Source organism: Pseudarthrobacter sp. IC2-21, assembly GCF_034048115.1.
GTDB lineage: Bacteria > Actinomycetota > Actinomycetes > Actinomycetales > Micrococcaceae > Arthrobacter > Arthrobacter naphthalenicus.
This window is the reverse complement of record NZ_CP139145.1, coordinates 2,625,788-2,683,003: the sequence shown is the minus strand read 5'-3', so window position 1 is coordinate 2,683,003 and position 57,216 is coordinate 2,625,788. Positions and strand designations below refer to the sequence as shown.

The window sequence follows — 57,216 nt, the reverse complement described above, 5'->3', positions numbered from 1 at the left end:
CCAGCCGTAGGATCAGTCGTCGAGGCAGGGCGCGGCCCCGGCAGTGCCGGGTGTATTTGGTGCCCAGTGGGGGTAGGTCCGGGTGTCGTTGGCCGGAACCCAGCGGCCCGAATCCACCACGTAGTCCCAGCCCAGGCCGGCGCGGCGCAGCTGCTCCAGGCCGGCCAGCAGCCGTTCAGCGTCCTCCAGCCGGGACCCCACACCAAAACTTGCCCGCAGCGATCCGGATGGAAGACCCAGGCGCTTCAGCAGCGGGTGCGCGCAGAAGCGGCCGTCCCGCAGGCCCACACCGTGCTCTGCCGAAAGATAGGCGGCAACCAATCCCGCGTCGTAGCCGGCCACGGAGAAGTTTACGACGCCGATCGTGTCAGTCCCCGGATCGGTGTCCGAGAAGATCTGGTGGACCGTGACGCCGTCGACCTTCTGCAGTCCCTCCACCAGGAACGACCTGATGGCCGCCTCATGGGCATGCCAGCGGTCCTGGTCCAGGGACGCGATGACCTGGGTGGCGCGGGCCAGCGTGGCCGCACCCAGGACGTTCGGTGAGCCCCCCTCGTGCCGGGCCGGTCCGGTGGCCCAGCTGACGCCGTCGAGCTTTGCCTCCCTGACTGCGCCCCCGCCGGCCAGGTGCGGAGTGCCGGCATCAAGCCAGTCACTTCGCCCAATCAGGACGCCTGACCCGAACGGCGCGTAGAGCTTGTGGCCGGAGAAGGCCAGGTAATCCACGTTGTCAGTGCTGATATCAATGCGCCGGTGCGGTGCGAGTTGCGCGGCGTCCACCACAATGCGTGCCCCGTATTGGTGGGCCAGGTCGGCGAGGACACCGATCGGAAGGATCTCACCGGTGACGTTGGAGGCGCCGGTGACAGCGAGCAGGCTGACCCGGCCCTCCTGAAGTTCGGCGCGGAGGGCTTCGACGGTTCCGGCGATGGTGGGTGCAGCCACTACGCTGCGGTGCGGAACACCCTGCCAGGGCAGAAGGTTGGCGTGGTGCTCGATGTCCAGGTACAGGACGTCGCCGTCGGGCCGGCCGTCCGTGTGCGGCAGGCAGCCGGCGAGAAGATTCAGCGAGTCGGTGGTGTTGCGGGTGAAGATAACGGAGTCGTCCGGGCGCCCGCCCACGAAGTCCCGCACGATGTTCCGGGCGTTCTCGTAGACGGATGTGCTGAGCTGCGACGCGTAGCCGGCACCGCGGTGCACACTGGCGTAGAACGGCAGGATCTCGTTGAGGTAGGCCGACACGACGGACAGGGCAGGAGCTGACGCGCCGTAATCGAGGTTGGCGTAGCGAACCTGCCCGCCCTGGATCAGCGGCGCTTGAATTTCAGCGCCGGTGACGGCGGCGAGGGGGCGTCCGGCACTCGCTGCGCTTTCACCCGCAGCTGCTGCCGCACGGCTGTTCTGGACGGTATGGCTGTTCTGGACGGCGGGGGAGACGGTGGCAGTTGTCACGGAGACCTCACTTTAAAAGGACTCCCGGTGCCGGGAATCCGCGCTTGCCGGGTCCATTGAGGAGCGGCCTGGTCGTCACCCGGGGCACCCCGCCGCGAATGGAGGGTTGCCGGCCAGCAAACCGGGGTTTAGCGCTGGCACTCGTGACCTGTTAAAGAGCGTAGGACATGCCCGCCGCAGCGAAAAAGCGTGGCGGAATGTTAAGGGCTTTGTTACGTGAGTTCCGGAATTGGCAGAATCCCCGAAGATGCGAACGGCGGGCACCTCCGAAAGGAGGGGCCCGCCGACGATAATTCGGAAATGCGGGCTTACAGCAGGTCGTCCAGTTCCGGGTTCAGCCGCTTGAGTACCTCGGAGTGGAGGATGGAGTTGGTGGCCAGCGCGTTGCCGCCGAAGGGCCCGTCCTGGCCCTCCAGCGAGGTGAAACGGCCGCCGGCTTCAACGACGATGGGCACCAGCGCCGCCATGTCGTAGAGGTTCAGCTCCGGCTCGCAGGCAATGTCAACGGAGCCCTCAGCCACCATGCAGTAGGACCAGAAGTCGCCGTACGCCCGTGTACGCCACACGTCCTCGGTCAGGCCCAGGAACTCGTCCAGATTCCCGCGCTCCTTCCAGCCGCTCAGGCTCGAGTAGGACAGCGAGGCATCCGCAAGGTTGGAAACGTTCGAGACGCGGAGCCGGGTTGCCGCGGCAAGGGACCTGCCCATGTACGCGCCGGCGCCTTTCGCGGCCCACCAGCGCTTGCCGAGCGCAGGAGCACTGACAACGCCAACCACGGGTTCCCCCTCATCCACCAGGGCGATCAGGGTGGCCCACACGGGGACACCACGGACAAAGTTCTTGGTGCCATCGATCGGATCAATGATCCAACGCCGGGAGCCGTGCCCGGAACTGCCGAATTCCTCGCCGAGCACCGCATCCCGGGGGCGTGAGCGGGACAGCTGGCCGCGGATGGCCTCTTCGGCAGACTTGTCCGCGTCGGTGACCGGCGTCAGGTCAGGCTTGGTCTCGACGTGCAGGTCCAGGGCCTTGAAGCGGCTCATGGTCTGGTCATCCACGGAATCGGCCAGCACATGGGCCAGGCGCAGGTCATCGTTGTAGCTCGAAGCGGGTTGGATCATGGTTCCAAACTACCGTCAAACCGCCGCGGCGTTGGGGAGGTGGGCGTCCGCACGCTAGCCGACGGTGCCGAGCTCCTTGCTTTCCTGGCCTACAAGCCTCGGGTCAGAACCCAGCAGCCGCCGCAGTGAGGCCAGCCGGGCGGGGCCGGTTGGACCGGCCTTTCCCTCGGCCACCCATGAGTCCAAGCCGCAATTGACCGCAGCAGAGTTGTGTTTACAGCCACGCTCGCAGGCATCAGTGCCAGGCTCCAGGTCCGGGAAGGACCGCAGGATCCGATCCGGGTCCACGTGCGCCAGGCCGAACGAACGGATACCGGGGGTGTCGATGATCCAACTGCCCGCCGGAGCATCGGTCAGTTTCAGGGCCAGGGCCGACGACGACGTGTGGCGGCCGCGGCCCGTCACCGCGTTCACGCCGCCCGTTGCCCGTTCGGCGCCGGTGAGCGCGTTGACCATGGTGGACTTGCCGACGCCGGAATGGCCGAGCATCACCGTGACCTTGCCGTCCAGATACGCGCGAAGCTGCGACACAGCGTCACTGTCCAGCCGGGCCGACAGCCCGTCGTCGGAGCGCGCGTCGATGCCGGAAGCGGCGGAGTCGGCTGTCCGGCTGATGATGACCGGGAAGTCCAGGTGCTCATAATTCGCCAGCAGTTCCGCTGGATCCTTGACGTCCGCCTTGGTGACGAGCAGCAGTGGCTCGATCCCGGCGTCGTACGCTGCCACCAGGGCGCGGTCGATGAATCCGGTGCGTGGCTCCGGGTTGGCGGCTGCCACCACCACCACGAGCTGATCTGCGTTGGCCACCACCGCGCGTTCGATCGGATCCGTGTCATCGGCGCTGCGGCGCAGCAGGGTGCGGCGGTCCTGGATCCGGACCAGCCGGGCGAGGGTGTCGGGCTCGCCGGAGACGTCTCCGACGAGGGAGACGAAATCGCCGGCCACGACGGGGGAGCGTCGCAGCTCACGGGCCCGTGCGGCGATAATGATCCGTTCGTCACCCGAGTCCTCGCCCACCACGGCGGTGTAGCGTCCGCGGTCCACCGTGATGATGCGGCCGGTCACGGCGTCGTCATGGCTGGGTCGGTCCTTGGTGCGGGGCCGGGAGCCCTTTTTGCTGGGACGGATCCGGACGTCGGACTCATCCCACGAATCAGTGCTGCGCGCCACCGCTGGAACCTTCCGTTGCGTCGGCGGGAACCGCGTTTTGCGCCACCATTTCCGCCCACATCTGCGGGAACTCGGGCATGGTCTTGGCAGTGGTTCCGATGTCCTGCACTTCAATGCCCGGCACGGCCAGGCCCAGAATCGCCCCGGCGGTGGCCATCCGGTGGTCGGCGTAACTGTGGACCACGCCGGCGCGCAGCTTGGCCGGACGGATCACCAGGCCGTCGCTGGTTTCTTCCGCATCACCGCCGAGGCGGTTGATTTCAGTGACCAGCGCCGCGAGCCGGTCCGTCTCATGGCCGCGTAAATGTGCGATGCCGGTGAGCCGGGACGGACTCGTGGCCAGTGCGCACAGAGCGGCTACGGTGGGGGCGAGCTCACTGGTCTCGTCGAAGTCCGCACCCTTGATCTCGGGTCCGCCGGTGACAGTCAGGACGCCGTCGGCCAGGCTGACGTCCGCCCCCATTTCTGCAAGGATGCTGCGCCACTGGTCGCCCACCTGGGTGGTTTTGGCCGGCCAGTCCGGGATCCGCACAGTCCCCCGGGTGGCCAAAGCGGCGGCCAGGAAGGGGCCCGCGTTCGAGAGGTCCTGTTCGATGCGCTGATCGAAGGCGCGGATGGGTCCCGGTGCCACCACCCAGTGGTTGGGCGTGGAATCGTCAACGGAGACGCCGGCGCCGCGGAGGACCGCCACGGTCATGGTGATGTGGTCGAGGCTGGGCACGGGTTTGCCCACGTGCTCGAGGTGGAGCCCCTCGGTGAACCTTGCGCCCACCAGCAGCAGGGCCGAAACGAACTGGGACGAGCCGCTGGCATCAATGACCAGGTGGCCGCCGCGGACTTCCCCCGTGCCTTCCACGGTGAACGGCAGCGAGGAGGGGGTCCCGCCGTCGTCCGTTGTCACGGCCACGCCGAGCCCCTTGAGCGCATCAATGATGGCGCCCATGGGCCGCTTCCGGGCGTGCGGGTCGCCGTCGAAAACGCTGGCACCCTTCCGCAGCGCCGCCAACGGCGGGACAAAACGCATCACCGTTCCGGCCAGGCCGCAATCGATGTGCGTGCGCGACGACGTCGCCTCGGGGCTGAGCGGCGTCACCTCAAGGTCGGGCCCGTAGGCACTGTCCCCGGGCACCTCCCTGACGGTGGCGCCCAGCAGTCGAAGGGCCTCGACCATCAGGGCGGAATCGCGCGAGTGCAGGGGGGCCCGCAGGCGGGAGGGGCCGTCAGCCAGTGCAGCCAGCACCAGGAATCTGTTGGTCAGCGATTTCGAGCCGGGCACCGTCACCGTGGCGTTAATGGGACGGCTCGCAAACGGGGCAGGCCAGTTCACGGTGAGGTTATCGGAAACCGGGAGTGCTGGCGGGGTGGAACCTGTCATGCGTGCTTATGCCCCCGTTGCGTGCACGGCGCGGCGCACGGCTTTGTCTGCGTTGTGAAGCTTCTTGCCGGTGGTCTTCCGGGCCTCCGCAGCCGTCTTCCGGGCGTCGGCTGCAATGTGCTCGGCACGCCAGGCGAGGCCGGGCTTCCCGGCGGTGTCCACTGAGGCCAGGAGGGCGCCACCGCTCAGGGAAACATTCTTCAGGAGCTGGTTACGGCGGGCCTCCCGGCCTGCCTTGGTGCTGATGTCAGCGCTGCGCCACTCCACAAAAGTGTTCAGGAGCGATATGACTGTCAGCACGGTGGCCGAAAGACGGCTGAACTTGCCGAGGCCGAACAGCACGCCGGCACCCACCTGGGTTCCGCCGATCACGCGGGCCAGCATCTTTTCATCAGCCTGGAAAGGCAGCGACGCGGCGGCCTTCTGCAGGAGCGGAGAGAGTTGCTGCGCCGTGTCATCGGCGTTCTTCAGCTTATCCAGTCCGGCGAAAACGAAACTGGAGGCCAACATGGGCCGGGCGAGGGTGCGGGCAAAGGACATGAATTTCCTCCTGGCTGGACGAACCGCTCAGATGCGGCGAAGTCCGTTCTAGTCTTGCACTTTTGAGGAATATTTGCCCGCCAACCGGGGTTATCGATTGAAGGTCCGCCGAACGCTGGCGGCGAGAAGTTCAACTGCCCGGATATTTTTACCTAACGTCGGCTCGTGCCAGGGCGGCGTTGAAAGAGAACGGAGTTGCCCTTGCGGTTGCTGAAAGACGGTGTGGAGACATCCGGTCCCCTCAGACTGCAGGCTCTCGAATCCGATCCGCCGCAGTACGGAACGCCGCGCGCCAAGGCCGTCACAGTAGACTTGGGCGCAATGAGTACCGTGGATCCGGCCGTTGAGGCCATGTATGGGGCCCCGCAAAGCGGCGCCAAGACCGGCGGCGACGCCCGGACAGATTCGCCCGCTGTGGCGGCGGAAGCGGCTGCAGGTGAATCGGACGCGCAGGTGACCGGAACGCAGGCACCGACCGAAACGGTAAAGGACGCTGCGCCCCAAGCAGAGGAACGCGCCGCGGAGAATTCCGCTGCGGAGGAATCCCCTGCCGAGCCTGCTGGCGCGGCCGAGCCGGCTGTGGACATGGCCACGGAGTCGACCGAAGAACGGCGGATCCGCTTCGAGCGTGACGCCATGCAGTATGTGGATCAGCTTTACTCGGCGGCCATGCGCATGGCCAGGAACCCGGCCGACGCGGAGGACCTCGTCCAGGAGGCCTACACCAAAGCCTTCTCCGCGTTCCACCAGTACAAGCCGGGCACCAACCTCAAGGCGTGGCTGTACCGGATCCTGACCAATACTTACATCAACCTGTACCGCAAACGGCAGCGCGAGCCGTTGCAGTCAAACTCGGACACGATCGAGGACTGGCAGTTGGCCAGGGCGGAGTCGCATACGTCCCGCGGCCTGCGGTCGGCTGAGGCTGAGGCCCTTGACCATTTGCCGGATTCGGACGTCAAACGGGCCCTGCAGTCCATCCCTGAGGAGTTCCGGCTCGCCGTGTACTTCGCAGACGTCGAGGGATTCGCGTATAAGGAAATTTCGGACATCATGAACACGCCGATCGGCACTGTGATGTCCCGGCTCCACCGCGGCCGGAAGATGTTGCGGGACCTGCTGGCGGACTATGCCGCCGATCGAGGATTCAAAGGCGCAGTGGAGTCACAGGACCCGGCTGCGAGTACACAACAGGAGAACAGGAAATGAGCGACTGCCAAGGATTGGGCGACTGCGATGACACGCGGATGCAACGCATCTACGAGTACCTCGACGGCGCCCTGACCCGTGAGGACATCACGGAAATCAAGCACCACCTCGACGATTGCCCGGAGTGCACCGAGCAATACGACTTGGAGTGCGTCATCCGCAAGGTGGTCAAGCGTTCCTGTACAGAGGCGGCGCCGGAGAACCTGAAGAACGCCATCCTGGACCGGATCCACGCCATCCGCCCGGTGGACGCCTAACCACTCACAAAATGGCGGCAGCGGCGGGCTGGACTGACCGCGTCAGCAGGCGTTAAGACGAAGGACCCCGGAAGCCAGGTGGCTTCCGGGGTCCTTCGCTTGAACCGTTACTCCAAGCATGGGCTTAGGTGTTGGGGCGCTTCCCGTGGTTCGCGCCGCCACGCTTACGGTCACGACGTTTACGTGCACGCTTGCTCATAGCTGGCCTCCTTAAATGTTGGTACTCAAAAGAGCTGCCCTCAAGTCTCCCACACCATGGGACACGCCGCGAAACGGGGAGGGGGTTCCCGTAAATAATGCGGGCCTCCAGTTTAGCCGGGCAGGGAGTTGCGGATGGAAATGCGCGCCTGGTCAAGCACGGTCCTCACGGTTTCCAGCGTGACGGGGCTGAGCGGCTGCCGGCTGGCCTGCAGGCGGAGTTCCACCCGGAGATCGTCCCGGAACGCCTGGAGCAGCATCTCGGCTTCCTTGAGCTCGCGGATCCCCTCGGAGGTCTGCCGGCTGCCGGCCTTTCTGAAGTCGGCACTGCGGGCGGTAGAGCGGGCTGCCTCGGCGGTGGCGGCAAGATCGGCCCGGAGCCCGCGCATATTGGCGCGAATGTCCGCCCGCAGGTTGTCCGCCAGCCGCCGGACCGAAACCGAAATGTCATTCTCGACGCCGGCGAGTTCATCCCTGCGCCTGTTCAGTTCCTCCAGCCCCGCCGCTGTGATGCGGTAGTTGGTGCGGCGGCCCGATGTTTCGGTGGCCACCAGGCCTTCCTCCTCGAGCTTGCCCAGGCGCGGGTAGATGGTGCCTGCGCTGGGGGAGTAGGTGCCGCCGAACCGTTCACTGAGGGCCTTGATCAGATCGTATCCGTGCTTGGGGCCGGACTCGAGCAGTGCAAGCAGGTACAGCCGGAGCGCGCCGTGGGCGAATACCGGAGGCATTACTGCGCTGCTTCCGGATCCTGGGCACTGTCTCTCCGGGCCGGCTGTCCGTGGAAAATGGACGTCTTGCCGGACACCGAATTGGTTCGCACGAGCATCAGTTTGCGGTCCGGACCAGCGATGGTCTCAACCTTCCCGTTGGGCTGGGAGTACTGACGATCGTCGATGACCACCACGCCACTGGCGGATTTCGCCACGATGTCCACGCCGACGTCGTGCGGCAACCGGATGGTGAGGTCGCCCGAGACGGAGTTGGCGCCGAAGTCGTTCGTGAAGCTGAACAAATCGAAGCTCATGTCACCGCTGACCGTGTTGGCCCTGATGTTCGTGAACCGGCCGGAGGCCGTCACCTCGCCGGAGACGCTCTTGGCGCTGAGGATGCCGTCGTGGTTCCGCGCAATGACTTCGCCGCTGACCGTGTTGACCTGCAACTGGCCCGAGGTTTGGTCCGCCATCACTGATCCCGAAACGGTGCTGAGGCGGGTATGCCCGCTGATGCCGGACACCAGGCCATCGCCGCTGACGGTGCCTGCCTCCACCTCGACGCCGGCGGGTACCGCGATGCTGATGACGGCGGAATTGTTGCTGTTGTGGTTGACCGTGCCCATGAGGTTCTTGAACCAGCCCTGGGGCCCGTTGAGCTGATGGCGGACCTCAAGCCTGCCGTCCGTCAGGGACACGGCGACAGGATCGCCCTGAACTTCGCTGATCTCGAGGCGGACCACGGGGTCTGGGTGGGTGACGATGTCGAACCGCCCGCGGACCATCCCGAGCTTCAGCGACCTGACGCCGTCGAAGTCAATAACCTGCGGGTCGGTGACGGTCCAGCTGTTCTCTGACATTGATCCTCCAAGGCCGCGATATATCGTGTGTTATGACTTCACGCTATAGCGCGGCGCGGCAGAGGTCAAGATATATCGCGAACTTGCGGCTGCGGTGTCCACCGGGACTGCGGGAGGGTTCAGGAAAAACCCGCATTAAGTGAGTTTCTCAGGGGCGCTTCGCTCCGCCGTGGGGGCCGAAAATGTATTGCTGCCGGGAACCTTTGCTGTGTCTGGGCTGCCGGAGCAGACTGGAGAGTGTGTTCCGGTCGACCCCGGTCTCTCTTTAGTGCCGGTGAGCCTGTAAGTGAGTTTGGTGGTGGAGGGCACAGCTTTTTGTCCGCGGGACCGTGGAATGTTGCCGTTGAGCACGAATGTCAGATTTGTTGTTTATCCGCCTTCCCCGGGACACAGACGCTATCTGTTGGAACCGGTCGAGGAAGGGTGGGCTCTCATGGAGGTCATTCACCCGCGCTGCGCGGGTATCGATATTTCAAAGAAGGACGCGAAGGTCTGTGTCCGCATCCAGGGCCGCGGCGGCCGGTCCACCACATCCACCGTCACGACCTGGGGCTCAATGACGGGGCAGATCCTGGGGCTGAAGGAACACCTGCTGGACGAGCACGTGGATCTGGTGGTCATGGAGGCCACCGGTGATTACTGGCGCCCCTTCTACTACCTGCTTGAAGGCGACGGGCTGAACATCATCCTGGTCAACGCCCATGACGCCAGGAACGTCCCGGGCCGCAAAACCGACGTTTCCGACGCTGCCTGGCTGGCCGACCTGGGCGCCCACGGGCTGGTCCGGGCCTCCTTCGTGCCCCCGCCACCGATCCGTGAACTGCGGGACCTGACCCGGGCCCGGACCATCATCACCCAGGAACGGACCCGGGAGATCCAGCGCCTGGAGAAACTCCTCGAGGACGCCTGCATCAAACTATCCTCGGTAGCTTCGAACATCACCGGGGTCTCCGGACGCCTGATCCTGCAAGCACTCATCGACGGGCAGACCGACCCGGCGGTCCTGGCGGAGATGGCCCAACGCCGGTTGCGGTCCAAAATCCCTGAACTCACCCAAGCACTCACCGGCCGCTTCAGCGCACACCACCGCTACATGACCGAACTGTATCTGCACCGCATTGATGCCCACACCGCCGACATCAACGACCTCAGCGCCAGGATCGAGGCGGCGATGGAGCCCTTTCGTTTCGCCCGGGAGCTCCTCGTGAGCATCCCGGGGTTCAGCACCACCATCGCGGAAGTCTTCATCGCCGAAACCGGGGCCGACATGAGCATGTTCCCCACCGCAGGGCACCTGGCATCCTGGGCCGGCACCTCCCCGGGATCCAACGAATCCGCCGGACGGGTAAAATCCACCAAAACACGGCCCGGCGACCGGTACCTCAAAGGCGCGCTGGGCATCGCTGCCCTATCCTGCGCGAGATCGAAGAACACCTACTTCAGCGCCAGATACGTCCGCGTCGCCTCCCGGCGGGGACCCGCCAAAGCCCTTGTCGCCGTCGAACACTCCATCCTCACCGCAGCCTGGCACATGCTCACCACCGGCGAACTCTACAACGACCCCGGCGCCGACTACTTCACCCGACAGGCACCAGCCAAGACCAAAGCCCGCGCCGTACGACAACTAGAATCCCTCGGCTACCAAGTCACCCTCGAACCCCTACAACAGGCCGGATAACACCCATCACCCCACGCCCCCCGCCGTGCTCACCCAATTTTCATGTCAGAGAGCGTTTGGGTCGGCTACTCGGGGGCGTCGATCTTGAGCCACTGGAACCAGCCGCGGTGCAGGACCAGCCACGCCATCAGCCCATAGCCCGCCTGGCCCGGGGTGCCGCTGTTCGCTGCCAGGTCCTGGCGCCACTGCTCGTGGTTCAACAGCGGTGAGAACGTGTCCACGTACAGGTGCTTGCGCCGGGTGGTCACGTCCGCGAACGCGGTGTTCAGTTCCGCGAGGCGGCGGTTCTGGGCAGGGTCGAGGGTGGGCGGCGGACCCACCACAAAAACCTCGATCCGGTTCTGGGATGCAGTGTCCAGGATGTTGGCCAGATTCAGGCGGCTACGGGCGGTGGAGAGTCCGAACTCGATGTCGCGCCCGGAGAGGCCTATGACCAGCCGGTTCTCATGGAGGTCACTGAACCGCCTTCCGGCCTCCTCCAGCCAGCGGGCGGCGAGCCCCTCCGTTCCTTCCATCGGACAGGGGAGGGCGTAGCTTTCCATGGCCACGCCGTCGTGGGGAGTACGGGCCAGCACACGGCCCAGCCAGCCGAGCGCCCTGGGATCTCCCAGTCCGGCCAGCAGTTCATCTCCAACAGCTGCGAGCCGCAGCTTCCTGTCTTCCACAAGTCCCTCTTAACGTCCGTGCCGACTGACACCAGCCGGCGTGGCTATGTTCATCCCATTAAACAGAACTGCCCGGCCGGAGTCTGGTATTTCGACGTCCGGCCGGGCAGCCTCGGATACTACTTCCGTGCAAATGCCTGCTTCAGCAGCGTGTCCTGCTCTTTCGCGTGCCGCTTCATGGACCCTGCGGCCGTTGAAGCGGAGGCGGGACGCGACACCAGACGGACGCGCCGGTCCAGCGACTCCGGAAGATGCAGGCCCATAAACGGCCACGGTCCCTGGTTGGCGGGTTCGTCCTGCGCCCAGACAACCTCGGCGTTCGGGTACTTGGCCAGTTCCGCGGCGATCTCCTCGTGCGGCAGCGGGTACAGCTGCTCCACGCGGATAATCGCGGTGGTCTTGTCATCGGTCTTCTGCCGGGTGGACAGAAGGTCGTAGTAGAGGCGGCCGGAAACCAGCAGCACGCGTTCGACGGCGTCTGCCGCCAGCTGCTCATGGTCACCGATGACGGGGCGGAAGGTGCCGTTGGTGAAGTCCTCCACGGACGAGGCGGCAGCCTTGAGGCGCAGCAGCTGCTTCGGGGTGAAGATGATCAGCGGCTTCCGCGGCCGGCTGTAGGCCTGGCGGCGCAGCAGGTGGAAGTGCGATGCCGCCGTGGTCGGGTTCGCCACGATCATGTTCTCTTCGGCGCACATCAGCAGGAAGCGTTCGATCCGGGCGGAGGAGTGGTCCGGACCCTGACCTTCGTAGCCGTGCGGCAGCATCAGGACCAGGGAGGAGCGCTGGCCCCACTTCTGTTCGGCCGAGGAGATGAACTCATCGATGATGGTCTGCGCACCGTTGACGAAGTCGCCGAACTGCGCCTCCCACAGCACCAGGGCATCAGGGCGTTCCACCGAGTAGCCGTATTCGAAGCCCATGGCGGCGTATTCGGAGAGCAGGGAGTCGTATATCCACAGCTTCGCCTGGTTGTCCGAAAGGTTGCCCAGGGGCAGCCACTCGTTGCCGTTGGCGCGGTCATGGAACACGGCGTGTCGCTGCACGAAGGTGCCGCGGCGTGAATCCTGGCCGGCGAGCCGGACAGGCACGCCTTCCATGATCAGTGAGCCGAACGCTGCAATCTCACCGAAGCCCCAGTCGATGCCGCCTTCACGGGACATCTGCTCACGCTTCTCAAGCAGCTGCTTGAGCTTGGCGTGGACGGTGAAGCCCTCGGGAATCTCGATGTGGGCGTGGCCGATCCGGGCCAGTGTCTCCGGTGAAATGGCCGTGGAGGCAGGGGCGTTCGTGCCCATGTCGGCCTGCTGCGCGATGGGCCGCTCAATGTCCGAGACGGCGGCCGAATCAGCAGTGATGATCGGGATGGGCGAGGTCTGGGCCGCATGCGTTTCAGCGAAGACCCGTTCCAGCCGTTCCTGGTAGTCGCGGAGCAGCTGCTCTGCTTCTTCCTCGGTGATGTCGCCGCGGCCGATCAGTGCCTCGGTGTACAGCTTGCGTACGGAGCGCTTGGCTTCGATCAGGTTGTACATCATGGGCTGGGTCATCGAGGGGTCGTCGCCCTCGTTGTGGCCCCGGCGGCGGTAGCACACCATGTCGATCACAACGTCCTTGTGGAAGCGCTGGCGGAACTCGTAGGCGAGCTGGCCGATGCGTACCACGGCTTCGGGATCGTCACCGTTGACGTGGAACACCGGTGCCTGGATCATCTTGGCGACGTCCGTGGAGTACGTGGACGAACGCGAGGACGACGGCGCGGTGGTGAAGCCCACCTGGTTGTTCACCACCACGTGGATGGTGCCACCGGTGCGGTAGCCGCGCAGCTGGGACAGGTTCAGCGTTTCAGCTACAACGCCCTGGCCTGCGAAGGCGGCGTCGCCGTGGACCATGATGGGCAGGACCGGGAAGGCCTCGCCCTGGTCCAGGCGGTCCTGCTTGGCGCGGACAATGCCTTCGAGGACGGAATCCACGGCTTCGAGGTGGGACGGGTTCGCGGCCAGGTAGACCTTGGTCTCGTTGCCGTTCTCCGAGGTGAACGTGCCTTCGGTGCCGAGGTGGTACTTCACGTCGCCGGAGCCCTGCACGGAGCGGGGATCCTGGGTGCCTTCGAATTCGCGGAATACCTGGGCATAGGTCTTACCGGCGATGTTGGTCAGCACGTTCAGGCGGCCGCGGTGGGCCATGCCGATGGCGACTTCGTCAAGGCCGTCGTCGGCGGCTTCGGAAATGACCGCGTCCAGCAGCGGAATCAGGGATTCGCCGCCCTCCAGGGAGAAGCGCTTCTGGCCCACGAACTTGGTCTGCAGGAAGGTTTCAAATGCTTCGGCAGCGTTGAGCCGGGACACGATGCGCAGCTGCTCTTCGCGGCTGGGCTTCGAGTAGGGGTGCTCGAGCTGGTCCTGGAACCATTTGCGTTCTTCCGGCTCCTGGATGTGCATGTATTCGATGCCCGTGGTGCGGCAGTAGGCGTCGCGGAGCACGCCGAGGATGTCGCGGAACTTGAGCATGGGGGCGCCGCCGAAACCGCCGGTGGGCCATTCACGGTCCAGGTCCCAAAGGGTGAGCCCGTAGGTGAGGACATCGAGGTCCGGGTGCTTGCGCTGGCGGTACTCCAGGGGGTCGGTGTCTGCCATCAGGTGGCCGCGCACGCGGAAGGAGTGGATCAGCTGCTGGATCCGGGCAACCTTGTTGATCTCGTCGGCGGGGTCCACCTGGAGGTCCGGGCTCCAGCGCACCGGCTCGTAAGGGATGCGCAGGGATTCGAAGATTTCGTCATAGAAGTTCTGCGCGCCGAGGAGCAGCTGGTGCACCAGCTTGAGGAACTCGCCGCTGCCGGCACCCTGGATGACCCGGTGGTCATAGGTTGAGGTCAGCGTGAGGACCTTGCTGATGGCGTTCTGCGCGATGATCTTTTCGCTCGCGCCTTGGAACTCGGCGGGGTAGTCCAGTGCACCCACGCCGATGATGGCGGCCTGGCCCTTGGACAGTCGCGGCACGGAGTGTACGGTGCCGATGCCGCCGGGGTTGGTCAGGGACACAGTGGTGCCCGAGTGGTCGTCAGCGGTCAGCTTTCCGGCGCGGGCCCTCTTGATGAGGTCCTCATAGGTGTGCCAGAACTCGGAGAAGTTGAGGGTCTCCGCCTTCTTGATGTTCGGCACCATCAGGAGGCGGGTGCCGTCCGGCTTGGGCATGTCAATGGCGATGCCGAAGTTGACGTGGGCCGGCTGAACAGCAACCGGCTTGCCATCGATTTCGTCGTAGTAGACGTTCATCGAGGGGAACTGTGCGAGGGCCCGGATCACGGCGTAGCCGATGAGGTGGGTAAAGGAAACCTTCCCGCCGCGTGCGCGGGCCAGGTTGGAGTTGATGACCACGCGGTTATCGATCAGCAGCTTCGCCGGTATGGCGCGAACGCTGGTGGCCGTGGGCACCTCGAGGCTGGTGATCATGTTGGTGGCGATCGCCTTGGCCGGTCCGCGGAGGACAGAAACAACGTCCTCTTCGGGGGCGGAGGGTGCCTTAACGTTCTTGGGCAGCTGTGCAGGGATGGGCTGGACGCTGCCGGGCTCGGCCTTCTTCGCGCCGTCGCGGGCGACCGTAGCGGGGGCTTTCTTCGCCGCGGCGGGGGCGGCGGGCGGTGCTGCAGGCTGTGCCGCCGGCGCCGGTGCCGGTGCGGACGCAGCAGGGGCCGCAGCAGGTGCTACGGCAGGCATTTCACGGGTGGCGGGGTTGGCTACGGCTGCTGCCGGGCTCCCGTTGGAAGACGATTCGCTGCCCGAGTCGAAAGATTCGAACAGCGGCCACCACTTGGCGTCCACGGTGTTCTTGTCCTTTTGGTATTGCTCGTACAGTTCGTCAACGAGCCACTCGTTTCCGCCAAATTCCTCTGGTAGACGGTGGCTAGGCTGCTCTGGCACTTGAAATACGCCTCTTCCATGAGTTTGATGTCCCTCTGGCCGCCACGTGCCTCAGCACAACAATCGAACCAGTTTCTGCGTCCTGAACCCGGACCTTTGCCAGTCTAATGAGCATTCTGTGTTAACTGCCAATAACGGTGACTGAAATCATGGAATGACAGGGAGATCGCGAAATGTGGCGGACGCAAGCGGTCCGTGACCTCGCGGAAGGCCCAATCCGCTCCTGTAGACTGATCTCCTTATGGACAGTAAATCTAGGTGCCGGCCTGGGGGCTGTCAGCGGAGCATGAACCACAGCCTCGCGCAGTCCACCCGCAGAGCCGGCAAACCCCGAACACGCGCCCATCACTCTCTCCCGGTCCACTCCGGCGGAGCCTTAATGGAAACAGGGTCCGCTTCGGCCGACCATCCTCCGCCGGGCAGTTTCCCCCGGATCCAGTCCGCTTCCCCTGGCCAACAGGCGGGATGCTGAATGGAGTGGCTACTCCTCGCGGCAGGCCTCCTGCTGATTGCCGGCACCGGATTTTTTGTCGCCGTCGAATTTTCCCTGATTGCCCTTGACCAGGCCACCGTGCAAAAGGCGATCGATAACGGTGACACCGGTGCCGTTCCGTTGCTCAAGTGCCTGAAATCCCTTTCCACCCAGCTCTCCAGCTGCCAGCTCGGCATTACCCTCACCACACTGCTTACGGGCTACGTGATGGAACCGTCGGTGGGACGACTCCTTGAAGGCCCGCTGGCCGCCGTCGGCATTCCCGACGTCGCTGCTGCCTCCATTTCCCTGATCATTGCCATGGTGCTGGCCACCCTGCTGTCCATGCTCCTGGGCGAACTCGTGCCCAAGAACATGGCCATCGCGCTGTCCTTCCCGCTTGGAAAGGCGCTGGCGCGGCCGCAGCTGATTTTTACGGCCATCTTCAAGCCCGCCATCGTGGTGCTGAACGGCTTTTCCAACAAGGTCCTCAATGTCTTCGGCCTTGAGGCCAAGGAAGAGATTTCCGGTGCGCGGACCCCGGCGGAGCTTGCCTCCCTGGTGCGGCGTTCCGCCGCCATGGGAACGCTCGACGCCGGGACGGCGAACTTCGTGGCGCGTACCCTGAACTTCTCGGCCCGGACCGCCGCCGACGTCATGACCCCCCGTATCCGGGTGGAAACCATCGACGCCGATCAGCCGGTTTCGGACATCCTGGACGCCGCACGGCGCACGGGGTACTCCCGCTTTCCGGTGATCGGCGAGTCCGCCGACGACATCAGGGGCCTGGTCCACGTCAAGAAGGCCGTTGCCGTGCCGTGGGACCGGCGCGCCAAGCTGGAGGCCGGCGCCATCATGACGGATGTCCTCAGGGTGCCCGAAACCATCCACCTTGATGCGCTCCTGGCCGAGCTGCGGGAAGGGAACCTGCAACTCGCCGTCGTCCTCGATGAATACGGCGGAACCGCCGGCATCACCACCCTTGAAGACCTCGTGGAGGAAATCGTGGGGGAGGTGGCCGACGAGCACGACAAAGTGCGGCCGGGACTGCTGCAGAGCGCCTCGGGGGACTGGTATTTCCCGGGTCTGCTGCGGCCCGACGAACTCTTCGAACAGATTCCCGGACTCGCGGTCCCGGATGAAGCCGCTTATGAGACCGTGGGCGGGTATGTCATGAGCCAGCTGGGGCGCATCGCTGCCGTGGGGGATACCGTCCCGGTCGGTGGTGGCACGCTGAGCGTGACCCGGATGGACGGCCGGCGGATCGAACGGATCTGCTTCCACCCCATTGCTCCTGAAGCTGGGCACCCGGATGACAGGAGTACCTCATGAGTGACTGGGCAGGCCTCGCCTGGCTGGCGGTCCTCCTGCTGGGCAACGCGTTCTTCGTCGGTGCCGAATTCGCGGTGATGTCCGCGAGGCGCAGCCAGATCGAACCTCTCGCGGACGCCGGTTCGAAACGGGCGCAAACCACGTTGCGGGCCATGGAAAATGTCTCGCTGATGCTGGCATGTGCGCAGTTGGGCATCACCGTCTGTTCACTGCTGATCCTGCAGGTGGCCGAACCCGCCATCCACCACCTGATGGCTGCGCCGCTCGAAGCGGTAGGGCTGCCGGTCGAGGCGGCCGATGTGGCGGCGTTTGCCATCGCCCTGATGGTGGTGACCTTCCTGCACGTGACGTTCGGGGAGATGGTGCCGAAGAACATCTCCGTCTCGGTGGCGGACAAGGCGGCCTTGCTGCTCGCGCCGCCGCTGATGTTTGTGGCCCGCCTGGTGAACCCGGTCATTTTCGCGCTGAACTGGACCGCCAACCATATCCTCAAACTCCTGCGGATTGAGCCCAAGGACGAGGTGACTTCTTCCTTCACCCTCGAAGAGGTCCAGTCGATCGTGCAGGAATCCACCCGCCACGGGCTGGTGGATGACGACGCAGGGCTCATCACGGGTGCGCTGGAGTTCTCCGAATATACGGCGGAGGACATTATGGTCCCGGTGGAGAAACTGGTCATGCTGAAGGAGAGCACCACCCCGGTGGAGTTTGAAAAGGCTGTCAGCCGGACCGGTTTCTCCAGGTTCCCGATGGTGGACGAGGACGGCATGCTGTCCGGCTACCTGCACGTCAAGGACGTGCTCTCCATTCCGGACGAGGACTACCAGCACCCGATTGCGGAGAGCAGGATCCGCTCCCTGGCGAACCTGTCCTTGGGCGATGAGGTTGAAACGGCCATGTCGGTCATGCAACGGACCGGTTCGCACCTCGCCCGGGTCATCGGCGCAGACGGCCAGACCCACGGTGTGCTGTTCCTGGAAGACGTTATTGAACAGCTTGTGGGGGAGATCCGGGACGCCACCCAAGCCACCGGAATCAGGCGGCTCGGCCAACCGAACGGCACTTAAACGCCGCCGCGGGAGGGCCGGCTGAGGTGCCGGGACGGGAACACTGGTTTCCGTCCCGGCATATCTAAATAGGAATCATTCCCATTTAGCGTTAGAGTTGGGGAAGTCGTTAGAATTCAGCCCTGTTGATTTGAGGTTTCCGTGCGCCACCCCGCAGCCATCCGAACGTCACTTGCCGCGCTCGCGGGCCTCAGCCTTGTGCTGACGGCGTGCGGGGCCGGTGGCGGCGCACCGTCGAAGTCCCAGGGCTCTGCTGACTCGCCAGGCGTGATCAACGTTGTGGCGTCAACCAACGTATACGGCGACATTGCCGGTGCAATCGGCGGCGACAAAGTGAACGTCACCGCCATCATCACCAAGGCCAGCCAAGACCCGCATTCCTATGAAGCCACAGCTCAGGACCGGCTGGCGATCTCCAAAGCGGAATTGGTCATCGAGAACGGCGGCGGCTACGACGCATTCCTCCACAAGATGGCCGATGACAGCAATATCGGGCACAACAACATCCTCACGGCAGTGGACGTGTCCGGCCTGGCCCCGGAAGAGGGCCACACCGGGTCGGCCGCGGCTACCGACGCTCACGACCATCAGCACGGTGCGTTCAATGAGCACGTCTGGTACAGCCCGGACGCCATGGTCAAGCTGGCAGATTCCCTGGCAGCCCGAATGGGCGAACTGGAGCCCGGATCTGCCGCTGAGTTCAACGCCAACTCGGCAGCCTTCAAATCCGGCGTGGACGGACTGAACGCCAGGCTCGCCGCGCTTAAGGCCAAAATCGACGGTGCACCGGTGGCGGTGACGGAGCCGGTACCTCTGTATCTCCTCGAAGCTGCGGGGCTGAAGAACAGCACCCCGGAAGAGTACACCGCGGCCATTGAAGAAGGCTCCGACGTACCGCCCGCAGTGCTGAAGGCAGCCACCGAACTGGCAGGATCCAAAGACATCAGGTTCCTTGCGTACAACGATCAGACAGACGGTCCCCAGACGGAAGTCCTGAAGAAGGCTGCCCAGGCGGCCGGGGTCCCGGTGCTGGATTTCAGTGAGACCCTGCCTGAAGGCAAGACGTACCTGCAGTGGATGACGGACAATGTGGACAACATCAGCAAAGTTTTGGAGAAAAATAGGTGAAACCGGTGGTGAGCCTCCGCGGGGCGTCCCTGCAGTTCGGCAAACGCACGCTCTGGGAGGATCTCGACCTGGACATCAGGCCCGGCGAGTTCTTCGCCGTGCTGGGCCCCAACGGCAGTGGAAAGACGAGCTTCCTGAAGGTTCTCCTGGGCCTTCAACGCCTGCAGGCCGGCACTGCCACCCTGGGGGACCGGCCGGTGGAACGCGGAAGCAGCCTGATCGGCTACATCCCGCAGCAGAAATCGTTCGCGCCGGACACGCCTATGCGGGCCCGCGACTTGGTGGGGCTCGGGGTGGACGGCCACCGCTGGGGCGTTCGCCTGGGCGCGTCCCGGGTCAACCGTCGGATCGATGAGCTCCTTGACCTCGTCGGGGCAACTGACTACGCCAAGGTACCCGTCGGACAGCTCTCCGGCGGCGAGCAGCAGCGCCTCCGCGTGGCCCAGGCCCTGGCCACCGATCCCAAGGTCCTCCTGTGCGACGAGCCGCTGCTGTCACTGGACCTGCACCACCAGCAGGCCGTCAGTGCCCTGATCAACAAGCAATGCCATGAGCAGAACAGTGCCGTGGTCTTCGTGACCCATGAAATCAACCCGGTCATCGACTACGTTGACCGGGTGCTGTACCTGGCTGGGGGCCGCTTCATGGTGGGAACCCCGGAGGAGGTCATGACCACGGAGGTCCTCTCGGAACTCTATGGCAGCCACGTGGAAGTCATCCACGCGAACGGACGCATCGTCGTCGTCGGACTCCCGGACGCCACCACCCACCACCACGACGATGTCCATGCAACGGCGGGGGAGGTGGCCTGATGGACGCTGACAGCATCATCGCCGCCATCTTCAGTTTCGATAACTACGGCGAACTCCTGGCACTCGTCCAGAACTCGATCTGGGCGGGCGCCGTCCTGGGGCTGCTCGGTGGCCTGATGGGAACCTTCGTGATGAAGCGGGACCTGGCCTTCGCCGTCCACGGCATCTCCGAACTCTCCTTCGCCGGCGCGGCCTTTGCCCTGCTGATCGGCGCCGACATTGTGTTCGGTTCCCTGATCGGCTCGGTGGCGGCGGCTCTGCTCCTGGGCCTGATGGGGGTCAGGGCGCGGGACAAAAACTCCATCATCGGCGTGATCATGCCCTTCGGCCTGGGCCTGGGGATTCTGTTCCTTTCCCTTTACCAGGGCCGCGCCGCCAACAAATTCGGCCTGCTGACCGGACAAATCGTCTCGGTCGATACAGTTCAGCTGCAGGTCCTCGCCGGCGCTGCCGTGGTGGTCATCGCGGCTCTGGTGCTCATTTGGCGGCCGCTGAACTTCGCCAGTGTGGACCCGGAACTGGCCGAGGCCCGCGGCGTGCCCGTCCGGACCCTGGGAATCGTCTTTATGGTGCTGCTGGGTGTGAGCGTTGCGCTGTCCATCCAGGTGGTGGGGGCGCTACTGGTGCTGGCGTTGCTCATTACACCGGCGGCGGCCGCACTGCGGGTGACGTCCTCGCCCGTGGTCCTGGTGGTCCTGAGCGTCATCTTTGCCGTCACGGCCACGGTGGGCGGGATCCTGCTTGCCCTGGGCGGACGCATCCCGATCAGCCCCTATGTCACCACCCTGTCATTCCTGATCTACGTGGTGTGCCGGATTATCGGCGGCGTCCGTGCCAACAAGGGGATCAACGGGCGGTTGGTGCGCGCCGCCTGATCCGGGCGTGGGGACTGCCACGCAGCCAGTCAGAGATTGCCGGCGGCCCTCAGGGCAGTGCATTCGGGGCAGAGACCGAAGATCTCCACGGTGTGCGCGGCCTCGGTGTAGCCATGTTCCGCGGCGGTCCTGGCCGCCCAGGTTTCCACCGCCGGTGCCTCCACCTCTACAGCCTTGCCACAGTTGCGGCAGAGCAGATGGTGATGGTGCACGGTCACTGCACAGCGCCGGTAGACCGCTTCGCCCTCGCCGTTGCGCAGCACATCCACCAGGCCGTCGTCGGCGAGTGACTGCAGAATCCGGTACGCCGTTGCCAGCGACACCGAGACGCCCTTGCCCTGCAGGATGCGGTACAGCTCCTGGGTGCTGACGAAATCGTCAAGTTCGTCCAGTGCGGTGCTGACCGCCACGCGCTGCTTGGTGACGCGCTGCTCCTTGCCGGCGGTGGACGGCGCCCTGCCCAGGGCGTTGGTGCCGACGCCGGAGGGAGCGTTCGACGGCGTCGCATCAGCTTTGGTGCCGAACGGCATGGACGTACTCGCTTCCCTGAGGGACGGTGGCAAACATCAAGATTACCAGCCGGCGCCACGAGGCCGGGTCTTGGAAGTCCCGGATGCGGAACCTAGGCTGGCGCTATGAAGCTGACAAAGTACACGCATGCCTGTATCCGGCTCGAGAAGGATGGAAAGGTCCTGGTCCTTGATCCGGGCACATTCTCTGAGTCAGCCGAGGCCTTGGACGGCGCGCACGCCGTGCTGATCACCCATGAGCATCCGGACCATGTGGACGTCCCGGCCATGACCCGGGCGCTGGAAGCCCCGGCCGACCTGGCCGTTTTCGCTCCGGCCGGCGTTGCCGCAACGCTGCAGGAGGAAGCACCGCAGGCTGCCGAGCGGATCCATCCGGTGGAACCTGGCTCTACGTTTGATGCCGCCGGCTTCGAGGTTCGCAGCTTCGGCGGCCAGCACGCGCTGATCCACCCGCAGATCCCCCTCGTGGCCAATATCGGTTACCTGGTGGACGGGAATGTCTACCATCCGGGGGATTCGTTCATTGTCCCGGACGGACTCAGTGTCCGGACCCTCCTGGTCCCCATCCACGCGCCGTGGAGCAAAGCGGCCGAGGTGGTGGATTTTGTTGTCAGCGTCCGGGCTCCGCGGGCCTTCCAGATTCATGACGGCCTCTTGAACGAGACGGGCCTGAAAATGGTCGAAGGGCACGTTTCCCGGTTGGGTGGGAAATATGGCACCAAGTTCGCGCACCTTGCGCCGCGGGAATCGGTGGAGGTTTAGAACTGCATGCCGAACAGCGCAGAGGTCTTGATGGACGTTCCGGGCCTGCATTCCCTGCTGGACGCGGACCGGCATGTGGTTCTGCTCGATGTCCGATGGTCCCTGGGGGACCCGAATGGCCGGCAACACTACCTTGAGGGGCACCTTCCCGGTGCTGTTTTTGTGGACCTGGACACGGAGCTTGCAGCACCTCCGGCTCCGGCGCGCGGCCGGCACCCCCTGCCGCGGGCGTCGCAATTCCAAGCCAGCGCCAGGCGCTGGGGAATCAGCGCCGGTGACGTGGTGGTGGCGTACGACAACAGCGGCAATCTGGCCGCAGCCCGTGCCTGGTGGATGCTGCGCAGTGCGGGCTTTCCGGACGCTTACCTGCTCGACGGCGGTCTGGCTGCCTGGCAGCGCGCCGCGCTTCCGCTGGAATCCGGCCCTGTTGATCCGGTGCCAGGGGATGTTTCCTTTACGGGGACGAGCATGCCGGCGGTAGATCTTGCCGCAGCGGCGGGCTGGCCCGGCACCGGCATCCTGCTGGACGCCCGGGCCGGCGAGCGGTACCGCGGCGAGGTGGAACCCGTGGATCCGCGGGCGGGGCACATTCCGGGTGCCGTGTCCGCTCCCACCGCCGAGAACCTGGACGAAGCCGGGCGCTTCCTACCGGCGGCCGAGCTGCGGCGGCGATTCCAGGACCTTGGAATCCGGGAGGACGTCCCGGTAGCCGTCTATTGCGGTTCCGGGGTAACGGCCGCCCACGAGGTGGCCGCCCTGGAAATCGCAGGATTCCGCGCCGCCCTCTATCCGGGGTCCTTTTCGGAATGGTCGAACAATCCCGATCTCCCGGTGGCAACTGGAGCGGCCCCGGGGAGGCCGGCCCGAACGTAACGGCTCGGACGTAACGGCTCGGACGTATTGGCCGGAACGTAGCGGCCGGAATGATGACGGACGGAATGATGACGTGGCGGCCTGGCGCGCTTCAAGTGGAAAAGCCCCGGCCTGCGGGGGTAGCGTCGCAGGTATGACCCCAGGACGCCCCGTACCGCCACCCCTTGCCCGCCCCGCGCTGCCTGCCGACACCGGTGTGCCCGATTCCGGTGCCGGCCTGCTGGCAGCCGCGTATGGTGCGGCCTCCGCGGACAGCGGGCTGGTGCCCCTCACCGTGGCCCGCCGCGCCCCCAAAGCGGACGACGTGGAGATCGCCATCGAATTCTGTGGACTGTGCCATTCAGACGTGCACGCCACGCGCGGCGAATGGGGCGCCAGGAATTATCCCTTGGTGCCCGGCCACGAGATCGTGGGAACGGTGAGCCGCGTGGGCTCTGCCGTGGAGGATTTCGTGCCGGGCGACCGTGTGGGCGTGGGATGCATGGTTGACTCCTGCCGGGAATGCGATAGCTGCCTGGACGGCCTGGAGCAATACTGCGAAGTGGGCATGACCGGAACCTACGGCGGCAAGGACTCGCGCAACGGTGACGCCATGACCCAGGGCGGCTATTCATCCTCCGTAGTGGTGGACCGCCGCTACGTGCTCAGAGTGCCCGCGAACCTTGACCCCGCCGCCGTCGCGCCGTTGCTCTGCGCTGGAATCACCACCTTCTCACCGCTGCGGCACTTCGACGTGGCGGAAGGTGACGTGGTGGGCGTGGTGGGCCTCGGCGGGCTCGGCCACATGGCCGTGAAACTTGCCAAGGCCATGGGAGCCGTGGTCAAAGTCTTCACCACCTCCGAAACCAAAGTGGCGGCTGCCCTTGAGCTCGGGGCCGACGAGGTCATCCTCTCCCGGGATGAGGACGCCATGGCGGCCGCCGACCGCAGCATCGACCTCATCATCGACACCGTGGCCGCGCCGCATGACCTGAATCCGTATTTCCGCACCCTGCGCGTGGATGGTGCGCTGTTCCAACTGGGGCTGCCGGCGGAGGCAATGCCTCCGGTCAACCCGAGATCGCTGATGCGGCGGCTCGCATATGCCGGCTCAATGATTGGTGGCATAGCCGAGACACAGGAAATGCTGGACTTCTGTGCTGAACACAACGTGGTGGCGGACATCGAAATGGTCTCCGCCGACCAGCTGAATGAGGCCTACCACCGGATGGTGGCGGGCGACGTCAAGTACCGTTTTGTGCTGGACACCAGCACCTTGCAGGCCCCGGCCGAGGAGGCAGACGCATGAGCACCCTGTTCACGAAGATCATCAATGGCGAGATCCCCGGACGCTTCGTCTGGCGCGAGCCGGACGTCGTGGCGTTCCTGACCACAGGCCCGCTGGCGGACGGACACACACTGGTGGTTCCCACCGAAGAGGTGGACCGCTGGACCGACGCCGCACCGGAAACCCTCGGGAAGGTCATGGAAGTGGCCCGGCGGATCGGTGCCGTCCAGCTGGACATTTTCCCGGCCGAGCGGGCCGGCCTGATTGTTGCAGGCTACGAGATCAACCACATGCACGTCCATGTGTGGCCGTCGCGGAGCATGGCCGACTTCGACTTCGCCTCCGTGGATCACAACCCGGACCCGGCCGTTCTGGACGCCAACGCGGAGAAGCTGCGTGCGGGGCTCCGGGCGGCCGGCTACGGGGACTTCGTTCCCGAAAGCTAGGCCCTCACCGGTTGTCCGGAAGGCTTAAGCCGGCGCCAGTGCCTTATTCAGGACCGCCCTGATCCGCTTTTCGGAAACCGAATAGGCGGTTCCGAGCTCGACAGCGAACAGGCTCACGCGAAGTTCCTCGATCATCCAGCGCACCTGGGTGAGCTCGGCACCGGCCCGCCGGCCCGGCAGCAGTGCGGACACGGCGTCGTCGTAGTCGTCCTCCAGCCGCTGGACCGCGGCCATGTTCAGGGCATCCCGCTGGACGTTGCCGGGCAGGCGCTCGAGGCGTTTCTCGATGGCCGCGAGGTACCGGGGGAGCTGGCTTAGCTGGGCGAATCCGGTGCGCGCCACGAAACCGGGAAACACCAGTTGCTCGAGCTGGCTCTTGATGTCGTTCAGCGCGCTGATCAGTGCCAGGCTCGTGGTCCCCTTGAGCTGCTTCTCGATCCGCCGGGTGCTGGCCAGGATGCGCTCCACCACAGCCGTCACGCTGAACACAGTGTCGATGAGTTCCGCGCGGACCTGCTCGTAGAGCGCGTCAAAGGACTCACGGTCCCAGGGGACATCGGCCGGGGTCAGCTTGTCCACGGCAGCCAGGACACAGTCGGCGATCAGTGCCGAGACCGAACCGTGCGGGTTTTGGCTGAAGGTCAGTTTTTCGGTGTTGTTGAGGTGTTCGAGCACGTAGCGGTCCGGCGCGGGAACACGCAGCGCGAGGAGCCGGATGACGCCGCCGCGCATGGCCGCCAGCTGTTCAGAGGAGGTCTGGAACACGCGCAGTGCCACCGAGGTTCCTTCATCCACCAGCGCCGGATAGCCGGTGACGGTATGGCCGTTGACCGTGTTGCTGACCTGCCGCTGTATGGTGCCGAAGGTCCATGAGGTCAGTCCGCCCTGTTCCCTGAAGCCCGTCCCGCGACCGGTTGCCGGGGTTCCGGCACCCGTCGCCGCGGGGGAGGTCCCGCCTGACTTTTCTGCAACTGCCGGATTGTTCCGTGATGGCGGTGCGGTGGTGGCGGGAGTTGCTCCCAGGGATTCTGCGATGGCGCGGCGCGTTGCCGGCGCCAGGCGTTGCTGGAGGGCGGCGAGGTCCTTCCCCTCGTCCAATACCCTGCCTTTGCTGTCCACGACCTTGAAGCTCACCCGCAGATGCGAGGGAACGGCATCCCAGTTCCAGGACCCCGGCGGAATGACCTGGCCGCGGATTCGGCGCAGGGCAAGTTCCAGCGATGCTTCCAGCTCGTCGCTCGCCGGGTCAAAGTCCGCCTCGAGGGCGGCCACGGCCTGGCGGGCGACGTCCGGGGCCGGGACAAAGTTCTTGCGGATCTGTTTGGGCAGGGATTTGATGAGCGCCGTCACCAGTTCCACGCGCTGGCCGGGGATCAGCCAGCGGAAGGCCTTGTCGTCCAACTGGTTGAGGAAGAGCACCGGCACCTCGGCTGTGACGCCATCGGAGGGATTCGGCGGCGAGCCGGGCGCAACAGGGTGGAACTCGTAGGTCAGCGGCAGCTCGAAGCCCTTGTGCAGGAGGGTCTTCGGGTACGCGGCTTCGTCCAGGTTGTCGGCTTCGTCGTTGAGCAGCAGCGACTTGTCGTAATCCAGCAGGTCCGGGTTCTGCTGCCGGGCTTCCTTCCACCATTTGTCGAAGTGCCGCTCGGACACCACATCCGGGCCGATCCGGGCGTCATAGAACTCGAACAGTGTTTCGTCGTCCACCAGCAGATCCCGGCGGCGCATCCTGGCCTCAAGCTCTTCCACTTCGAGCAGCAGGGCACGGTTGCGGTGGAAGAACTTGTGGTGGGTTTTCCAATCGCCCTCCACCAGGGCATGCCGGATGAACAGCTCGCGGGCGAGTACCGGGTCCACCCGGCTGTAGTTGACCCGGCGCTGGGGAATGATGGGCACGCCGTAGAGCGTGACCTTCTCGTACGCCATGACGGCGCCCATTTTGGTGGACCAGTGGGGTTCGCTGTAGCTGCGTTTAACCAGGTCCGGCGCCACCTGCTCGGCCCACACGGGATCAAACTTGGCGGCGACCCTGGCCCACAGCCGGCTTGTTTCCACCAGTTCGGCAGCCATCACGAAGGTGGGGGACTTTTTGAACAGTGCCGACCCGGGGAATATGGCGAACCGGCTGCCGCGCGCGCCGGCGTACTCGCGCTTGCGGTCATCGAGGATGCCGATGTGGCTCAGCAGCCCGGAGAGCAGGCTGATGTGGATGCCTTCGTTGTTGCCCACCGGATCTGCGAGGCGTTTGTTGTCCAGGCTGATGCCCAGCGGCCGGGCCAGTTGCCGGAGCTGGGCGAACAGGTCCTGCCACTCCCGGACCCGCAGGTAGTTGATGAACTCGTTGCGGCAAAGCCGGCGGAACTGGGTGGAAGAGAGCTCCTGCTGCTTTTCCTGAATGTAGTTCCACAGATTCAGGAAGCCGGTAAAGTCCGAGTTCTCGTCGCGGAAACGGGCGTGCTTCTCCGCCGCGAGCTGTTGTTTGTCCGTCGGGCGTTCGCGGGGGTCCTGGATGGTCAGCGCCGCTGCCAGGATCATCACTTCACGCACGCAGCCGCGCTTGCCCGCCTCGACGATCATCCGGCCCAGCCGCGGGTCCACCGGCAGCTGGGCAAGCTGTTGCCCGACGGCGGTCAGCCCGCCGCTCTTGGCGTCTCCGGCCCGCACGGCACTTAACGCGCCGAGTTCACGCAGGAGCGTGACGCCGTCGTTGATGGCACGCGAATCCGGCGGCTCCACGAACGGGAAGTTTTCGACGTCCTTGGGACCGCGGGCCACGCCCATGGCGGTCATCTGCAGGATGACGGCCGCGAGGTTGGTGCGCAGGATCTCGGGGTCGGTGAAGAGCGGCCGGGACTCGAAGTCCTCTTCTGAGTACAACCGGATGGCGATGCCGTCGGATACACGGCCGCAACGGCCCGACCGCTGGTTGGCGGAGGCCTGGGACACCCGCTCGATGGGAAGGCGCTGCACCTTGGTGCGGTGTGAATAGCGCGAGATGCGCGCGGTGCCGGTGTCAATGACGTACTTGATCCCGGGAACGGTCAGGGAGGTCTCGGCCACGTTGGTGGCCAGCACAATGCGCCGCCTGCTGCCCGGGTGGAACACCTTGTGCTGTTCCTGCAGGCTGAGCCGGGCGAAAAGCGGCAGGACCTCGGTGCCGGCCAAGCGGCGGTTGGACTGGATCCTCGCCTGGAGCGCGTCTGCGGCGTCGCGGATTTCGCGCTCGCCGGAGAAGAAAATCAGGATGTCGCCCGGCGCTTCGCCCGCAAGTTCGTCCACGGCGTCGCAGACGGCGTCGAGCGGATCACGGTCCTCCTCGAGTTCGTCATCCGAGGTGGTGTCTTCATCATCTCCGGTTACGGCCCCGCCGGCAGGCTGGGACAGGGGCCGGTACCGGATTTCCACCGGGAAGGTGCGCCCCGAAACTTCGATGATGGGGGAGGGCGTCTCCTCGGAGCCGAAGTGCTTGGCAAAACGCTCCGGATCGATGGTGGCGGAGGTGATGATGATCTTCAGATCGGGACGCTGCGGGAGGATGCGCTTGAGGTAGCCGAGGATGAAGTCGATGTTCAGGCTGCGTTCGTGTGCCTCGTCAATGATGATGGCGTTGTATTTGCGCAGCAGTTTGTCACGTTGGATCTCGGCAAGCAGGATGCCGTCCGTCATCAGCTTGACTTTCGTGGACCGGCTGACCTCGCCGGTGAAACGCACCTGGAAGCCGACTTCCTGCCCGATCTCCACGCCCAGTTCCTCGGCGATGCGCTCCGCAACGGTGCGCGCCGCGAGCCGCCGGGGCTGGGTGTGACCGATCAGGCCGTTATCGCCCAGGCCCAGTTCGAGGCACATTTTGGGGATCTGGGTGGTCTTACCCGAACCGGTCTCGCCGGCAATGATGGTCACCTGGTTCGCTGCAATGGCAGCCATCAGGTCCTCGCGGCGCTCGGAGACGGGCAGCTCAGCGGGATAGGAGATATGAAATGTCATGGCTGCAGCCAGTCTACTGGGGCTCGCACCATTCCGGCGCTCCCCGCCGTACGGCCGGCTATTGGGACCGTTCCGCGGCGGCGCGGGCACTGTCGATGAGGACGCGCCAGGGACCGGTCACCTGCTGCTCCGGCAACGCCGCGCGACGTTGCCCTGCCCTGATGGCATAGATGAACCGGTCCGGCTGGCTGGCTTCGGCTTCGGCGGCGGCTGCCCGGACTGTCTTGGGTACCGCATCCCACGGGCAGGCCTCGACAATGGGCTGCCACTCGCTCATGGCGCTTTCCGTTTCAGCGGTAACGGTCCACACCCGTGTCAGCGCGGCAATCCCGCCGGTGCGCTCCACGCTAATTTTCATGGCCGGGTTCCTGGGCTTTCCTGCAGCCGGGCTGCCACCTGTCGGCAGCCAGGCGTTGGCTTATAGCTTGACCTTCACAGTTTCCCACGCCTTCCGGACGGCGTCATGTTCGGCGGAACCGGACCCGAACAATTCGGCGGCTGATGCTGCGGTGGCCCGCGCGAAGACGCTGAAGGTGGCGGCGGCAGGCAGGGATCCGCCGGTCAGGGTCTCATACCAGATGCGGCCCGGCGCCTCCCAGGCGTTGCCGCCCAGGGCTGCTGCGGCCAGGTAGAAGGCCCGGTTGGGGATGCCGGAGTTGATGTGGACGCCGCCGTTGTCCGCGCTGGTCCGCACGTACGAGTCCATTGAGTCCGGCTGGGGGTCCTTACCCAGGACGTCGTCGTCATACGCGGTGCCGGGAGCTTTCAGGGACCGCAGGGCCTTGCCCTGCACCTGTGGCGTGAAAAGTCCCTCACCGATAAGCCAGCTGGCCTGGTCGACGGACTGCTTCCTGACATACTGCTCAACAAGCACGCCGAAGACGTCAGACAGGGACTCGTTGATGGCGCCGGCCTGGTTTCTGTAGGCGAGTCCGGCAGAGAACTGTGTGACTCCGTGCGTGAGTTCGTGTCCGATAACGCTCAGTGACCGCGTAAAGCGTTCGAAGACCTGGCCGTCGCCATCGCCGAAGACCATCTGCTGGCCGTTCCAGAAGGCATTGTCGTACAGCTTTCCGAAATGAACGGTGGCATCCAGTGGCAGGCCATGGCCATCGATGGAGTTGCGTCCAAAGGCGTCGGCGAACAGGCGGTGCGTGTGCCCGAGGCCGTCATAGGCCTCGTCCGTTGGCAGGTCTCCCGATTCCGGGTCACCTTCTTTGCGGACAAGTTTGCCGGGGAGTGTTTCGGAGCCTGCGGCATCGTAGATGCTGCGGTTTGGCGGTCCGGGCTGGACGTCGCGGAATGCCGGCGGCGCGGCGGGCTGTGGCGCCGTCCTGGCTGACTGGACCGACCGTACATGGCTCAGTGCTTCCTTGGCCGCCCGCGCGGCGGACAGGAGTTCCGGCGCATCCTGACGGGCCAACCGCCGCAATAAGTAGGGCGGGATGATGAAGCACCGGCCGCTGGTTTGATGCCGGCCCTGTGGCTGTTCAGCTGACGGACGCCGGCCTGGCAGCTGGTGGTCTGGTAAGTGCATGACGTACCCCCTCGGATTGTGGCATCAGCCTACGAGGGGTCACAGACAATTTGATGGAGGCCCGCGGCCGCGCTCCGAAAGCGCTTGCCGATGCACAGAAGACCCCACCGCGCCTCGCGCGGTGGGGTCTTCATGTTGGTGCCCTCGATAGGATTCGAACCTACGACCTTCTGCTCCGGAGGCAGACGCTCTATCCCCTGAGCTACGAGGGCAATTCAGGGATCCTGCCGTTGCTGGCGGGACGTCCTAGAGCTTAGCAGGAAGGTGGCCCGCAATGAAAAACGGAGCTTACCGAGCCTTTCCGGCGAGCCGAAACGCCACCCCCGCGATTCTTCAGTAACCGGCAAACGAGTCCACGCGCACCCTGCGCGCACCCGACTCCCTCGCGGCACGGCGCAGCGAAGCAACGCTTGAGGGGGATCCGGAGACGTAGACGGTACGTTCTGCGATGTCAGGCACCAGCGCCCGCAGGGAGGTCCCGTCCAGCCGGGGCGGGGAGGCAACGCCGCCCGGCCCCGCGGCGCCGGCGTCGGCCAGGTTTCCGGCGTCGGCAATGAACGACGGCGGGATGGAACCATCGGCGAGGCGGGCCACCATCCGCGCACCGCACCCTTCCAGTTCCCGGGCATACGCGATCTCCGCTGCGTTCCGTGCCAGCAGCAGGAGGACCACATCCCGGTCCCGCCCGGCGCCTGCCGCCAGGTGCGCGAGGTACGGTGTGACACCAATCCCGGCGGCAATGAGCAGCACCGGCGTTCGCGGGTCCCGCGGCAGCACAAAATCCCCGCCCACCGAGGTAGCGGTCACCGGGTCGCCGGGCTCCAATGCCAGGAGGGCCTTCTTGGCGGCTGACAGCGGCTCGGCGGTCCGCACCCCGAACGTGACTGTCGCCGAGCCCGGGGCGCTGGTCAGGCTGAAGACCCGGCGGCGGCCCTTCCCGTCGGACTTGCCATGGGGCAGGTCCAGTTCCATGAACTGCCCGGGCAGATAGCGGACCGGGCGGGAGGGGTTAAAGCCGAACTCGGTGGTGCTGGGCGTCAACGTCCGGGAACCGGTGAAGGTCAGCCTCAGCGCGCCCCGCTGGCCCAGCACAAACGCCAGCAGGTTGCCCACAAGCAGGGCCAGTTCGGGGGAGTTGGCGAAGAACCCGACGTTGTACGGCACCGCAAACACCACCCCCACCACGGCCGCCAGCCCGAGCTGCTGCCAGCGGCGCGGCGGCAGCGTCAGCGGCTCGGTCAGCATAAAGCCGACGAAAAAGAGCAACGGCCGCTGTGCCACGGCCTGCCAGAGCGCATCGCCCGGCGTCGTCCCTGCCTGCAGCAGTTCCGAGGTCACTACCGCGGCGGCAACCACCAGGAAAACTGCGGCCATGAGGAACTTCCGGGTGCGGTGCAGCACCAGCACGATGCCCGGCACCAGCAGCCACAGCATGGCGGGGGTCGCCGCCCACCACGTCGCTATGTTCAACCCGGTGAGGCCGGTCACGAACGCCCCGGCCGCGGCAGGGTTGAACACGTGCCGCCCACGCCATGCAAGCGCATACTTGGACGCAGAAGCCAGCACGCAGGCCAGGGTCACCCCCGCCATATCCATGGGGGCAAACGACGGCCAGAAAAGGAAGTACAGCAGCAGCCCCGTGATCAGCGACGACTCTGAATGCGGCCGGACATGGAACACTGCGGCGAGGACCCGGTTGGAGGCATAGGTCAGGCCCAGGCAGAGGGCCAGGTGCACCACCATCTCAGGAATGCCGAAAGTCAGCCAGCCGAGCGCGTCCAGAACCATGCTGTACGCGGCAAGCGCCGCGAGCACCAGGAGGATCAGCCGGTACATCGTGTACTTTCCCAACCATGCGTCCAGCCGGCCGGCCGGCGAAACCGCCGTGGGGGTGTCGATGGGGCTCATGTGAACAACGTCCCTTCAAATCCGGCCGAATAGGCGGCGCTTCCGTCGGAAAATACTGTCAGCCAGGAGAACTCGAAGCTGCGCTCCAGGTCAGCGCCCGGGACGAAGAACAATGCGGTGGCCAGCGCGTCAGCCAGCATGGTGCTGGCCGCCATGGTCCAGGTGGCCACGGCTGTGCTGACGGGCCGGCCCGTGGTGCCGTTCAGGACGTGATGTAGCCCGTCCCCCCAGGCACGGCGGTTGGCGGCAGAGGCACACAGCGCGCCGCCTGCCAGGTCCACCGTGCCGATGGCCCTCGCAGGATCATACGGGTGCTCCAGGCCTACCCTGATGACGTCCGGACCGCTGTACAACAGGTCCCCGCTGGCATCGATCAGGTAGCTGTTGTGGCCATGCTGACGCAATTCGGCGCCCAGAAGATCCACCAGCTGGCCCTTGCCGGCGGCGCCAATGTCCAGGCCCACGGGCGCACGGTTCGTGAGGACTGAACCGTCCCAGTCCAGGGCATCCTCCCAGCGGGGCGCCGCCAGGGGAGGGCCCGCCGGCCGCAGTGAGTAGTCGCCGTCGTAGCCCAGCTGCTCAAGGCTGCTGCCGATCAGCGGCGTCATCGCCCCGGCTGAGAGGCGGTACAGGGAGCGGTATAGCTGCCCGAGCGGTGCAGCCTCCGGCGGAAACTCATGCCGCCCCGGCTCACGTGCCATGGCGCTGGCGGTGGAATCCGGACGGAACCGTGACCACGCGCCGTCGTACGCTTCCACCACGGCGAGGAGCCGTGCCCGGACACCCGCCGAAAGAGGCCGGGGCGTGGCTACTTCCCAACGGGTGCCGATCCCGTCGAAGCGGAACTCCTCCCAGCCGGGCTGCGGCACGGCCTAGCGGGCCTCTGCCTTGATCTTCTCTACCGCCTGGTTGAACCCGCCGCTGGTCAGGGACGAGCCGGCAACCTTGGACACCTTCAGCTGGTCAATGTTCCTGCCCACCACCTGGGCGGCGATTCCGCCGGCGAACTCGCCCTGGAACTTGCGGGTGTTCGGGTTGGAGGGGTGCTGGGTGATGTTGACCGCCTTGACCGTCCCGGCGGCAAGCATTAATTCCACGCCCACCGTTTCGGTGCCGTTCGGGGACACATAGGTGCCATCGGCGTTGTACGTCCCGTCTTTATAAGCGGACCCGCTGCCGGCCAGGGAGGACGAGGTCCCGGACGGGGTGCTTTCGCCCGCGGAACTGTCGTTGGCGGACGGCGGCGTTGCCCCTTGGGTTGCCGTGGGCGCGCAGCCGGCCACGGTTCCGACGAGGGACAGGCCGGCCAGGCCGGCGAAAACACTCTTGCGGACTGACGGTCTCATGATGGGGCTCGTTTCGTGGGCTGGGTGCTTACGGTGTACTCAACGTCGGATTCAGCGTAATGGTTCACGCTGAGAGCCAGCCGCGAGGCTGGCTCAGTTGAGCCGGTCCGCCGGCTGGGACCCCAAGTCACCCGTCATGGCTCAAATTCCTCCACGTGGCGGGCGCCGGTAGGCTAGAGGGGTGACTCCCGAAGAACTCTCCCTCGCCATATCCGCCTGCCTGAAAGATGCCGTCGCTGCCGGCGAAATCGGGCTTTCCGCGTCTGCAGTTCCTGCCGAGGTGCGGGTGGAGCGACCAAAGAACCGGGATCACGGTGACTGGGCCACCAATATCGCCCTGCAACTGTCCAAGCAGGCCGGCACCAATCCACGCGAGTTCGCCACCATTTTGAGTGCCCGGCTCAAGACCATCAACGGCGTTTCTGCGGTGGACATCGCGGGTCCGGGCTTCCTGAACATCACCGTGGACGCTGCGGCCGCGGGGGCCCTGGCGAAGGCCATCGTGGAAGCCGGTCCGGAGTACGGCACCAACACCGCGCTCGCCGGCCATACCGTCAACATGGAATTCGTGTCCGCCAACCCCACCGGGCCCCTGCATATCGGCCATACCCGCTGGGCAGCCCTGGGCGACGCCATCGCGCGGGTCCTCCGCGCATCCGGCGCCGAGGTCACCGCCGAGTACTACATCAACGACGCCGGCACGCAGATGAACACCTTCGCCCAGTCGGTCTACAACCGGCTCCACGGCCTACCCGTGCCCGACGGCGGCTACCCCGGCCAGTACATCGCGGACCTCGGCCACGAGGTACTCAGCGAACACCCGGACATCCGTGAACTGACCGAGGTTGCGGCGATCCCCGTGATCCGCGCCGCGGCCTACGAGGCCCAGATGAAGGACATCCAGGCCACGCTCGCGGATTTCGGCGTCGAATTCGACGTGTTCTTCTCCGAGCAGGAACTGCACGACGCCGGCGCCATCGAAAGTGCCGTTGCGCGCCTGCGCGAGCAGGGCCACGTGTTCGACGACGGCGGTGCGGTGTGGCTGCGCACCACGGACTTTGGCGATGACAAGGACCGGGTCATGATCCGCGCCAACGGCGAGCCCACCTACTTCGCGGCTGATGCCGCCTATTACCTGTCCAAGAAGGACCGCGGCTTCACCGAGAAGATCTACCTCCTCGGTGCGGACCATCACGGCTACATCAACCGGCTCAAGGCCATTGCGGCGGCCGCCGGAGATGACCCCGAGGTCAACATCGAGGTCCTGATCGGCCAGCTGGTCTCCGTCAACGGCGCCAAGTTGTCCAAACGTGCAGGCAATATCATCGAGCTCAAGGACCTCATCGACTGGCTTGGCAAGGACGCGGTCCGCTACTCGCTGGCCCGTTTCCCGGCGGATTCCCCGCTGACCCTGGACCCGGACCTGCTCAAGAAGCACAGCAACGAGAACCCGGTGTTCTACGTGCAGTACGCCCACGCCCGTACCCGCGGCGCGGCACGGAACGCCGTGGCCGCCGGCGTTGACCGGAGCGCCTTTGAGGCCTCCCTGCTGGACCACGCCACCGAAAACGAACTGCTCTCCTACCTGGGCAGCTACCCCTCCATTGTGGCCAAGGCCGCCGAACTGCGCGAGCCGCACCGCATCGCCCGCCACCTTGAGGTCATCGCCGGCGCCTACCACCGCTGGTATGACGCCTGCCGCATCGCCCCCATGGGCGACGAGCCGGTCACCGACGTCAACCGCACCCGTTTGTGGCTCAACGATGCCACCAGCCAGGTCCTGGCCAACGGACTGGACCTCCTTGGCGTCTCCGCACCGGAACGGATGTGATGGCAGTGCCAAAAACCAACCACCAGGCCGCCTCCCCGCTGGCCCCTGATTGGCTCGCCGTTCCGGCTGATCTGAACGTCCTGCATCAGCCGCTGTGGGCCGGTGACGTTGACCGGAACGGCGACGGCGAACTCGCCATTGACGGCATCCCGGTCAGCGAGCTCAAAAGGCAGTACGGAACGCCGCTCTTTGTGCTGAGCGAGACCGATTTCCGGGAGCGTGCCCGCTCCTTCAGCGACGCGTTCAACAACGCCTTCGCTGACATCTGCGGGGGAGTGGACGTCTACTACGCCGGGAAGTCCTTCCTCTGCACCGCCGTGGTGCGGTGGGTCGAGGAGGAAGGCCTGCGGCTGGACACCGCCTCCGGCGGGGAACTGGCAGTCGCTGCACGGGCCGGCATCCCCGGCGCGGACGTGGCCCTGCATGGAAACAACAAGTCCGACGCCGAAATTCACCGGGCCCTGGACATGAAGCTCGGCCGAATCGTGGTGGACAGCCTGGACGAACTCCAGCGCGTCGCCAGGATCGCGGAAAACCGCGGGGAGCAGGCCAAAGTCATGCTGCGGCTGACTCCCGGCGTGCACGCCCACACCCACGAGTTCATCGCCACCGCCCACGAGGACCAGAAGTTCGGCCTCTCCATGGCGGAGGACACCACCGAGCAGGCAGGTCTGTCCGCGGCGGAAGAAGCCGTGGCGGCCGCAACCAACTACCCAGGCATCGACCTTCTCGGGCTGCACTGCCACATCGGTTCCCAGATTTTCGAGCCCGACGGCTTTGCCCTGGCAGCCGAGAAGCTCCTTCGCTTCCTTGCCGCCATGCAGGAAAAGTACTCCATCGTGATGCCCGAACTGGACCTGGGCGGCGGGTACGGCATTGCCTACACCCCGGTGGACACCCCCCGGCCCGCAGCCGAGATCGCGGAGGCGATGGCCGCCGTCGTGCGTTCCACGTGCGCAGACCTGGGTATCACCTCCCCGCGGATTTCCATTGAGCCGGGCCGCGCGATTGTGGGCAGCACCACCTTCACGCTGTACGAGGTGGGGACCCTGAAGACGGTTCGCGTGGACGCGCCCGCCGTTGGAACAGCCGGGACAGCCCAAACAACCGCCAACCTGCTGGAAAACGTTACGCACCCGCGCCGGTATGTGTCAGTTGACGGCGGCATGAGCGATAACGCCCGGCCGGTGCTGTACGACGCGGATTATTCGGCTGTTCTCGCCTCGCGCACCTCGGACGCGGCGGCGCAGCTGTCCCGCGTAGTGGGCAAACATTGCGAGAGCGGCGACATAGTTGTTAGAGATGTATATCTGCCCGAGGACGTGGCAGCCGGTGATCTGCTTGCTGTACCGGGAACCGGCGCCTACTGCTGGGCCCTCTCGAGCAACTACAACTATCTGGCCCGGCCGGGCGTTGTCGCGGTGCGCGACGGATCTGCCCGGCTGATTGTCCGCGGGGAAACCGAACAAGATCTGCTCAACCGCGACATGGGAGTCTGAATGACTGAATTGCGAACCCTGAAAGTAGCCCTCCTGGGCTGTGGCAACGTTGGGGCCCAGGTTGCGCGGATTCTCATTGAGGACGCCGACACCCTTGCTGCCCGCACCGGCGCCCGCCTTCAGCTCAGCGGTATCGCCGTGCGCAACGTGAACGCACCGCGCGACGTTGAGCTGCCGCCGGAACTGTTCACCACGGACGCCGAGACCCTGGTCAAAGACGCGGACCTGGTCATCGAACTGATGGGCGGCATCGAGCCGGCCCGCACCCTGATCCTCTCCGCGCTGCAGAACGGCGCTTGCGTGGTCACCGGCAACAAGGCGCTGCTGGCCCAGGACGGCCCTACCCTCTACGAAGAGGCCGACAAAGCCGGCGTGCAGCTGTCCTACGAAGCGGCGGTGGCCGGTGCCATCCCCATCCTGCGCCCCATCCGCGACAGCCTGTCCGGGGACCGGATCACCAAGGTGATGGGCATCGTCAACGGAACCACCAACTTCATCCTCGACCAGATGGATTCCACCGGTGCCCAGTTCGCCGATGCCCTCGCTGAAGCCCAGCGGCTTGGCTACGCCGAAGCGGACCCCACGGCGGACATCGAGGGCCACGACGCAGCGGCCAAGGCCGCGATCCTCGCCACCCTGTCCTTCCACACCCGGTTTGCCCTCGAAAACGTCCACTCTGAAGGCATCACCTCCGTCACCGCCGCGGACATCGCCGCGGCCAAGGACGCCGGTTTTGTCATCAAGCTGCTGGCCATCGCCGAAAAACTCCCGGCCGCAGGCACGGAAACAGGCGGCGGCGAAGGCGTTTCGGTGCGCGTGCACCCCACGCTGCTCCCGCGGGAGCACCCTTTGGCCGCCGTCCGCGGAGCGTTCAACGCGGTGTTCATCGAGGCCGAAAACGCCGGAGAACTGATGTTCTACGGCCAGGGCGCCGGTGGCACCCCCACGGCGTCTGCCGTCCTGGGTGACCTGGTGTCCGCGGCCCGCCGCCTGGTGCTGGGCGGTCCCCAGCGGACCGAGACCACCACCGGGCACGTTCCGGCACTTCCCATTGATGCGGCCATCACCAGTTACTACATCGGCCTGGACGTGGCCGATCAGCCCGGTGTCCTGGCCCGCATTGCCAAGCTTTTCGCGGAGCACGGTGTGTCCATCGAAATCATGCGGCAGACCATCCACAAGGAAGCCGGCTCCAGCACGGAGTCGGCCGAACTGCGGATTGTCACGCACCGCGCGTCCGAGGCTGCCCTTGCAGCCACCGTCGAGGCCGTGAAGGGCCTGGACGTTATCAATTCAGTGACATCCGTTCTGCGGGTAGAAGGAGTCTAAGTGGCTCACCAATGGCGCGGCGTTATCCGCGAATACGCTGACCGTCTGCCCGTGACGGAATCCACCCGGGTCATCACCCTGGGCGAAGGCGGCACTCCGCTGGTCCACGCGCAGAAGCTGTCCGAACTGACCGGTTCCACCGTGTACCTGAAGGTCGAGGGCATGAACCCCACCGGCTCGTTCAAGGACCGCGGCATGACCATGGCCATGACCGCCGCCGTTGAATCCGGCGCCAAGGCCGTGGTCTGTGCCTCCACCGGCAACACTTCCGCTTCGGCCGCCGCCTACGCCACGGCCGCCGGCCTGAAGTGCGCTGTGCTGGTCCCCGAAGGCAAGATCTCCATGGGCAAGCTGAGCCAGGCCATCGCGCACGGCGCCACGCTGCTGCAGGTGGACGGCAACTTCGACAACTGCCTGGACATCGCCCGGAAGCTGGGGGAGTCCTACCCGGTGTTCCTGGTCAACTCGGTCAATCCTGCCCGTATCCAGGGCCAGAAGACCGGTGCCTTCGAGATCGTGGACTCCCTCGGTGACGCCCCGGACATCCACGTCCTGCCGGTCGGAAACGCCGGCAACATCACGGCCTACTGGAAGGGCTACAAGGAGTACTCGGCCCCGTTCGAGTCGGCTACGGCCGGCACGCTGGCGCCCGTGTCCACCAAAACCCCGCAGATGTGGGGCTTCCAGGCTGCCGGCGCGGCTCCGTTCGTAGCCGGCCACCCCATTACGGAACCGGACACCATCGCCACTGCCATCCGGATCGGCAATCCTGCTTCCTGGGACGGCGCCATTGCGGCCCGCGACGAGTCCGGCGGCTTCATCGACGCCGTGACCGACGAGCAGATCCTGGATGCGCACCGCTGGCTGTCCGCCCGGGAGGGCGTTTTTGTGGAACCGGGCTCAGCAGCGGGGGTGGCGGGCCTCCTGAAGAAGCACGCCGCCGGCGAAGTACCGTCCGGCAAGACCATTGTCATCACCGTGACGGGCCACGGCCTCAAGGATCCCCAGTGGGCCCTGCGCACCGAAGACGGCAGTGAGGTACAGCCGGTCAAGGTCTCCAACGATGTTGTCACCGTTGCAGCTGCACTGGGACTGGAAGAAAAGTAGCCTTGGAAACCACCGCGCCCACTACCGTTGCCCTGCCCCTCATTGAGGCAGGGCAACGGGTCACCGTCAGGGTCCCCGCCACCAGCGCCAACCTCGGTCCGGGCTATGACAGCCTGGGCCTGGCCCTGGCACTGCACGACACCCTGACGGTGGAAAGCCTGGAGACCGACGAGCTCCTGTTCGAGCTCAGCGGCGAGGGTGCGGACACCTTGCCCCGCGATGCCAGCCACCTTGTGGTCCGGGCCATGGAAGCCGCCTTTTCCCGGCTCGGCTACCGGCACGGCGGCCTCCGGATCACGGCAACCAACGTCAATCCGCACGGGCGCGGCCTGGGCTCTTCCGCCTCCGCAGTGGTGGCGGCAGTGTCCGCCGCCAACGCCATGGTGCCGGCGCCCGGGCAGCGCGGACGCGACTGGATCCTGCAGCTTACCAGCGAAATGGAAGGCCATCCGGACAACGTCGCGCCAGCGATTTTCGGCGGACTCGCGCTGTCATGGCAGGACAGTGACCAGTACAGGAGCACCTGCGCAACCGTGGTGGATTCGGTCATCCCCATTGTGGCCGTTCCGGACTTTGAACTGTCCACCGAAGCGGCCCGAGCGCTGCTGCCGGCCTCGGTGGGCCACCATGCCGCAGCCATGAACTCCGGCCGGGCGGCCCTGCTGATCCATGCGCTGACGCAGAAGCCGGAATTCCTGCTCGCCGGTACTGAGGACTACCTCCACCAGAGCTACCGGGCGGAGGCCATGCGCCCCAGCGCTGCGCTTATCCGGGTACTGCGCGGTGCAGGCCACGCAGCAGTTGTTTCCGGCGCCGGGCCCACGGTCCTGGTCCTGGCCAACGGCGAAGCTGAGGCCGCGGAAATCCTCGCACTGATCGGATCCTTCACGTCTGAGAACACGCCGGGCATCGGCTGGCGCGTGCTGAAGCTCGCAGTGGACGTCGAAGGTGCTAAGGTGGATTTACACCGGCGGTAATTCCGCCTATCTGATCCGCAACTGCATTTCAGTTGCATCTGGTCGTCTACTGCGCAATATTTTCCGGTGTCGCCTGCTTGGTCTGTCGCAGGAATCTGCAGCAAGAAGTGTCTGCCCCTGAAGCGTCAGTCCAGCGCCCCGTCATTAATCGGTGCGTGAGGTGAATCAGTATCCGGCCCTGCTGGCCGAAATCCAACCGGCAAGGCCGAAAATCCCGGCTGCAGATCTGAACTGCAGCCCAGATCAAATCATCGCGTCCAGCTCCCAGTCTGGACGCCGTCGAGGGGGAAGGATCCTTCGTGACCGAAACCACTGAGCTGTCTTCAGCTGTGGACACATCAACTTCTGCAGCCGGATCGTCAACGGCCGCACCCACCAAGAGCAGCGGCCTCGCCGGCCTGAAGCTCGCCCAACTGCAGGCACTTGCCAGCCAGTTGGGGATTTCCGGTGGGTCACGGATGCGCAAGGGGGACCTGGTTACGGCCATTTCCGCCCACCGCGCAGGCACACCAGCCACCAAGGCGCCGGCCAAGGCAGCCGAGAAAACCTCTGAAAACCACGTAGCCGCCGCTGCGCCGGTGGCTGCCGGCACCGAAACCCCGGAGGCTCCGGCCGCCGAGGGAACCCGTGCACGTGGCCGCGGCCGCAGCCGCCGCGCAGTGAGCGACGGTGTGGTCGCCGCTGCACCCGCCGAAGCGCCGGCCTCCGCCCCCGCTGAAGCGCCGGCAGCCGCACCTGCCGAGACTGAAACCGCCGAAGGTGGAGCCGAACGCCGCCAGCCGCGTACCCGCAACCGCCGCCGCGGCGAAGCAGCCGCGCAGGCAACGGCTCCGCAGGCCGCAGACGTCACGGAAGTGCCGGCCGAACAGCCTGCCGCCGAACCGCGCCAGGCCGAGCGCACCGAAACCCAGCGCTCGGACACTCAGCGCTCGGATGCCCAGCGCACCGAAACCCAGCGCTCGGAGACCCCGCGCACCGAGGCTCAGGGTGTTGAATCCGGCGATGGCCAGCGCACCGAGCGTCGGGACAGCGGCCGCACCCGCGGTGGACGCGACGCCAACGCCCGCGACACTGCAGCCCGTGAGACCACCACACGCGACAACGCCGATGGCGGCCGCGACAACGCAGGCAGCCGCGAGGCCGGCCAGCGCGAGGGTACCCGGCGCGATGACAACCGCGACAATTCACGCGACAACGACGATTCAGATAACGGCAGCCGCCGCAATCGTCGCAACCGCCGGGACCGCAACGACCGCAATGACCGCTCCGGCGGCCAGGACAGCCGGGACAACACCCGCAACGACCGCTTCCGCGACCGCAACGACCGCCGTCGCGGCCGTGCCCAGGGCCCGGACGTCGACGACGTCGAGGTCACTGATGACGATGTCCTGCTGCCGGTCGCCGGCATCCTGGACGTCCTGGAGAACTACGCGTTCATCCGTACCTCGGGCTACCTGCCGGGCCCGAATGACGTCTACGTCTCCCTGGCACAGGTCAAGAAGTACAACCTGCGCAAGGGCGACGCCGTCGTTGGCGCCATCCGGGCACCGCGCGAAGGCGAAGACCGCAGCCAGCAGTCCGCCCGCCAGAAGTTCAACGCCCTGGTCCGCGTCACCTCCGTCAACGGCAAGACCCCGGAGGAACTGAAGGACCGCGTTGAATTCGCCAAGCTGGTCCCGCTGTACCCGTCCGAGCGACTGCGCCTCGAGACCGACCCCAAGAAGATCGGGCCCCGCGTCATTGACCTGGTTGCCCCGATCGGCAAGGGCCAGCGCGGCCTGATCGTCTCCCCGCCGAAGGCCGGCAAGACACTCATCCTGCAGTCCATCGCCAACGCCATCACCACCAACAATCCTGAGGTCCACCTCATGATGGTGCTCGTTGACGAACGTCCTGAAGAAGTCACGGACATGCAGCGCACCGTCAAGGGCGAGGTCATTGCCTCCACCTTCGACCGTCCCGCCGACGACCACACCACCGTGGCCGAGCTGTCCATCGAGCGCGCCAAGCGCCTGGTGGAAATGGGCATGGACGTGGTGGTCCTCCTGGATTCGATGACCCGACTGGGCCGCGCCTACAACCTGGCAGCACCGGCCTCGGGCCGTATCCTGTCCGGTGGCGTCGACTCAGCAGCCCTGTACCCGCCCAAGCGCTTCTTCGGCGCAGCCCGCAACATTGAAAACGGCGGCTCACTGACCATCCTGGCAACGGCCCTTGTGGAGACCGGTTCCAAGATGGACGAGGTCATCTTCGAAGAGTTCAAGGGCACCGGCAACATGGAACTCCGCCTGTCCCGCCAGCTGGCAGACAAGCGCATCTTCCCGGCAGTGGACGTCAACGCGTCCGGCACCCGCCGCGAGGAGAACCTGCTTTCGCCCGAGGAAGTCAAGATCATGTGGAAGCTGCGCCGCGTCCTTTCCGGACTCGAAACGCAGCAGAGCCTTGAGCTTCTGACCAACAAGATCCGGGAGACCCAGAGCAACGTTGAGTTCCTGATGCAGGTCCAGAAGACGACGCTTGGTGCGAAGTCGGATAACGACAAGTAGCTGCGCTCACCGCTCAAAGTGTGCCGACCCCCTGGTCGGCACACTTTGGGCGGTTCGTCGTTAAGTCCCGGGAAACTAGACTTGTAAGAGTCGAAAGAGGTTGTGAAATGTTTGAGTCCGTACAGGGCCTGCTAGATGAGCATGATGCTATCCAGGCGCAGCTGGGGGATCCTGCTGTTTACGCTGACCAGCGCTTGGCACGGAAGCTGGGGCGGCGCTCAGCTCAGCTGAACGGCATTGTGGAGGCGTACCACAAGTGGGAAGGCATCCGCGATGACCTTGCTGCGGCCAAAGAGATGGCTGCCGAGGACCCCGAATTTGCTGCCGAGGTTCCCGAGCTGGAGGCGGCGCTGGAGACCGCGTCGGCCAAGCTGCGCAGGCTCTTGATTCCCCGCGACCCTGACGATGCCCGCAACGTGATCCTTGAGGTCAAGGGCGGCGAAGGTGGCGACGAAGCGGCCCTCTTCGCCGGCGATCTCCTGCGGATGTACACCCGGTACGCCGAATCCCGCGGCTGGAAGACGGAACTCATTTCCGCCACCGAGTCGGACCTGGGCGGTTACAAGGATGTCCAGATGGCCGTCAAGGGGAACTCAAACGACCCCGCGGAAGGCGTCTACGCGCGGCTCAAGTTCGAAGGCGGCGTCCACCGCGTGCAGCGCGTGCCCGTCACCGAATCGCAGGGCCGGATCCACACGTCCGCTGCCGGCGTCCTGGTCCTGCCGGAAGTTGACGAGCCCGAAGAGCTGGACATCAACCAGAACGACCTCAAGATCGACGTGTACCGTTCCTCCGGCCCCGGTGGCCAGTCCGTGAACACCACGGACTCCGCTGTCCGCATCACGCACCTGCCCACGGGCATCGTGGTGGCGATGCAGAATGAGAAATCCCAGCTGCAGAACCGCGAAGCAGGCATGCGCGTGCTCCGCGCCCGCATCCTGGCACACCAGCAGGAGATCATCGACGCCGAGAACTCGGCCCAGCGGAAGTCCCAGATCCGCACCATGGACCGTTCGGAGCGCATCCGCACCTACAACTACCCGGAAAACCGCATCGCGGACCACCGCACCGGCTACAAGGCGTACAACCTGGACCAGGTCATGAACGGCGACCTCGAACCGGTCATCCAGTCCGCCATCGAGATGGACGAACAGGCCCGCCTGGACGCCATCGGCGATTAGTCGGCTGCCGGGAACTGCACGGATATGACAACCGGCGCGGAACAGTCACTGGCGGCTGCCATCGGCGAGGCCACCGCGATCCTCCGGGACGCCGGTGTCCCGAGCCCGCGGGTGGACGCCGAACTGCTCGCGGATCATCTGCTTGGTGTTGGGCTGGGGCGGCTCCGGGCCATGATGCTCGGTGATTCGCCGGCGCCTGAGGGCTACGCCGAGCTGGTCGCCGAGCGGGCCCGGCGCACCCCGCTGCAGCACATCACCGGAGTGGCGCACTTCCGGTACCTCGAACTCGCCGTCGGGCCCGGAGTGTTTATCCCGCGCCCCGAAACGGAGTCCGTGGTCCAACTGGTCATAGACCGGGTCACAGGCATGGCGCACCCCCGGATCGTGGACCTGGGCACCGGATCCGGGGCCATCGCCGGTTCCATCGCCCACGAGGTTCCCGCCGCTGAAGTCCACGCCGTGGAATACAGCCCGTTCGCCCATGCATGGGCAGCAAGGAACCTGGCGCCCCTGGGCGTCACACTCACCCTGGGGGACCTGCGGGACGCGTTGCCGGAGCTCAACGGAACATTCGACGTCGTCGTTTCCAACCCGCCCTACATCCCGGCCGAAGCCATCCCCAATGAACCCGAAGTCGCCCTGCATGATCCGCCGGAAGCCCTGTACGGCGGGGGAGCGGACGGCATGGAACTTCCGACGGCGGCGGCAGCCTCCGCTGCCCGGCTGCTGGTTCCCGGGGGCTACTTCGTGATGGAACACGCCGAAGTCCAGGCCGCGTGGATTGTCCGCATGATGGAGCGCGCCGGTGCCTGGACCGAAATCACCACGCACCTGGACCTCAACGGCAGGGAACGCGCCACCAGCGCCGTGCTTGCCGGACCGCGCCACGACTGATGAAAGAATAGGCCAGTGACCACAACCTACAACTGCACGTCAGAGGATCAGCGCGCCCTGGGGCTGGAGCATGCGCAGCGTGCCATCAGCGAAAAGAAGTGCGTGGTTTTCCCCACCGATACTGTCTACGGGATCGCGGCCGATGCCTTCTCTCCGCAGGCCGTCACCATGCTTCTGGTTTCCAAGGGACGCAGCCGCACCATGCCGCCGCCCGTGCTCATTCCGCGGATCAATGCCCTGGACGGGCTGGCCACGGAGATCTCCGCGGACGCCCGCAAGCTGGCTGAGGCGTTCTGGCCCGGTGGCCTGACGCTGATCCTGCACGCACAGCCGTCGCTGGACTGGGACCTTGGTGAGACGCAGGGAACAGTGGCGCTCCGGATGCCCGCCGATGAGATTGCGCTGGAGCTCCTCACCCTGACCGGCCCGCTGGCGGTTTCCTCCGCCAACCGGACCGGCCAGGCGCCGGCGCAGACCGCAGCCGAAGCGCGTGCCCAGCTCGCCGAGTCCGTTGAGGTCTACCTCGAAGGAGGCTTCCGGCCGGTGGAAGGCACGGACGCCGTGCCGTCCACCATCGTGGACGCCACCGGCACGGTCCTGCGGGTTGTGCGCAACGGCGCCGTGTCCCTCGACCAGCTTCGCGAACACGTTCCGGGCGTCCTGGGCCTCGGTGAGGTTCCCTCCGGTCAGCCTGCAGCCCCTGTGGCCGCCGAAGACGCTTCCGCCGCGCCCGCGACGACGAACGCGGAGGCGGCGCCGGACACCCCGGCGGCCGAAGGCGCCCGGGACGCTGGATGAGCCCCGCCCGGCAGCACATCCCGGTCCTGGGTGTCGACGCCACCCCGTTGACCGTGGACGGACTCATTGAGGTGCTCGCAGGGTTCGTCGACGACGGCGCCCGGCGCACCGTCGTCGGACATAACCTGCACAGCGTCACGCTGACCCATTCCGATCCCGGATTCCGTTCCCTCTACGAGAACAGTGACGTGGTGCTCCTGGACGGGGCGCCGGTGCTGTGGCTCTGGGGCCGGACCGGCAAAGCCGTCAGCCCGCTTATGGAGTACAGGCTGGGGTCCACGGACTGGCTGCCATCCTTGGGCCGCGTGGCCGGCCTCGAACGGATCGCCGTAGTGGGCGCCGGGGCGGAAGCCAACGCCAAAGCGGTCGAACGGCTCCAGGGGATTGTTCCCGCCGCCACCGTGACAGGGCTTCCCGGCGAAGACTGGGATGCCGACGTCGAAACGGCCGCCGTGGACTGGCTCGCCGCGCAGCAGCCCCAGCTCGTCCTGCTCGGGCTGGGCATGCCGCTCCAGGAAACAGTGCTGCAGCGCCGGCTGGACTCGCTCCCGCCCGCCATCTACTGCACGGTGGGCGGCGCCATTGAACAACTGGCAGGGGTGCAGAAGCTCTCGCCGCGCTGGCTGGGAAGGCTTGGCCTGGAGTGGGCCTGGCGCCTGCTGCTGCATCCGCGCCGGGTGGCCTACCGCGTGTTCGGCGAGCCCTGGGTGCTCCTGTGGCTCCTTACCCGGCGGCGCCTTCGGGGCCAGTCCTAAATATTCTGGTCCTCCAGCGGCGCGAAGCCCTTGCCGCGCAGCCCGGCGGTGAAGGACCTGGCCCAGGACAGGAAGCCGGGCAGGTCACGGCGCCGCGCGAAATAGCCCGCGTAGCCACCCACGTCCGCCACGAAGGACTTGACCCGGAAGTACCGGCGGATCAAGTACCCGCGGTTGCGGTAGTAGTAATAACGCTTGAAGGCCGAATCCGGGACGATCACATGCCAGCGTGCGCCATAAACGTGTTGGGTCTCGGAGACGGCGTGCGGGTGGGTGATGGCCGTTGTGGTCACGGTGCCGAACCTGATGCCGGCCTTGCGCAGCCTGATGGTGAAGTCCACCTCGTCGCCACGGATGAAGAGGCGCATGTCCGGCAGGCCAACCTTGAAAAAGACGTCCGACCGGATGAGCGCCCCGTTAAAGAAGTGCCCGTCATTGGGCAGGAAACCTACTTTTTCCACCTCGGCACGGTCATGGGTGACCTTCCCGTCCAGCCGGAAGAAGAAGGACAGCCGGTCCGGGTTGCCGGGGGCCACCACGAGGGGGACCACGGCTTCAAGGTTGCGGGCCTCAGCCTCCCGCAGCAGCGTGGCCAGGCACTCGGGATCTGCCGGCTCGGCGTCGTCATCCATCATCCAGATCCAGGTGGCACCGCTGGCCACTGCCTTGAGGGCAGCCAGGGCGAAGCCGCCGGCCCCGCCCAGGTTGGCTTCGGAGCGGACATAGTCCACATTGGCGTGCCGTTCAGCCACCTCACGGGCCGGATCCGAGCCACTGTCGACGAGGCAGATGGTGTCCACGGCCGCCGACTGGGAGTTGATGGAATCCAGCAGGACAGCGAGCTCCTGATGTCGGTTGAAAGTCACAGCAGCAACAGCGACCCGGACGGTCATGGGGGTTCCTTTCAGGGCGGCCTTCAGGGGATTCCCCGCTCGCAATGCGCCGTGTGGCGCGAAGCCATGGAGCCGTTGGCGCTAGTATCTTGACTAGAGTCCACTGTAATACAGCCCTGTAAGGCACTTAGTACTGCCTGCTGCGCGCCCGGCGACGGAGAAGTTTCATTTATCGATCGACAGATCCCCGGCAAGTGAGCCCATTGATCCAGGACCGGCGTTTAACACCCCGGTCCGGCGCTGCGTTAACACCCCCGGCCGCGTCGGAGACACACGAAACGGCTGCCAGCGCATGATCATGTACCTCCTGATGGGGCTGATCGCTGCGATCGTGTCCTACGGGTTCACCTGGGCGGCGCGCGTGGTCGGCAACCGGCTCGAACTCCACATGCCTATCCGCAGCCGGGACATGCACTCGACGCCGGTGTCCCGGCTCGGTGGCGTGGCCATCTTCCTTGGCGTGCTGGTTGCCCTCATTGTGGCCAGCCAGTCTTTCTTCGTCAAAGACATCTACCGCAACAATTTCTCGCCCTGGGGCGTCCTGGCCGGTGCTGTGCTGATTGTCCTGGTGGGCGTCGCCGATGATTTGCTGGACATCCGCTGGTGGGTGAAACTCATCGGCCAGAGCGCGGCTGCCCTGGTGGTGGCCATCTGGGGCGTGCGGATGACCATCGTGCCATGGGTGCCGGAGCCGATCATCCTCGAGAACGATCTGCTTAGGATTGTGCTGACCGCCGGGCTGATCGTGACCACCATGAACGCCTTCAACTTCATTGACGGCCTGGACGGCCTGGCGGCCGGTGCGGCCATCATCGGCGGAACGGCCTTCTTCTTCACGGCCTACTGGGTGCACCGTAACGCTGTCCTGTTGGACTACTCGGACCTCGCCACCCTGCTGACGGCAGTTGTTGTGGGCAGTTGCATCGGCTTCCTGCCGCACAACTGGTTCCCGTCCAAGATCTTCATGGGCGACTCCGGTGCCATGCTCATCGGGCTGCTGTTCGCCGCCGCCGGCATCGTATCCACCGGCCAGATCACGTCAGGACTCTACGACCGGGCGAACGGTATCTCCACGGTCATCCCCATCCTGCTTCCGTTCGCCGTCCTCTTCCTGCCACTGCTGGACCTGGGGCTCGCCGTCATCCGGCGGACGGCAAAGGGACGCTCCCCCTGGTCCGCTGACCGGGGCCACCTCCACCACAAACTCCTCGACATTGGCTACTCGCACCGGACCGCCGTCATTCTGATGTACCTCTGGACGGCGGTGGTGTCCTTCGGCGGCCTCGCGTTCGCTGTGTTCCCGTGGCAGCCCGTGCTGGCGGTTGACCTTTTCGCCACGCTGGTGATGGGGCTGGTGACAGCGTGGCCCTACCTTCGGCGGGACACCGAGGAGACGGCCGGCTGACCATGTTCGGAATCATTTCTATCTCGTGTAGAATTTAGGGGCAGCCAAAGCTGCCCCTCCACCCAGCCCCAGGGCGCCGACGATTGGGATCTCATGACCTCCAACGCCGACCCCGGACCAGCGTCCGGCAACGGATCCGCCGGCGTCTCCGGTCCCACGCAGTCCCTGTGGCTTCGCCTTCTGGCGCTGAGTTCAGCTGCCGGCGGGGCGGCACTCATTCTGGCCGGCATTCCTGCCGTCATCCTGAACGGGCCCGTCGGTGTCCTGTCCAGTACGTTGGGCGGCCTCCTGGTGATGGTGTTCTTTGCCATCAGCCTGCTGGTAGGGCACTTTATGGGGCGGAACAACCCCTCAGGTGCCATCGGGATGTTTGTGGCCACCTACTTCGTCAAAGTAGTGGGCTTTGCAGTTGTCCTGTTCCTGATCGGAGCTCCTGCGTGGCTGCACGGCCGCTGGTTCCTCATTGGCGCCGTAGCCACTGTTGTGTTCTGGCAGGCCGCCGAAATCTATGGTTTCAGCAAAGCGCGCCTGCAAATCTACAACGACCCCGAACCGAAGGAGCCCAACGATGTCTGATCGGAAACGACCGGCGAACAACGGCTCCGCCGCGTCCGGAAATGCTTCCTCCGCACCCGGAGTCTCACCCGATAACAACGATGGCGGCTACAACGCCGGCATGGCCGTCTTCAGCTACATTATTGGCGGAATCATCGTCTGGAGTTTGATAGGGTGGGGTCTGGATAATCTGTGGGGAACCCGCTGGATTGTGCTCGCAGGCGCTCTGCTTGGAGCTCTCGGAGGATTTTATCTTTCCCACATGCACGGCCTTACCAGTTCCAGAAACACCTCTGGTAAGCGCGGCGTAGACAGCGGCCCGTCCGCGGACGGAAACACTAATGCCAAATAATTTCACATGGGGAACTGCGGAGCAAGAATCCGCTGCACCCAGCCCAACGCCCAATGATGGACACTGCAGAGAGGAATCGCGTTGATCGCGCTTGCGCTCCCGGCCCAAGATTCAGGAGAGTTCGCTCCTCCCGGAATTGAAGAAATGCACCTGCCGGCGATCCTGCCGTGGGGGGCGGCAGACGGATTCTCCAAGCAGATGCTGCTGGTAATCCTGTCGGTCGTCATTATCGCCACATTCTTCCTGCTCGCTGCGCGGAAGCAGCAGCTTGTCCCCGGCAAGCTCCAGTTCGCCGGAGAAATGGCTTACGGCTTTGTCCGTAATGGCATTGCCAAGGACATTATCGGCGGCAAAGACTTCATGAAGTACGTCCCGCTGTTGTTCAGCCTGTTTTTCTTCATCCTGGTGAACAACATTTACGGTGCCATTCCCGTAATCCAGCTGCCGAGCTTCTCCCACGTTGGCGGTGCCTATGTCCTCGCGGGCATCGTGTACTTCACCTGGATCGCCATCGGCGTGAAAAAGAACGGGCTGAAGTACTTCAAACTCGCCACGGTTCCGTCCGGCGTCCCCATCTACATCCTGCCGATCGTTATTCCGATCGAAATCATCTCGAACTTCCTGGTACGGCCCGTAACGCACAGCCTGCGTCTCTTTGCCACCATGCTGGCAGGCCACCTCATCGTCATGATTGCCGGATCCGGCATCGAGTTCCTCATCATGCAGGAGAACGTCCTGCTCAAGGGAGCTTCGGTACTCGTCCTCGCGGGCTCCATCGCCATGTACATGCTCGAAGCACTGATCATGGCCCTCCAGGCTTATGTCTTCACGCTGCTGACTGCCATCTACATTGAAGGCGCCCTGCACGCGGACAGCCACTAAGGCACCCACAGTCTTCCCCTTACGGGGATGAAGCAACCCAAACAACCTGCCACACGGGTGGCATCTTGAAAGGAAGAAAAATGGAAGGCTCCATCAACGGCTCCCTCAACCTCATCGGCTACGGCCTCTCCGCTATTGGCGGTGGTATCGGTGTTGGTCTCGTGTTCGCTGCCTACATCAATGGTGTGGCACGTCAGCCGGAAGCCCAGCGCGTCCTGCAGCCGATCGCATTCCTCGGCCTCGCGCTGACTGAAGCCCTCGCCATCCTTGGCCTGGTCTTCGCTTTCGTTCTCAAGTAAACCTTCAGAACCTAGCGAACATCCAGAACCGAGTAGAAAAGGACGGGTGAATTATGAACCAGGTGATCATCTCAGCCGCCACAGAGGGCGAGACTAACCCACTGGTACCCAACGTCTGGGAAATGGGCGTTGTCCTCGTCGGCTTTGCTGTCCTCATGTTCATCGTGGTCAAGTTCGTTGTCCCGATGTTCGAGAAGACGTTTGCAGAGCGCGCCGAAGCAATTGAAGGCGGCATCGCCAAGGCTGAAAAGGCCCAGGCAGAAGCATCGGCCGCCCTCGAGGAGTACAAGCAGCAGCTCACGGACGCCCGCGCAGAAGCTAATCGCATCCGCGAGGAAGCCCGCGCAGAAGGCGCCCAGATCCTTGCTGATCTGAAGGAAAAGGCAGCCGCTGAATCGGCCCGCATCACGGCTCAGGCCCACGTGCAGATCGAATCGGAGCGTCAGGCGGCAGTTGTGTCCCTGCGTTCCGAGGTAGGCTCGCTGGCCACCACGCTGGCAGGCCGCATTGTTGGCGAAGCGCTCAACGATGACGAGCGTTCGGCCCGCGTTGTTGACCGTTTCCTGGCAGATCTGGAGACCCAGAACGCAGGTGCAGCTAAGTAATGTCAGGTGTATCGAGCGAATCGCTGACCACGGCTCTGACCACGCTGGAAGCCAAGCTTCCATTGGCCTCGCTGCAGTTGGCTAAGGAACTCTTCGGAATCCTGGGCACGGTGGACAGCTCAGCTGGTTTGCGCCGTGCCCTGACGGACCCGTCGCGTACCGGTGACGAGAAGTCGGCGCTGATCAAGCAGCTCGTTGGCGGAAAAGTTTCCGCGGACGCGGCGGACATCGCGGGCGGACTGGCCAGTTCACGCTGGGCATCGGCCCGAGATATCGGCGATGCACTCGAGACGCTTGGCGCGACGGTGGTCATCGCCGTTGCTGAAAACAAGTCGGCCGTTTCTGCCTCCGGTGTCTCTGGGCTGGAAGAACTGGAGAACGATCTGTTCTCCTTCAACCAGGCCGTTGCCTCCGACCACGAGGTGCAACGTGCTCTGTCGGAGCCGCAGGCCAGTGCTGCAGCGAAGGTCCGCCTGGCTGAGCGGCTGGTGCCTGGCGCAAGCGAGGAAGCAAAAGTCCTCATTGCCCAGGCAGTATCTGCGCCGCGCGGCATCAAGCCGACCAATCTGGTAGCCCGGTTCGCTGAGCTGGCAGCCAAGCGGCAGCAGCGGTGGATTGCGACGGTCAGGGTCACGCGTCCCCTCACGGAGACGCAGTTTGCCCGCCTCCAGGCGGGGCTTAACTCCCTTTACGGTCGCGAGCTCAAGGTCAACATGTCCGTTGATCCTGAGCTGATCGGTGGAATCCGTGTCCAGGTGGGTGACGAAGTGCTTGACGCTTCGGTAGTTACCCGGCTGGGCGAGCTCCACCGCCAGCTGGCCGGCTAGCCGGACAAGCACAACTTAACGAAACGAAACCCCGGTCATCGTGAGCAACGATGATCACGAAAACAGGAGAGCAGGGACTGCAGATGGCCGAATTGACCATCAACGCCGACGACGTCCGTAATGCGTTGAACGAGTTCGCGGCGTCCTACGAACCCGGAAACGCTGAGCGCGTAGAGGTCGGCCGTGTAACAACCGCAGGTGACGGCATCGCCCGTGTTGAGGGCCTTCCCTCGGTCATGGCGAACGAGCTGCTTCGCTTTGAAGACGGCACGCTGGGCCTCGCCCAGAACCTCGACGTCCGCGAAATCGGCGTCATCGTTCTCGGTGACTTCACGGGAATCGAAGAAGGCCAGGAAGTTCACCGCACCGGACAGGTTCTGTCCGTACCGGTGGGCGACGCCTTCCTCGGCCGCGTGGTTGACCCGCTGGGCCAGCCCATCGACGACCTCGGCGAGATCAAGGCCGAGACCACCCGAGCGCTGGAACTCCAGGCACCTGGCGTGACCCAGCGTAAGTCGGTCCACGAGCCGATGCAGACCGGACTCAAGGCTATCGACGCCATGATCCCGATCGGCCGCGGCCAGCGCCAGCTGATCATCGGTGACCGCCAGACCGGCAAGTCGGCCATCGCCATTGACACCATCATCAACCAGAAGGCCAACTGGGCTTCCGGCGATGTGAACAAGCAGGTCCGTTGCATCTACGTCGCCATCGGTCAGAAGGCCTCCACCATTGCGGCGGTCCGTCAGACCCTTGAGGACAACGGCGCACTCGAGTACACCACCATCGTGGCGTCCCCGGCGTCTGACCCCGCAGGCTTCAAGTACCTGGCACCGTACGCCGGTTCGGCGATCGGCCAGCACTGGATGTACGGCGGCAAGCACGTTCTCATCGTGTTCGATGACCTCTCCAAGCAGGCTGAAGCCTACCGCGCGGTTTCGCTGCTGCTGCGCCGCCCGCCGGGACGCGAAGCCTACCCGGGCGACGTCTTCTACTTGCACTCCCGTCTGCTTGAGCGTTGTGCCAAGCTCTCCGACGAGCTCGGTGCAGGCTCGATGACCGGCCTGCCGCTCATCGAAACCAAGGCAAACGACGTTTCGGCCTACATCCCGACCAACGTGATCTCCATTACCGATGGCCAGATCTTCCTGCAGTCGGACCTCTTCAACGCCAACCAGCGTCCGGCCGTCGACGTGGGTGTTTCTGTGTCCCGCGTTGGTGGTGCTGCACAGGTCAAGTCCATGAAGAAGGTTTCGGGCACTTTGAAGCTGGAACTGGCTCAGTACCGCGACATGCAGGCTTTCGCAATGTTCGCGTCGGACCTCGACGCCGCATCGCGCCAGCAGCTGACCCGTGGCGCCCGCCTGATGGAACTGCTCAAGCAGGGCCAGTACTCGCCGTTCCCGGTCGAGAACCAGGTTGTTTCCATCTGGGCCGGCACCAACGGTCACCTCGACGAGGTTCCGGTTGAGGACATCAACCGGTTCGAGACCGAGTTCCTGGAGCACCTGAAGCACAAGTCCTCCATCCTGACCACGCTGGCGCAGACCAACGTTATGGACGATGACACCGCTGAAGCACTGAAGACCGCCATCGTGGACTTCAAAAAGGGCTTCTTCGGCGAGGGTGACAACCGCCTGGTAGGCGCCGGCCACGAGGAGCATGACGCTATCTCCGAAGCCGAAGTCGACCAGGAAAAAATCGTCAAGCAGAAGCGCTAGTTTCGCTGGCAGGGACTGCCGGGACCTTCACCGGTTCCGGCAGTCCCGGCCACCGGGATCTTAGGAAAGGATAAGTATGGGAGCCCAGATTCGGGTCTACCGCCAGAAGATCAGCTCGACCACGTCGATGCGCAAGATCTTCAAGGCGATGGAACTGATCGCTACCTCGCGCATTGGCAAGGCCCGCGCACGCGTAGCGGCTTCACTGCCTTACGCAAACGCGATCACGCGTGCCGTTTCTGCTGTCGCAAGCCAGAGCGAAATTGACCACCCCCTGGTCACCGAGCCGGAGCAGATCCGCCGTGCCGCCGTCCTGGTCATCACCTCGGACCGTGGCCTTGCAGGCTCATACTCGGCAACGGTGCTCAAGCAGGCTGAAGGCCTGATCGAGCTGCTGCACGAAGAGGGCAAGGAAGTTAAGACCTATGTCATGGGCCGCAAGGCGCAGGCGTACTTCGACTTCCGGAACCGTCCCTTCGAACGTGCGTGGACCGGCAACACGGACGCTCCGGTGTTCGAGGTTGCCCGGGAAGTCGGCGCAGCCCTGCTCGAAGACTTCGCTACCGCCTACGAAGAGGGCGGCGTGGACGAGATTCACGTTGTTTACACCCGCTTCAAGTCCATGGTGACCCAGGAGCCGACGGTTATCCGCCTGCTCCCGCTCGAGGTTGTCGAAGAGCAGGCCGCGTCCGAATCGGACCTCCTGCCGCTCTACGAATTCGAGCCGGAAGCGGAGCAGGTTCTCGATGCTCTGTTGCCGCGCTACATTGAGTCACGCATTTTTGCCGCCATGTTGCAGGCCGCAGCTTCCGAGCTCGCAGCCCGTCAGCGGGCGATGAAGTCCGCCGGCGACAACGCCACGGACCTCATCAAGAAGTACACGCGTCTGCGCAACACTGCCCGCCAGGCTGAAATTACGCAGGAGCTTTCCGAAATCGTTGCCGGTGCCGACGCCCTGAACGCGTCCTAACCTGCACGGTCCGGTCCAGCTGTACCTGCACCAAAAAACAAACTTAGATTCCACGCCATCTACTGAGTGAAGTGAGAGAGATGACTGCCACTGCTACCGAACACGTAGCCGCAACGTCCGGTGCTACCGGCCGTATTGCACGTGTTATTGGCCCGGTTGTCGACGTCGAATTCCCGGCTGACGCAATCCCCTCGATTTACAACGCCCTCACCACCGAGGTAACCCTCAATGGTGAGACCCGGACGATCACGTTCGAGACCGCCCTGCACCTGGGCGACAACCTCATCCGTGCCATCTCCCTGCAGGCCACCGACGGACTTGTCCGCGGCACCAACGTAGTGGACACCGGTTCCCCCATCACCGTGCCCGTGGGCGACGGCGTCAAGGGCCACATCTTCAACGTCCTGGGCAAGCCCCTTGACGTGCACGAGTCCGAGATCCAGGCTTCGGATTACTGGCCGATCCACCGCAAGGCTCCCGCCTTCGCAACGCTCGAAGGTTCCACCGAGATGCTGGAAACCGGCATCAAGGTCATCGACCTTCTCACCCCGTACATCAAGGGTGGCAAGATTGGCCTGTTCGGCGGCGCCGGCGTGGGCAAGACGGTTCTGATCCAGGAAATGATCACCCGTGTGGCCCGCAACTTCGGTGGTACTTCGGTATTCGCCGGTGTTGGCGAGCGTACCCGTGAAGGTAACGACCTCTGGGTTGAAATGGAAGAGGCAGGCGTCCTGAAGGACACCGCCCTTGTGTTCGGCCAGATGGATGAGCCGCCGGGAACGCGTCTGCGTGTTGCACTGTCCGCACTGACCATGGCGGAGTACTTCCGCGATGTGCAGAACCAGGACGTGCTGTTGTTCATCGACAACATCTTCCGCTTCACCCAGGCAGGCTCCGAGGTTTCCACCCTCCTCGGCCGCATGCCGTCCGCCGTGGGCTACCAGCCCAACCTGGCTGATGAGATGGGTCTCCTGCAGGAGCGCATCACGTCCACCAAGGGCCACTCCATTACCTCGATGCAGGCCATCTACGTTCCCGCAGATGACTACACCGACCCGGCCCCGGCCACGACCTTCGCACACCTCGACGCGACCACGGAACTTTCCCGTGAAATCGCTTCCCGTGGTCTGTACCCGGCCGTTGACCCGCTGTCCTCGACCTCACGCATCCTGGACCCGCAGTACATCGGCCAGGACCACTACAACACGGCTGTCCGTGTGAAGCAGATCCTGCAGAAGAACAAGGAACTCCAGGACATCATCGCCATCCTGGGCGTTGACGAACTCTCGGAAGAGGACAAGATCGTCGTGTCCCGTGCACGCCGCATCCAGCAGTTCCTCTCCCAGAACACCTACACCGCCAAGCAGTTCACCGGCGTCGAAGGCTCCACGGTTTCCATCAAGGACACCGTTGAAGGCTTCACCGCCATCTGCGACGGCGACCTCGACCACATTGCAGAGCAGGCGTTCTTCAACGTCGGCGGCCTGGATGACGTTGAGCGCCAGTGGGCCAAGATCCAGGAACAGACCAAGTAATATGGCTGAGCTTGAGGTTGAGATTGTCGCAGCGGATCACTTCGTGTGGTCCGGAGCGGCCAAGATGGTCAAGGCCCGCACCAGCGATGGTGAAATCGGAATCCTGCCCGGCCACTCGCCCCTGCTGGCGATCCTGGCTGAAGGTGAACTGGCCATCGAGCCGGTTTCCGGGGACCGTATTGCCGTTGTTGTTGACGGCGGATTCTTTTCCGTCGACAACAACCGCGTGGTGATTGTTGCTGACAACGCCCAGCTGGGCGACGCGGCTACTGCTGGGATCCGCTAGCACCAACCTGATGGACGCCCAGACTCTTTCGTTCATCGCCCTGGCAATCACTTTCGGATTGCTGATCTTTGCACTGTGCCTTGTGGGGGTGCGCCGCTTCAACTTGCGGCGCGCCCTCGGCACGGTGGACGCCTCCATTTGCACGGCTGGAAACAGCTGGCAGATGGGGGTTTGTCGTTATCAGGACAACGACCTCGAATGGTTCCGCCTGGCGTCCCTGAGTCTTCGCCCCAAGCACAAGTTCAAGCGGAGTTCCCTGGAGCTCCTGGGCCGGCGCAAGCCCACCGAGACCGAGGCCGTCAAGGTCCAGCCCGACGTCGTGATTGTCGAACTGCGGTACGAGGGCCACGACCTCCGGCTGGCCATGAAGTTTGATGCCTACACGGGATTGTCCTCGTGGTTGGAAGCCGGGCCGGTCATCGGCGTCGGCACCTGGCGCTAGGCACGTGGACTGGATCGCGGACATCCGCCTGACGGACGG

The 57,216-nt window shown here is 65.0% G+C and carries 53 protein-coding genes, 1 tRNA gene and 1 riboswitch (1 of these 55 running past the window's edge); of the genes, 35 read left to right on the top strand and 19 right to left on the bottom strand.

The genetic code is table 11. The annotated features are described in order from the left end of the window. Positions 1-12: 12 nt before the first annotated feature. From SBP01_RS12340 to SBP01_RS12320, 5 genes are all read right to left on the bottom strand, one after another. Positions 13-1,452: an aminotransferase class V-fold PLP-dependent enzyme gene (locus SBP01_RS12340; protein ID WP_320535955.1), complete on the bottom strand. Its 1,440-nt coding sequence runs from the start codon at positions 1,450-1,452 to the stop codon at positions 13-15. A 35-nt stretch (positions 1,453-1,487) separates the two neighbouring features. Next, positions 1,488-1,601: riboswitch (SAM riboswitch) on the bottom strand. Positions 1,602-1,760: 159 nt separating this feature from the next. Further along, positions 1,761-2,573 (bottom strand): histidinol-phosphatase, encoded by an 813-nt coding sequence (gene hisN / locus SBP01_RS12335; protein ID WP_275214337.1) that lies wholly within the window; start codon positions 2,571-2,573, stop codon positions 1,761-1,763. A 54-nt stretch (positions 2,574-2,627) separates the two neighbouring features. Further along, on the bottom strand, positions 2,628-3,743 hold the full coding sequence (locus SBP01_RS12330; protein WP_275214338.1) for a ribosome small subunit-dependent GTPase A: 1,116 nt from the start codon (positions 3,741-3,743) through the stop codon (positions 2,628-2,630). Continuing rightward, positions 3,727-5,118 carry a 3-phosphoshikimate 1-carboxyvinyltransferase gene (gene aroA, locus SBP01_RS12325; protein WP_320535954.1) on the bottom strand — a complete coding sequence of 464 codons (1,392 nt, stop codon included), beginning with the start codon at positions 5,116-5,118 and terminating at the stop codon, positions 3,727-3,729. The genes SBP01_RS12330 and aroA overlap by 17 nt, the downstream gene beginning before the upstream one ends. A gap of 6 nt (positions 5,119-5,124) precedes the next feature. Beyond that, positions 5,125-5,658 (bottom strand): DoxX family protein, encoded by a 534-nt coding sequence (locus SBP01_RS12320; RefSeq protein ID WP_275214340.1) that lies wholly within the window; start codon positions 5,656-5,658, stop codon positions 5,125-5,127. 321 nt (positions 5,659-5,979) lie between these two features. Between SBP01_RS12320 and SBP01_RS12315 the strand changes: the two genes are divergently transcribed. Both SBP01_RS12315 and rsrA read left to right on the top strand, forming a co-directional pair. Further along, complete coding sequence (locus SBP01_RS12315; RefSeq protein ID WP_320535953.1) at positions 5,980-6,867, top strand: sigma-70 family RNA polymerase sigma factor; 888 nt, start codon at positions 5,980-5,982, stop codon at positions 6,865-6,867. Then, positions 6,864-7,124 (top strand): mycothiol system anti-sigma-R factor, encoded by a 261-nt coding sequence (gene rsrA, locus SBP01_RS12310; RefSeq protein WP_275214341.1) that lies wholly within the window; start codon positions 6,864-6,866, stop codon positions 7,122-7,124. The genes SBP01_RS12315 and rsrA overlap by 4 nt, the downstream gene beginning before the upstream one ends. A gap of 124 nt (positions 7,125-7,248) precedes the next feature. On the opposite strand, the gene SBP01_RS19780 is transcribed toward rsrA, so the two are convergent. From SBP01_RS19780 to SBP01_RS12300, 3 genes are all read right to left on the bottom strand, one after another. Continuing rightward, complete coding sequence (locus SBP01_RS19780) at positions 7,249-7,323, bottom strand: 50S ribosomal protein bL37 (RefSeq protein ID WP_369299106.1); 75 nt, start codon at positions 7,321-7,323, stop codon at positions 7,249-7,251. Positions 7,324-7,435: 112 nt separating this feature from the next. Continuing rightward, a complete protein-coding gene (locus tag SBP01_RS12305) occupies positions 7,436-8,050 on the bottom strand; it encodes a PadR family transcriptional regulator (protein WP_320535952.1) in 615 nt (204 codons plus the stop codon). After that, positions 8,050-8,892 carry a DUF4097 family beta strand repeat-containing protein gene (locus SBP01_RS12300; protein WP_320535951.1) on the bottom strand — a complete coding sequence of 281 codons (843 nt, stop codon included), beginning with the start codon at positions 8,890-8,892 and terminating at the stop codon, positions 8,050-8,052. Before SBP01_RS12300 ends, SBP01_RS12305 begins: the two co-directional genes overlap by 1 nt. Before the next feature lie 433 nt (positions 8,893-9,325). Here SBP01_RS12300 and SBP01_RS12295 point away from each other — a divergent pair, with 433 nt between their 5' ends. Beyond that, positions 9,326-10,570, top strand: a complete 1,245-nt coding sequence (locus SBP01_RS12295; RefSeq protein WP_275214628.1) for an IS110 family transposase — start codon at positions 9,326-9,328, stop codon at positions 10,568-10,570. Positions 10,571-10,635: 65 nt separating this feature from the next. Here the strand turns inward: SBP01_RS12295 and SBP01_RS12290 are convergent, their stop codons facing one another. Both SBP01_RS12290 and SBP01_RS12285 read right to left on the bottom strand, forming a co-directional pair. Further along, positions 10,636-11,235 carry a GDSL-type esterase/lipase family protein gene (locus tag SBP01_RS12290; RefSeq protein ID WP_275214344.1) on the bottom strand — a complete coding sequence of 200 codons (600 nt, stop codon included), beginning with the start codon at positions 11,233-11,235 and terminating at the stop codon, positions 10,636-10,638. A 119-nt stretch (positions 11,236-11,354) separates the two neighbouring features. After that, positions 11,355-15,149: a multifunctional oxoglutarate decarboxylase/oxoglutarate dehydrogenase thiamine pyrophosphate-binding subunit/dihydrolipoyllysine-residue succinyltransferase subunit gene (locus tag SBP01_RS12285; protein WP_320535950.1), complete on the bottom strand. Its 3,795-nt coding sequence runs from the start codon at positions 15,147-15,149 to the stop codon at positions 11,355-11,357. A 472-nt stretch (positions 15,150-15,621) separates the two neighbouring features. On the opposite strand from SBP01_RS12285, the gene SBP01_RS12280 reads away from it, so the two are divergent. The 5 genes from SBP01_RS12280 to SBP01_RS12260 all read left to right on the top strand — a co-directional run bounded on the left by SBP01_RS12280 (position 15,622) and on the right by SBP01_RS12260 (position 20,835). Further along, positions 15,622-16,953 (top strand): hemolysin family protein, encoded by a 1,332-nt coding sequence (locus tag SBP01_RS12280; RefSeq protein WP_320535949.1) that lies wholly within the window; start codon positions 15,622-15,624, stop codon positions 16,951-16,953. Then, entirely contained in the window at positions 16,950-18,020 is a 1,071-nt protein-coding gene (locus SBP01_RS12275) for a hemolysin family protein (RefSeq protein ID WP_320535948.1), read from the top strand. The genes SBP01_RS12280 and SBP01_RS12275 overlap by 4 nt, the downstream gene beginning before the upstream one ends. A 141-nt stretch (positions 18,021-18,161) precedes the next feature. After that, complete coding sequence (locus tag SBP01_RS12270) at positions 18,162-19,148, top strand: metal ABC transporter solute-binding protein, Zn/Mn family (protein ID WP_320535947.1); 987 nt, start codon at positions 18,162-18,164, stop codon at positions 19,146-19,148. An 8-nt stretch (positions 19,149-19,156) separates the two neighbouring features. Then, entirely contained in the window at positions 19,157-19,960 is an 804-nt protein-coding gene (locus tag SBP01_RS12265; protein WP_414004223.1) for a metal ABC transporter ATP-binding protein, read from the top strand. After that, on the top strand, positions 19,960-20,835 hold the full coding sequence (locus SBP01_RS12260) for a metal ABC transporter permease (protein ID WP_320535945.1): 876 nt from the start codon (positions 19,960-19,962) through the stop codon (positions 20,833-20,835). The genes SBP01_RS12265 and SBP01_RS12260 overlap by 1 nt, the downstream gene beginning before the upstream one ends. Before the next feature lie 29 nt (positions 20,836-20,864). Here the strand turns inward: SBP01_RS12260 and SBP01_RS12255 are convergent, their stop codons facing one another. Continuing rightward, complete coding sequence (locus SBP01_RS12255; protein ID WP_275214461.1) at positions 20,865-21,365, bottom strand: Fur family transcriptional regulator; 501 nt, start codon at positions 21,363-21,365, stop codon at positions 20,865-20,867. A 105-nt stretch (positions 21,366-21,470) separates the two neighbouring features. Here SBP01_RS12255 and SBP01_RS12250 point away from each other — a divergent pair, with 105 nt between their 5' ends. The 4 genes from SBP01_RS12250 to SBP01_RS12235 all read left to right on the top strand — a co-directional run bounded on the left by SBP01_RS12250 (position 21,471) and on the right by SBP01_RS12235 (position 24,713). Further along, a complete protein-coding gene (locus SBP01_RS12250) occupies positions 21,471-22,127 on the top strand; it encodes an MBL fold metallo-hydrolase (protein WP_275214351.1) in 657 nt (218 codons plus the stop codon). Between the two features lie 6 nt (positions 22,128-22,133). Continuing rightward, positions 22,134-23,000 carry a sulfurtransferase gene (locus SBP01_RS12245; RefSeq protein WP_414004222.1) on the top strand — a complete coding sequence of 289 codons (867 nt, stop codon included), beginning with the start codon at positions 22,134-22,136 and terminating at the stop codon, positions 22,998-23,000. Between the two features lie 133 nt (positions 23,001-23,133). Continuing rightward, a complete protein-coding gene (locus SBP01_RS12240; RefSeq protein ID WP_320535944.1) occupies positions 23,134-24,288 on the top strand; it encodes an NAD(P)-dependent alcohol dehydrogenase in 1,155 nt (384 codons plus the stop codon). Then, on the top strand, positions 24,285-24,713 hold the full coding sequence (locus tag SBP01_RS12235; protein WP_275214353.1) for an HIT family protein: 429 nt from the start codon (positions 24,285-24,287) through the stop codon (positions 24,711-24,713). The genes SBP01_RS12240 and SBP01_RS12235 overlap by 4 nt, the downstream gene beginning before the upstream one ends. Positions 24,714-24,737: 24 nt before the next feature. On the opposite strand, the gene hrpA is transcribed toward SBP01_RS12235, so the two are convergent. From hrpA to SBP01_RS12200, 7 genes are all read right to left on the bottom strand, one after another. After that, positions 24,738-28,697: an ATP-dependent RNA helicase HrpA gene (gene hrpA, locus SBP01_RS12230; protein WP_320535943.1), complete on the bottom strand. Its 3,960-nt coding sequence runs from the start codon at positions 28,695-28,697 to the stop codon at positions 24,738-24,740. A gap of 58 nt (positions 28,698-28,755) precedes the next feature. Next, positions 28,756-29,055, bottom strand: a complete 300-nt coding sequence (locus tag SBP01_RS12225; protein WP_275214355.1) for a protealysin inhibitor emfourin — start codon at positions 29,053-29,055, stop codon at positions 28,756-28,758. Between the two features lie 60 nt (positions 29,056-29,115). Next, entirely contained in the window at positions 29,116-30,120 is a 1,005-nt protein-coding gene (locus tag SBP01_RS12220) for a M4 family metallopeptidase (protein ID WP_320535942.1), read from the bottom strand. 250 nt (positions 30,121-30,370) lie between these two features. Then, positions 30,371-30,446: transfer RNA gene (locus SBP01_RS12215), tRNA-Arg, on the bottom strand. 121 nt (positions 30,447-30,567) lie between these two features. Continuing rightward, positions 30,568-32,142 (bottom strand): oxidoreductase, encoded by a 1,575-nt coding sequence (locus SBP01_RS12210; RefSeq protein WP_320535941.1) that lies wholly within the window; start codon positions 32,140-32,142, stop codon positions 30,568-30,570. Further along, on the bottom strand, positions 32,139-33,011 hold the full coding sequence (locus SBP01_RS12205) for an FAD:protein FMN transferase (RefSeq protein ID WP_320535940.1): 873 nt from the start codon (positions 33,009-33,011) through the stop codon (positions 32,139-32,141). Before SBP01_RS12205 ends, SBP01_RS12210 begins: the two co-directional genes overlap by 4 nt. Before the next feature lie 3 nt (positions 33,012-33,014). Continuing rightward, entirely contained in the window at positions 33,015-33,488 is a 474-nt protein-coding gene (locus SBP01_RS12200; RefSeq protein ID WP_320535939.1) for a hypothetical protein, read from the bottom strand. Positions 33,489-33,669: 181 nt separating this feature from the next. Here SBP01_RS12200 and argS point away from each other — a divergent pair, with 181 nt between their 5' ends. The 10 genes from argS (at position 33,670) to SBP01_RS12150 (ending at position 46,405) form a co-directional block, all read left to right on the top strand. After that, entirely contained in the window at positions 33,670-35,319 is a 1,650-nt protein-coding gene (argS, locus tag SBP01_RS12195; protein ID WP_275214360.1) for an arginine--tRNA ligase, read from the top strand. Continuing rightward, complete coding sequence (gene lysA / locus SBP01_RS12190; protein ID WP_320535938.1) at positions 35,319-36,818, top strand: diaminopimelate decarboxylase; 1,500 nt, start codon at positions 35,319-35,321, stop codon at positions 36,816-36,818. The genes argS and lysA overlap by 1 nt, the downstream gene beginning before the upstream one ends. After that, positions 36,819-38,147 carry a homoserine dehydrogenase gene (locus SBP01_RS12185; protein ID WP_320535937.1) on the top strand — a complete coding sequence of 443 codons (1,329 nt, stop codon included), beginning with the start codon at positions 36,819-36,821 and terminating at the stop codon, positions 38,145-38,147. Then, the gene (gene thrC, locus SBP01_RS12180) at positions 38,148-39,254 is read left to right on the top strand and encodes a threonine synthase (protein WP_275214363.1); all 1,107 of its coding nucleotides are present in this window, start codon (positions 38,148-38,150) and stop codon (positions 39,252-39,254) included. It begins immediately after the preceding gene. Positions 39,255-39,256: 2 nt separating this feature from the next. Next, positions 39,257-40,231 (top strand): homoserine kinase, encoded by a 975-nt coding sequence (thrB, locus tag SBP01_RS12175; RefSeq protein ID WP_275214364.1) that lies wholly within the window; start codon positions 39,257-39,259, stop codon positions 40,229-40,231. Positions 40,232-40,530: 299 nt separating this feature from the next. Further along, the gene (gene rho / locus SBP01_RS12170; RefSeq protein ID WP_320535936.1) at positions 40,531-42,777 is read left to right on the top strand and encodes a transcription termination factor Rho; all 2,247 of its coding nucleotides are present in this window, start codon (positions 40,531-40,533) and stop codon (positions 42,775-42,777) included. Between the two features lie 107 nt (positions 42,778-42,884). Further along, entirely contained in the window at positions 42,885-43,958 is a 1,074-nt protein-coding gene (prfA, locus tag SBP01_RS12165; RefSeq protein WP_275214366.1) for a peptide chain release factor 1, read from the top strand. A 24-nt stretch (positions 43,959-43,982) separates the two neighbouring features. After that, positions 43,983-44,852 (top strand): peptide chain release factor N(5)-glutamine methyltransferase, encoded by an 870-nt coding sequence (prmC, locus tag SBP01_RS12160; protein ID WP_275214367.1) that lies wholly within the window; start codon positions 43,983-43,985, stop codon positions 44,850-44,852. A 15-nt stretch (positions 44,853-44,867) separates the two neighbouring features. Continuing rightward, positions 44,868-45,650, top strand: a complete 783-nt coding sequence (locus tag SBP01_RS12155) for an L-threonylcarbamoyladenylate synthase (RefSeq protein ID WP_320535935.1) — start codon at positions 44,868-44,870, stop codon at positions 45,648-45,650. After that, positions 45,647-46,405, top strand: coding sequence for a WecB/TagA/CpsF family glycosyltransferase (locus SBP01_RS12150; RefSeq protein WP_320535934.1), 759 nt, complete (start codon positions 45,647-45,649; stop codon positions 46,403-46,405). Before SBP01_RS12155 ends, SBP01_RS12150 begins: the two co-directional genes overlap by 4 nt. Here SBP01_RS12150 and SBP01_RS12145 read toward each other — a convergent pair. Beyond that, the gene (locus tag SBP01_RS12145; protein ID WP_320535933.1) at positions 46,402-47,298 is read right to left on the bottom strand and encodes a glycosyltransferase; all 897 of its coding nucleotides are present in this window, start codon (positions 47,296-47,298) and stop codon (positions 46,402-46,404) included. The genes SBP01_RS12150 and SBP01_RS12145 overlap by 4 nt on opposite strands. 292 nt (positions 47,299-47,590) lie before the next feature. Here SBP01_RS12145 and SBP01_RS12140 point away from each other — a divergent pair, with 292 nt between their 5' ends. The 13 genes from SBP01_RS12140 to SBP01_RS12080 form a co-directional block, all read left to right on the top strand. Next, positions 47,591-48,703 (top strand): MraY family glycosyltransferase, encoded by a 1,113-nt coding sequence (locus tag SBP01_RS12140; RefSeq protein WP_275214371.1) that lies wholly within the window; start codon positions 47,591-47,593, stop codon positions 48,701-48,703. A gap of 93 nt (positions 48,704-48,796) precedes the next feature. Then, positions 48,797-49,279 (top strand): hypothetical protein, encoded by a 483-nt coding sequence (locus SBP01_RS12135; protein WP_320535932.1) that lies wholly within the window; start codon positions 48,797-48,799, stop codon positions 49,277-49,279. After that, on the top strand, positions 49,272-49,610 hold the full coding sequence (locus SBP01_RS12130; RefSeq protein ID WP_275214373.1) for a hypothetical protein: 339 nt from the start codon (positions 49,272-49,274) through the stop codon (positions 49,608-49,610). The genes SBP01_RS12135 and SBP01_RS12130 overlap by 8 nt, the downstream gene beginning before the upstream one ends. Positions 49,611-49,691: 81 nt before the next feature. Further along, positions 49,692-50,492, top strand: a complete 801-nt coding sequence (gene atpB, locus SBP01_RS12125) for a F0F1 ATP synthase subunit A (protein WP_275214374.1) — start codon at positions 49,692-49,694, stop codon at positions 50,490-50,492. Positions 50,493-50,572: 80 nt separating this feature from the next. Next, the gene (gene atpE / locus SBP01_RS12120) at positions 50,573-50,791 is read left to right on the top strand and encodes an ATP synthase F0 subunit C (protein ID WP_003804776.1); all 219 of its coding nucleotides are present in this window, start codon (positions 50,573-50,575) and stop codon (positions 50,789-50,791) included. A gap of 53 nt (positions 50,792-50,844) precedes the next feature. Then, the gene (locus tag SBP01_RS12115; RefSeq protein WP_275214375.1) at positions 50,845-51,396 is read left to right on the top strand and encodes a F0F1 ATP synthase subunit B; all 552 of its coding nucleotides are present in this window, start codon (positions 50,845-50,847) and stop codon (positions 51,394-51,396) included. Beyond that, positions 51,396-52,223 carry a F0F1 ATP synthase subunit delta gene (locus SBP01_RS12110; protein WP_320535931.1) on the top strand — a complete coding sequence of 276 codons (828 nt, stop codon included), beginning with the start codon at positions 51,396-51,398 and terminating at the stop codon, positions 52,221-52,223. Before SBP01_RS12115 ends, SBP01_RS12110 begins: the two co-directional genes overlap by 1 nt. Before the next feature lie 83 nt (positions 52,224-52,306). Beyond that, positions 52,307-53,944 carry a F0F1 ATP synthase subunit alpha gene (gene atpA / locus SBP01_RS12105; protein WP_275214463.1) on the top strand — a complete coding sequence of 546 codons (1,638 nt, stop codon included), beginning with the start codon at positions 52,307-52,309 and terminating at the stop codon, positions 53,942-53,944. A 76-nt stretch (positions 53,945-54,020) separates the two neighbouring features. Further along, a complete protein-coding gene (locus tag SBP01_RS12100; RefSeq protein WP_275214377.1) occupies positions 54,021-54,914 on the top strand; it encodes a F0F1 ATP synthase subunit gamma in 894 nt (297 codons plus the stop codon). 80 nt (positions 54,915-54,994) lie between these two features. Further along, a complete protein-coding gene (gene atpD / locus SBP01_RS12095) occupies positions 54,995-56,449 on the top strand; it encodes a F0F1 ATP synthase subunit beta (RefSeq protein WP_275214378.1) in 1,455 nt (484 codons plus the stop codon). Position 56,450: 1 nt separating this feature from the next. Continuing rightward, the gene (locus SBP01_RS12090) at positions 56,451-56,735 is read left to right on the top strand and encodes a F0F1 ATP synthase subunit epsilon (RefSeq protein WP_190989724.1); all 285 of its coding nucleotides are present in this window, start codon (positions 56,451-56,453) and stop codon (positions 56,733-56,735) included. Positions 56,736-56,745: 10 nt separating this feature from the next. After that, the gene (locus tag SBP01_RS12085; protein ID WP_275214379.1) at positions 56,746-57,177 is read left to right on the top strand and encodes a DUF2550 domain-containing protein; all 432 of its coding nucleotides are present in this window, start codon (positions 56,746-56,748) and stop codon (positions 57,175-57,177) included. 4 nt (positions 57,178-57,181) lie between these two features. Further along, positions 57,182-57,216: the 5' portion of an alpha/beta hydrolase gene (locus tag SBP01_RS12080; RefSeq protein ID WP_320535930.1), read on the top strand. It continues 1,273 nt past the right edge of the window; the window shows 35 of its 1,308 coding nt (coding positions 1-35); its start codon is at positions 57,182-57,184; its stop codon lies off the right edge, out of view.

Coding starts and splice junctions, on each gene's coding strand:
- hisN (WP_275214337.1), bottom strand. CDS start 2,573: ATGATCCAACCCGCTTCGAGCTACAACGATGACCTGCGCCTGGCCCAT.
- aroA (WP_320535954.1), bottom strand. CDS start 5,118: ATGACAGGTTCCACCCCGCCAGCACTCCCGGTTTCCGATAACCTCACC.
- SBP01_RS12320 (WP_275214340.1), bottom strand. CDS start 5,658: ATGTCCTTTGCCCGCACCCTCGCCCGGCCCATGTTGGCCTCCAGTTTC.
- SBP01_RS12315 (WP_320535953.1), top strand. CDS start 5,980: ATGAGTACCGTGGATCCGGCCGTTGAGGCCATGTATGGGGCCCCGCAA.
- rsrA (WP_275214341.1), top strand. CDS start 6,864: ATGAGCGACTGCCAAGGATTGGGCGACTGCGATGACACGCGGATGCAA.
- SBP01_RS12305 (WP_320535952.1), bottom strand. CDS start 8,050: ATGCCTCCGGTATTCGCCCACGGCGCGCTCCGGCTGTACCTGCTTGCA.
- SBP01_RS12300 (WP_320535951.1), bottom strand. CDS start 8,892: ATGTCAGAGAACAGCTGGACCGTCACCGACCCGCAGGTTATTGACTTC.
- SBP01_RS12295 (WP_275214628.1), top strand. CDS start 9,326: ATGGAGGTCATTCACCCGCGCTGCGCGGGTATCGATATTTCAAAGAAG.
- SBP01_RS12280 (WP_320535949.1), top strand. CDS start 15,622: ATGGAGTGGCTACTCCTCGCGGCAGGCCTCCTGCTGATTGCCGGCACC.
- SBP01_RS12275 (WP_320535948.1), top strand. CDS start 16,950: ATGAGTGACTGGGCAGGCCTCGCCTGGCTGGCGGTCCTCCTGCTGGGC.
- SBP01_RS12260 (WP_320535945.1), top strand. CDS start 19,960: ATGGACGCTGACAGCATCATCGCCGCCATCTTCAGTTTCGATAACTAC.
- SBP01_RS12255 (WP_275214461.1), bottom strand. CDS start 21,365: ATGCCGTTCGGCACCAAAGCTGATGCGACGCCGTCGAACGCTCCCTCC.
- SBP01_RS12250 (WP_275214351.1), top strand. CDS start 21,471: ATGAAGCTGACAAAGTACACGCATGCCTGTATCCGGCTCGAGAAGGAT.
- SBP01_RS12245 (WP_414004222.1), top strand. CDS start 22,134: ATGCCGAACAGCGCAGAGGTCTTGATGGACGTTCCGGGCCTGCATTCC.
- SBP01_RS12240 (WP_320535944.1), top strand. CDS start 23,134: ATGACCCCAGGACGCCCCGTACCGCCACCCCTTGCCCGCCCCGCGCTG.
- SBP01_RS12235 (WP_275214353.1), top strand. CDS start 24,285: ATGAGCACCCTGTTCACGAAGATCATCAATGGCGAGATCCCCGGACGC.
- hrpA (WP_320535943.1), bottom strand. CDS start 28,697: ATGACATTTCATATCTCCTATCCCGCTGAGCTGCCCGTCTCCGAGCGC.
- SBP01_RS12225 (WP_275214355.1), bottom strand. CDS start 29,055: ATGAAAATTAGCGTGGAGCGCACCGGCGGGATTGCCGCGCTGACACGG.
- SBP01_RS12210 (WP_320535941.1), bottom strand. CDS start 32,142: ATGAGCCCCATCGACACCCCCACGGCGGTTTCGCCGGCCGGCCGGCTG.
- SBP01_RS12200 (WP_320535939.1), bottom strand. CDS start 33,488: ATGAGACCGTCAGTCCGCAAGAGTGTTTTCGCCGGCCTGGCCGGCCTG.
- lysA (WP_320535938.1), top strand. CDS start 35,319: ATGGCAGTGCCAAAAACCAACCACCAGGCCGCCTCCCCGCTGGCCCCT.
- SBP01_RS12185 (WP_320535937.1), top strand. CDS start 36,819: ATGACTGAATTGCGAACCCTGAAAGTAGCCCTCCTGGGCTGTGGCAAC.
- prfA (WP_275214366.1), top strand. CDS start 42,885: ATGTTTGAGTCCGTACAGGGCCTGCTAGATGAGCATGATGCTATCCAG.
- prmC (WP_275214367.1), top strand. CDS start 43,983: ATGACAACCGGCGCGGAACAGTCACTGGCGGCTGCCATCGGCGAGGCC.
- SBP01_RS12150 (WP_320535934.1), top strand. CDS start 45,647: ATGAGCCCCGCCCGGCAGCACATCCCGGTCCTGGGTGTCGACGCCACC.
- SBP01_RS12145 (WP_320535933.1), bottom strand. CDS start 47,298: ATGACCGTCCGGGTCGCTGTTGCTGCTGTGACTTTCAACCGACATCAG.
- SBP01_RS12140 (WP_275214371.1), top strand. CDS start 47,591: ATGATCATGTACCTCCTGATGGGGCTGATCGCTGCGATCGTGTCCTAC.
- SBP01_RS12135 (WP_320535932.1), top strand. CDS start 48,797: ATGACCTCCAACGCCGACCCCGGACCAGCGTCCGGCAACGGATCCGCC.
- SBP01_RS12130 (WP_275214373.1), top strand. CDS start 49,272: ATGTCTGATCGGAAACGACCGGCGAACAACGGCTCCGCCGCGTCCGGA.
- atpE (WP_003804776.1), top strand. CDS start 50,573: ATGGAAGGCTCCATCAACGGCTCCCTCAACCTCATCGGCTACGGCCTC.
- SBP01_RS12115 (WP_275214375.1), top strand. CDS start 50,845: ATGAACCAGGTGATCATCTCAGCCGCCACAGAGGGCGAGACTAACCCA.
- SBP01_RS12110 (WP_320535931.1), top strand. CDS start 51,396: ATGTCAGGTGTATCGAGCGAATCGCTGACCACGGCTCTGACCACGCTG.
- atpA (WP_275214463.1), top strand. CDS start 52,307: ATGGCCGAATTGACCATCAACGCCGACGACGTCCGTAATGCGTTGAAC.
- SBP01_RS12100 (WP_275214377.1), top strand. CDS start 54,021: ATGGGAGCCCAGATTCGGGTCTACCGCCAGAAGATCAGCTCGACCACG.
- atpD (WP_275214378.1), top strand. CDS start 54,995: ATGACTGCCACTGCTACCGAACACGTAGCCGCAACGTCCGGTGCTACC.
- SBP01_RS12090 (WP_190989724.1), top strand. CDS start 56,451: ATGGCTGAGCTTGAGGTTGAGATTGTCGCAGCGGATCACTTCGTGTGG.
- SBP01_RS12085 (WP_275214379.1), top strand. CDS start 56,746: ATGGACGCCCAGACTCTTTCGTTCATCGCCCTGGCAATCACTTTCGGA.